We start from the raw sequence: 57,671 nt of genomic DNA, 5'->3' as shown, positions 1-57,671 counted from the left end.
ATAGAGATTATTTCCAATTTATTATTTTTAGAATTCATTTCATATTTTTTTATTTTTTCAATTAATTCCAAAATTTCATTTTCATTAAATCCAAGCCTGTTCATTCCACTGTTTACTTTTATATGGATTTTCAAAACTGTATTTTCAAAGGATTTATCCAAAATTTTTAAGTAATCAGATAATTGTGAAAAATTGAAAATTGTAAGTTCAACATTATTTTCTATCACATATTTTAAATTTTTAGGCTCAATATAATTAAGTGCCATTATCTTTATTTTTCTATTTTCCGAAAAGTTTATTTTTTTTTCTTTTTCAAAATTTTTTAGAATTTCTTCAATTTTTATTGCTTCCTCAATATACGCCACCGCAAAGTAATTACAGTTATTCTCTAGCAATATTGGAAAAATATTTTCAATTCCAAGTCCATAAGCATTATCTTTAATTACACAAATGATATTTTGATTTATTGAACGGATTTTCTGTAGATTTTTTATTAGATTTTCTTTATTTATTTTCAAATTTACCAGCATATTATTTTTCTTCCAAAAGTCCTGATGCAATGAGCTTTCTAAATGCTCTTGCCCGATGGCTCACACTTTTTCTTTCTTCGTCATCTGCTTCTCCAAATGATTTTCCTAGCTCATACGAATAAAAAATTGGATTGTAGCCAAATCCATTGTTACCTCTTGCTTCAAACAAAATCTCTCCTTCTATTTCTCCACGAAATGAATGAATTTCCCCATTTGGAAATGCAATACTTACAACAGATACAAAATGTGCTTTTCTATTTTCTTTCTTCACATCCTTCAGAAGTTCCAGCATTTTTTGGTTCTTTTCGCTGTCAGTTGCATTTTTTCCTCCAAATCTCGCCGAATAAACTCCCGGTGCTCCATCCAAAGCATCTACACAAAGTCCTGAATCATCAGAAACTGTTATAATATTAGTATATTCTGCAATTTCCTTTGCTTTTTTCTGAGAGTTTTCCTCAAAAGTTTCTCCATCCTCCACAACATCAGGAATCTCTAATCCATCTAAAATTGTTACAACTTCCAAATCCATTCCCTCAGTCAATTTTTCAAAGTCTTTTATTTTCCCTTTGTTTTTCGTTGCTAATAATACTTTCATCTCATCACTTTCCTTTTTGTATAAAATAACTTCTCCTAAATTTATTCCTAATTATTTAATCCTGTGCTTTTTTATAAAAATAAATCACAATAAACAGGGGAGTATTAAATTATCCCCTACTTAACATTTGTATTCATTATAGTTATCTTTTATAATTTTATTTACAATATTGTGAACTTCTTTTTTTTCTTCTCTTGACATAGTTTTCAAGTCTACTGGCTTATCAACAATAATTTTTATATCCTTGTTTGACGTTACCTTTAAACTTTTACGACTTTGCACTTCATAAGTTCCAACAATTGTAATTGGCAAAATTCTGGCATTTGTATCTGTTGCAAGTTTGAAACTTCCTTTTTTAAACTCACCTATTGTACCATCTTCGCTTCTGCTTCCTTCAGGAAAAATCACATAAGAATGCCCTTTTTTTATTTTACTTATAGCATCTTTCATATCCTTCATTCCTTGCCGTGCATTTTTTCTATCTAAAAATATACAGTCAAAGGAACGCATCCAACGTCCTATTGCAGGCCATTTTTTCATTTCCTTCTTTGCTATAAATGAAAAGTCAAGTGGTAAATATCCAAGCAATACTGGAATATCAATATTACTTTGATGATTTGAAATTAATATAACTGCTTCGTTTGTGTCTCGTATTCTTTTTATTTCTTCCTCACTGCCATTTTTGTAAATAACATTTACTTTGCTTCCAGCTCCCCAGATTAGATTTTTACCCCAGTTTTTGGCTACTTTGCACACGTATCTATATCTTTTTTCGCCTTTGTTGAATATTAGATACCATATATGAACAAAACTTCCATAAATAAAAGTTCCGACTAATACAAGATGGTAAAATATTGTTCTCATGTTCTTTTCCTCCCTTACTGCTTATTAGTAATTTTCCTTGTACTCTTTTAACTTTTTAAAAATTTTATCAAGAGAAAAACCTTGCCTTGCCAAATATTGTATAAGTTTCTGCTCTTCCTTCAGTTTCTTTTCATCCCGACTGTTGCTTGAATTGATTTTTCTACTATTTTTATCAATTAATTTTTTCAGTTTTACATCATCAATATTTTCTTCTTTTTCCTCATCCAAAGTCAAATACGCTTTTTCAACTGTACTTCTGTCAATTCCCTTTTGAAAAAGATTGTAAGAAATACGATTTTTTCCATAAGTTTTGCTTTCAATGTATGAAATCGCATAGTTTAGGTCATTCAGATACCCAAATTCCTCCAGCTTTTCTATTGCCTTTAAAACTGCGTTCTTATTCCAAAATTTTTCTTCCAGCTTTAACCGTACTTCCTTTTTTGTCCTGTCTTTTAATGAAATCAGAAAAATACCTTTTTCAAGAGAGGCTTCATACGAAATCTCATCATAAAACCTCTCAATACTGTCATTTACCTTCAAATCATATTTTTGACTAATAAGAGGACTTATATCCATAATTTCCTCAGTATCAAGATATATTTTATTACGATAAATTTTATTAATCTTCATTATTTTCCGCTTCTTCACTTTCAGCATTTTCAACTTCAACAGTTTCTACAATTTTTAATTGTTCTGTTTCCTGTTTTGGTCGAATAGCATCAAACACTTGCTTTTCAAGTCTTCCATATACTTCTTTGTTTTCCTTCAGCATATTTTCAACATTTACACGACCCTGTCCTAAACGTTCATCGCCATAACTGAACCATGCTCCACTTTTTGAAGCAATTCCAAGATTAATCGCTGCATCAAGTACTTCCCCAATTTTAGAAATTCCAGTTCCATACATAACATTAAATTTAGCTTCTTTAAATGGTGGTGCAACCTTATTTTTTGTAACTTTTACTACAACTTCACTTCCAATAACGTCATCTCCCTGTTTAACAGAACCTACTCTTTTTACTTCCATTCTTACAGTTGAAAAGAATTTTAATGCACGTCCTCCCGAAGTCGTTGTCTGTACTCCTGGAACAAATGAGAATCCACCAATTTTTTCTCTTATTTGGTTAATAAAAATCATAACTGTATCAGATTTTGAAATATTTCCTGTCAATTTTCTAAGTGCTTTTGACATAAGTCTTGCTTGAAGTCCCATTTGCTGATCTCCCATTTCTCCTTCAATCTCAGCTTTTGGAACAAGTGCTGCAACCGAATCCACAACAATTACATCCATTGCCCCACTTCTTACAAGCATATCTGATATTTCAAGCGCCTGTTCTCCAGTATCAGGTTGCGAAATTAACAATTCATCAATATTTACTCCGAGAGCCTTTGCATAAACTGGATCCAAAGCATGTTCCGCATCTATAAATGCTACAGTTCCTCCAGCTTTCTGAGCTTCCGCAATAATATGAAGTGCAAGTGTTGTTTTTCCAGATGACTCTGCTCCATAAATTTCAACAATTCTTCCTCTTGGTACTCCACCAATCCCAAGTGCTATATCCAAATTCAAACTTCCTGTAGAAATAGCCCTAATATTCATTTTTTGATTTTCACCAAGTTTCATTATAGCACCTTCACCATAATCCTTTTCAATTTGTTTCAGTGCCAAATTAAGCATTTTCTCTCTTTCGCTTAATCCTTTATCTTCTTTTTCTTTTTCTTCAGCTTTTTTTCTAGCCATTATACCCTCTCCTTATTTGTTATTATATTCCAAACAATATTATATCACAATTTGATTTCTTTTTATATATTTTATTTTATATCTTTCACAATTTATTGAAAAATACTTGAAGTTTTACGAATTTTTATAAAAAAAATAAGTATATTTTATTATATAAAATTAAAATAATGGTTAAATGATATTAATTTTATAAAAAAAGTATTGAAATAATACTAAAAAAGTGGTACAGTTGAGGTGAAAAAAAATATTTAGGAGGCAATATGAAAATTGATAAAGCTGAATTAAAGGGAAGTATTCTTAGGAAACTGAGAAGACAATATGGAAAAACCCTTGAGGAAGCCCATGAATTTGAATTATATTATGCAATTTCAAGGGCAGCTTTAGATTATGCGGTGGAAAAATGGTATAATACTAAAAAGACGTATGCTAAAAAACAGGTAAAACAAATATATTACTTCTCAGCAGAATTTCTAATGGGAAGATTTATGGGAAATAACCTGATTAATTTACAAATTAACGATATTATTAAGGAAACATTAAATGAATTAGGTATAGACATTAACAGAATTGAAGATCGTGAAATGGATGCAGGACTTGGAAACGGAGGACTTGGAAGGCTTGCCGCATGTTTTCTTGACTCACTTGCAACATTAAAATTACCAGGGCTTGGATATGGTCTTAGATATAAATATGGAATGTTCGAACAAAAAATTGAAAATGGATTCCAAATAGAATATCCAGATGACTGGACTAAATACGGAGACCCTTGGTCAATCAAAAGAATGGACAGAATTTTTGATGTAAAATTTGGTGGACAAATTGAAGTTCACCGTGATGAATTTGGAAAAGAATACTTTAAACGTGTAAATACTGAAACAGTTCACGCTGTAGCTTATGATGTACCAGTAATCGGTTATGGAAATGATACTGTAAACACATTAAGATTATGGGAAGCAAGATCACCTGAAGGATTTGACCTAAAATTATTCAACGATCAAACTTATTTACAAGCGTCTGCAAAAGCAGTTCAAGCTGAAGATATTTCAAGAGTATTATATCCAAATGATACTGAAAAAGATGGAAAACAATTAAGATTAAAACAACAATTCTTCTTTACGTCTGCTTCATTGCAAGATATTATTAGAAGATATAAATCTGTATTTGGAAACGATTTTTCTAAATTTGCAGACAAAGTTGCGATTCAGTTAAATGACACTCACCCAGTAGTTGCAATTCCTGAATTAATGAGAATTTTCTTGGATAAGGAAAAATTAGGATGGGATGAATCTTGGAATATTTGTAAAAATGTATTTGCTTACACAAACCATACAATTTTATCAGAAGCATTGGAAAAATGGGATATTTCACTATTCCAGCCATTATTGCCAAGAGCTTACCAAATTATTGAAGAAATTAACAGAAGATTTATCGCAGAATTGCAGCAAAAATATCCAGGAGATTGGGAAAGAATCAACAAAATGTCAATCATTGGAAATGGACAAGTTAGAATGGCATGGCTTGCAATCGTAGGATCGCACAAAGTAAACGGAGTTGCAGCACTGCATACAGAAATTCTTAAAAACAGTGAATTAAAAGAATGGAATGAATTATATCCTGAAAAATTCCTAAATAAAACAAATGGAATTACTCAAAGAAGATGGCTACTAAAAGCAAATCCTGAATTAGCAGCATTAATTACAGAGTTAATTGGAGACAAGTGGGTTACAGACTTATACGAACTTAAAAAATTGGAGCAATACTTAGATGATGACAACATATTAAACAGAGTTTCTGAAATCAAATTGCATAATAAAGAAAAATTGGCTAAATATATAAAAGATACTACAGGAATTGAAGTAAATCCTCATTCTATCTTTGATATTCAAGTTAAAAGACTGCACGAGTATAAAAGACAGCTGTTAAATGTACTTCATATTATGGACTTGTACAACAGATTAAAAGAAAATCCATATTTGGATGTTGAACCAAGAACATTTATTTTTGGAGCAAAATCAGCTGCTGGATATAGACGAGCAAAAGGAATTATCAAATTAATCAATGCCGTTGCAGAAAAAGTGAATAATGACAGCGACATTAATGGGAAAATCAAAGTTGTATTCCTTGAAAACTATAGAGTTTCACTTGCAGAAAAAATATTCCCATCAGCAGATGTATCAGAACAAATTTCTACAGCAAGTAAGGAAGCATCTGGAACTGGTAATATGAAATTTATGCTAAACGGTGCATTAACTCTTGGAACAATGGATGGAGCAAATGTTGAAATCGTTGAAGAAGTTGGACTTGATAATGCCTTTATCTTTGGACTTTCTGCACAGGAAGTTGAAAATTATCAAGCACATGGAGGGTATAATCCATTTGACGAATATAACAGCGTAGAAGGACTTAAAAAAGTTGTGGATCAGTTAGGTGATGGAACTTATGACGATAACCATACAGGAATCTTCAGAGAATTACAAAATTCATTATTATACGGAGTAGATGGTTCTCGTCCGGATGTATATTTCCTATTAAAAGATTTCGCATCATATAGAGAAGCACAAGATAGGCTTCAAAATGCCTTCAAAGATAAAAGAGAATGGACTAGAAAAGCTCTTAAAAATATTGCAAATGCAGGTAAATTCAGTTCAGACAGAACAATTGCCGAATATGCAAAAGAAATTTGGAATATTGAGCCAGTTGAAATTCAAGATTATATAGAAGATTAATCTAAAAAATAAAATATGATTTAATAAAAAAGGAGTTATTTTTAATTAATTTTAGAAATGCCCCTTTTTTTATTTTCCTTGATTTTTCGAGTTTATTCTAGTATAATTTATACTAAGGTAGAAAAATATTTATTTATTGCTATAATAAATAATTTAATTTCAAATATACTCTAAAGAAAAATTAAAAAAGCTGTGTTATAATAAAAATAAATTATTTTTATAGAAGAAAAAGGTATTATGAATGGATATAAATAAAAATTTGGATTTAGGAGAAATTCGAGAAAGAATAGACAAACTGGATAGACAGCTTGTAGAATTACTTGAGGAAAGGCTGTATATTGTACAGGAAGTGGCACAATTTAAAAAAAATACTGGAAAGAAAATTTTTGATGAGGAAAGGGAAAAGGAAGTTGTTAAAAAGAATCTGGAAAGAGTTAAAAATAAAGAGCTAAATCATTATATTGAACGTATTTTAAAAGATATTATGAATTCCAGCAAAGAGTACCAAAAGTTTAAAATTGGGATTTCTACTAAATATGTGAATGATTTGGAATTGGAAAATAAAAAACTGGGATATACTGGAGTACCAGGTTCTTATGCTTACGAAGTGCTTATGAACTTGCTCAAAAATAACAAAAATTCAAATTTTTCCAATATTGAAGAAAATAAAAATATCTTTCATTTTGATTCACATAAGGATTTAGTAGAAGCTGTGCATACTAATCAAATTGATCTTGCAATATTGCCGATAGAAAATTCTATCGTTGGAGAAGTGCGGGACAGCATTGACTTGATAAATACAAAAAATATCCACATAATCGGAGAAGTCAGACATAAGATTTCACACAACTTGCTTGGTGTAAAAGGAAGCAAAATCGAAGATATAAAGAATGTTTATTCTCACGAACAGGCTTTTATGCAATGTTCAGAATTTTTGTCAAAATACGAATGGCATCTTAATCGAATGACAAATACTGCAATTAGCGGAAAATATATTGCGTCAAAAAAACAAAAGGAAAACGCTTGTATAGCAAATATGAAAACAAAAGAAATGTACGATTTAGAACTATTGAAACAAAATATCAATAACGAAGAGGAAAATTATACAAGATTTTTTGTGATTTCAAATGAGAGCATTGTAATTGACGGAAGCGATAAAATTAGTATTGTAACGAGTGCAAAGAATGAATCAGGGGCCTTAATAGAGTTACTGCAGATATTTTATAAATATGGGCTGAATATGGTAAATCTAAAATCACGTCCGAGGGTGAATAAACCTTGGGAATATTATTTTTATATTGATTTTGAAGGTAATATGGCTGACGAGAATGTAAAAATGGCACTTGAGGAAATGAGAGAAAAATCAAATTACTTACAAATTTTGGGAAATTACAAATTATATAATTTGAAAATATAAAAAAACGCGATAAATTAAGATTAAACGCAAAAGTTGTATTATTTGTTTCAAAATATGTGTTTATTTACATTTTGAGGTAATAAGATTAATTTTGAAGGAGTCTGAGTGCGAAATGAGATTGGATAAATTTTTGGCAAATTCAGGAATTGGAACAAGGAAAGAAGTCAAGGAAATACTGAAAAATAAGAAAATAAGTGTTAATGATGCTTTTGTAAAAGATGGAAAAATTCAGATTGATGAAGAAAAAGATATTGTAAAATATGAAGATAACATTATTTATTACAAGCCATTTGTCTACATTATGATGAATAAGCCCGCTGGAGTGATTTCCGCAACGGAAGACAATCATCACAGAACTGTTATTGACTTGTTAAACGATGAGTACAGAACTTATGATATTTTTCCAGTTGGACGGCTGGATATTGATACAGAAGGTCTGCTCTTACTTACAAATGATGGAATTTTGTCGCATAATTTACTTTCTCCAAAAAAGCATGTAGATAAAAAATATTATGTAAAAATTGCCAATCCTCTTACTGAAGAGGACATAAAAACGCTTGAAAATGGAATAAAATTAGAAGAAAATTTTATAACCAAAAACGCAAAAGTCGAAATAATTTGTAATAATAGTGAAAACAATGAATATTTGGCATATATAACAATTTCTGAAGGGAAGTTTCATCAGGTAAAGAGAATGTTTAAAGCTGTTAATAATGAAGTTCTTTATTTGAAACGGATGAAAATGGGAAATCTTTTGCTAGATGAAAATTTAAAATTGGGGGAATATCGGGAATTAACAGCAGAAGAATTGGATAGTTTGAAAGTTTAATTATGTGGAAAAGAGGAAAATATGGAAAAATATGGATTATTAGGAGAAAAATTGGGACATAGTTATTCAAAAGAAATTCATGAAATCTTTTTTGAGCTGACTGGAAAAAAAGCTAGCTATAAAATGATTGAAAGGGAGATTGATGAAATTGAAGAATTACTGGAAAGTGTGAGAAATGGGGAATTTAATGGGATTAATGTTACAATTCCGTATAAACTGGAAGTTATTAAATATTTGGATGAAGTATCAGAAACTGCTAAGAAGATTGGTGCAGTGAATACAATTACATTAAGGGATGGGAAACTGATTGGAGATAATTCTGATTACTTTGGATTTTTGAAAACGCTGGAATTAAATGACATTGATGTGAATGGTAAAAAAGTGCTTGTGCTTGGAACTGGAGGAGCTTCAAAAGCTATTTACGCTGGATTAATTGACAGTGGTGCAGAAAATGTTTATCTTGCTACAATTATTGAAAATGACCCATTTAAAACTAGAACACAGGATAGATTAATTCATTATTCAACAATTTCATCATTACGGGATATTGAATTAATTGTAAACTGTACTCCGGTCGGAATGTATCCAGCAGTTGACAATTGTCCTATTGGGAAAAAAGATTTCATTAATGCGAATGCAGTGGTAGACATTGTCTATAACCCAGAAGAAACTGTACTTATGAGAAAGTACAAGTTAAAGGGCATAAAAGTTGCAAATGGACTTACGATGCTTATTTCACAAGCAATAAAGTCTGAAGAAATTTGGCATAATGAAGAATATGGATCAGAAATTTTAAAAGAAATTCATAAAAAATTATCAAAAAAATTATATAAATAAAAGAGAGTTTAGAAGAAAGGAAAATTTGATGTTTAAAAAAATAATATTGGGAATATTAGTTCTTGCAAGTATTAGTTTTGCACGAACAAATAAGGAAATTATTGATGCAGGAAATGAAAGACAGAAAGTGATTTTTGATAAAAATTTTAATTCCTCCAAAGATAAGACGGCTGTTGCAAATTCAACTTATACAGAAGTAATGACAAATTTATATAATGAAAACCGTGCATATTTTGACAAGGAGTTTGCAAGACTTTCGGGAAATCGACGTTCTAACTTTAGAACAATGTATGCATATTATAGCGATTATGTTTTGGAATATCGAAAATTTTTACAAAATGCATTTGGAGCCTTTTTGGCTGATACAGGAGAATTTCAGTCGTATGCGTACACTAATAATTACTTACTTTTGGAAACATTTAACTTAAATATGAATACTTATCTTGAAGCTGAAAAAGATCCAAAAACTGTAGATGAGAATATAAACGCAATTTATGATTACTTATACAGTACAGGGGATAAAATTGATAAAGAAGAGTACAAAAAAATGCTATCTAGTAAAATGCAAACAATTGTAGATGAAGAATACGATAAACTGGAAAGACTACTGGATGTAAGAGGAACTGAAGGAAAAGAAATGAAAAAGGCTGCAGCTGCTTCAAAATCAAGCCTAAAAAAACTTAGAAAATTGTATAATAACTATGACAAATGGTTTGATGATTATATTAACACTTCTTCATTGTCGTATGGCAATAAGGAAAAATTGAAAAAAATAGTAAAATTTGAAAATATATCAAATATTAAATTTATAATTCAATCAATTGAAAAAAAAGAAGAAAAATAAATTAATAAATAAAAAGTTAAAAATCGGAAGGAGCCAAAATGAGTGAAAAAAACTTTAACAACAATGAAGATGTTAAAAATGTAAGTGAGGAAAAAGATGAGAAAGTTTATACTTTAGAAAATCCAATAGAGGAAGAAAACAAAATCTTGAAGGATCGAAAATACATAAACTTAGCTGATAAAACTAAACATCTTGACTTATCTGTTTATAATGAACTTGACGATTTTGCTGCGGAAGTGCTAAATTCAGATAATTTTTTGAAATACGTAGAAGCTAGAAGAGAATATTTATTCGAGCCTGAAGAAACTGTAAAAAAATATTTTGGTGAAGAATTTCTGAGTGATGAAAACAGTGAAAATAAAATTGCTACTTTTTCAGACTTTTATTACCAATATTTAATAAAATATTCTGACAGCTATTTTTACAAATTTATGGCAAAAGGCTATACTGAAGGATTTAGAAACTTACTTATAAAAAAAGGCATAAATCCTGATGATTTAAATATAAATTGGGAAAGTATCCGTTCAAAAGAGCTGGAATATGATGAATCTCTTGTTGATATTTTGTACTCAATTGTAAATTATGAGCTAGAACACCGTGGACATATCATCTTTGGAATAAATATGGGTTATGAGTCAACATTGTATTTCATCGTTCCTGAAAAAGCATTTTTCAGAATAGACAATGAACCACAATTATTTACAATTTTTGATATTGGATTTTTGGAAACAATTTATAATGAAGTTTACGAAGTTGTTGGAAATCTCGGTACAGAAAATGTAAGAATTGGAGATTTTTTGGAAAAACGTGGAAATGAATATTATACTTTATTTTCAGATACAAGTAAAAATGTTATAATTGAAAATATTGATGAAAATGACGAATCGAAAGTGAAAATAATTTTGTAAAATTATAAAAATTAGGAGAAAAAATGATAAATTTTGAGACACAAGATATAATGCTGCTTTATAGCCTTATAAATATGAAATTACGAGATGAATTTTTAGATTTGAATGATTTGATAAATTATTACGGCGTTGATAAAGATTGGCTTCTAAACAAATTTAGTGAAGCTGGTTATGAGTATGTAGAAAGCGAAAATCAGTTTAAAAGAATGTAATTTTGAAAACAAAAAACATAAAGAAAAGGTAAATAATTTATGAAAAATATTGTATTAATTGGAATGCCTGCCTGTGGAAAAAGTACGATTGGATATTGGCTATCCAAAAAAATTGGTTATCCACTTTTGGATACAGATAAATATTTGGAAGAAAAGGAAAATCGTATTATTTCAGATATTTTCTCAAATGAGGGGGAAGAATATTTTCGAAATCTTGAAACTAAATATTTGAAGGAATTATCGGAAAAAGAAGGTCTTATAATTTCAACAGGCGGTGGAGCTGTTAAAAAGAAAGAAAATATTGATATTTTGAAAAAAAATGGAATTGTAATATTTCTAAATAGGGAAATTAATGATATTTCTAAAGAAAACCATAAACATCGCCCTCTTTTACAAGATATTAATAATATTCAGAAATTATACGATGAAAGAATAGACTTGTATAAAAAATATTCGGATATTATTATAAAAAATAATGATGATATGAGTATAATTGTTGATAGAATAATTACTGCTTTAAAAGGGAAACTTTAAAATAAAAAATAAGGATGGCAAATAAAAAATGAAAAAAATAATGATTATAAATGGTCCTAACTTAAACTTTTTGGGAATTAGAGAAAAGGATATTTATGGAAATGATGATTATGAAAGTATTTGCAGCTATATAAAAGATAAATTTTCTGATAAAAAAGTAAGAATAGATATTTTGCAATCAAATTCTGAAGGAAAAATTATTGATTTTTTACAGTCAGCATATTTCAGAAACTTTGATGGAATTGTAATAAATCCTGGAGCTTATACTCATTACAGCTATGCAATTTTTGATGCAATAAAATCAATATTAATTCCAACTGTAGAAGTACATTTAAGTAATATTCACGAAAGAGAAGCTTTTAGAAAAACTTCAGTTACAGCACCTGCTTGTATTGCCCAGATTTATGGTAAAGGTAAGGAAGGATATGTAGAAGCTGTGGAATTGCTAATAAATGAAAAAACTAAATGATTAATTTAAATAAAAAAATATATCTTTAAGGAGATTCCAAAAATGGAAGAAAATAATAAAAGTGTAGAAATATGCAGAACAGCATTAAAAATGGCGATTTCTTCAAGAGATGAAGAAAAAAAATTAATGCAAGACTACAGAAAAATTGGGATAAAAACTGCTGCTGTAAATGTTGGTGGTGCAATGCCTCAGTCTCGTTTTAAATTTATTGAAAGTGCATTAATAGCAGCAAAACGAAATAATCTGATTCAGGATGTGCATGCTCACGATGGTGCAGTAATTGGTGCAATGCGAGAGGCAATGAGTCAAATTGAAGCGATTATAAATGGGCTTAGTGTTGGTGGGAAAATTGGGCTGGCAAGAGAAGGGGAACATTTGGCTGTAGCAATATTTTTGAGTGTGGGAATATTACAGTTTAATGAAGTTATAACTTCTGTTGCTCATCGTTCTGTTTCAATACTAGACAATGAAAAATAAAATTTATAAAATAAAAATACAGTTAAACATAAATAAACAAGGAAATTAGAAATGGGAAAATTAATAATTATTGAAGGTACAGATGGAAGTGGAAAACAAACACAAACAGAATTACTATGCAAGAAATTAAAAGAAATAAAAGGTGAAAATAATGTAAAAAAAATATCCTTTCCAAATTATGAAAGCAGGTCCTCTGAACCAGTAAAAATGTATCTTGCAGGTGAATTTGGAAAAACAGCTGAAAGTGTGAATGCTTACGCGGCTTCCGTACTTTATTCAGTTGATAGATTCGCTTCGTTTAAGACAGAATGGGAAGAATTTTACAATAATGGTGGAATTGTAATTAGTGACAGATACACTATTTCAAATATGATTCATCAAATTCCGAAAATTCTAGAAAAATCTGAACGTGAAAAATATTTGGATTGGTTAATAGATTTGGAATGGAGTAAAATTCAAATACCAAAACCAGATATTGTATTTTTTCTAGACATTCCTTTTGAATTTAGTCAAAAACTTATGAAAGATAGAGAAAATAAAATAACTGGTGAAAAAGAGAAAGATATTCATGAAAAGGACAAAAATTATTTGAAAAATGCATACGAAGTTGCTAAAGATTTATCAGAAAAATACAGCTGGAATGTAATTTCATGTGTTAATAAAGACAATTTGAGAACAATAGAAGATATAAATGATGAAATGTTGAAAATAGTATTGAAAAATATATAATCTTCATTTTGTTTTAACCTATCTCTAAACCACAATAAAACCATCTCAAAATCAAACCAAATTTTAAATTTTTATATTATATTTTAAAGTAAGGGCACAGTTATTATCATGCCCTTACATTTTTTATTATTTATTTTATTTTTATTTATAAAAGAAAATAAAGTTATATAAAATCCTGTAAAAAACTATCTCATTGGAGTAATAGCCGTTAATTCCCACTTATGAATCCCTTCATCTTTTTTTGACGAATCATATCCAATGTAAACATTTTTTAGCCTTTTATTTACTGGATAAAGTTTGTATCTATACATCAACGGAACTTCTGCCGCTTGTCCAATATAGTATTTTTGCCAGTTTTTGTATGCTTCTACTTTATAATTTGGAACTGTTAATGATCTTTCTCCTAAAATTGCATCTATTAATCTGTCATTTTCCTCCGATACAAAACGAGAAAGGTTAAGCTGGGATTTTCTTCCTGCTGATCCAGTTGGATCTAGACTTGTTCCAACTCCCCAAGCTCCAAAGAATACATCTATATCTTTAGAATCTCCCTGCACTTTTTCGTAAAAATTCTGAAAAGCTAGCAATCTTCCCGATGTAAGAACTGCTTTTATCCCTATTTTTTTCCAGCTTTGAATGTAGTTTTGAGCAAGCGGTTCTGCTACATCGCCTCCTGCCATAAATGCCATCTTTATTTCAAAAGGCTTTCCATTTTTATCTTCACGGATTCCATCTCCATTTACATCCTTGTATCCCGCTTCATCCAGCAGCTGTTTTGCTTTTTCAGGATTATACGGATAACCTTTCAAGTCCTTTGGAAAATATTTTTTGAAAACGGGAGGTATTGCTGAAGTTGCTTCCTGCCTTAATCCAAAATAAAATGCCTGTGCTATTTCCTCAACATTTATCGCATACACAAGAGCTTGACGTAATCTTAAATCCGACATCTTGGCATTTGGATCTGTCACATTTTCTCCTTTTGCTTTGTCATAATGCCCCAGCTTAAAGGCCAAATACGAATAATACAAATCCTGCTGTCCTAATGTTTCTATATTTTTAAAATCCTTGTAGTTATTGTAAAGAGAATCAGGCATGCTAATTACAAAATCATATTTCCCAGCTTTTAATGCCGCCACTATAGATTGTGAATTTACTACTTGCACTATTGCCTTTTCAATTTTTGGTTTTCCTTTGTAATAATAAGGATTTGCTGTAAATTCTAGACTTTCTCCACGTGAAACTTTTGTTAAATTATATGGTCCCAATGTTACTGGTTTCATTCTAATTTTATCCGATGAAATCAATTCTTTTATTGGAATTCCTTTCAAATAGTGTTTTGGTAGTGCATTTCCAACCAGTCCGTTTGCAACTGTATAAATACTTTGTCCCAGCTGCAAAAATGAAATTTCCACTGTTTTATCATCTATTTTTTTTATACCTGAAATATTTGGGGCTTTCCCATTGTGATATTCCTTCATTCCAACAATCTTTTGACTTTCTTCAGTATATCGAACTCCTGTATAATCTTTATGTCCTACAATTTCATAGGGAAAAATAATGTCATCAGCAGTCAGAGGCTGTCCATCAGACCACTTCACACCATCTTTTATTTTTATTGTAGCTTTTTTATTTTTTGCATCAACTGTAAGAGTAGTCACTCCTGTATCTGTTATTTCAAAATTTTCATCCACTTCAAATATACCCGAGCTTAAAAACATTGAGATAATCTCACCATCGTAACCATCAGAATAAAATGTTTCATTAAAAACTCCAACCAACGGATCATCCTTTACTAACGCCACTTGTAAAGTCCCACCTTCTATCGCAGGCTCATTATTTGAGGTTTTTTCTGGAAACAATGATAAATTCAGTTTTGCACCTGGCATTTCGCTTCTCTTTTTACCTGGATTACACGAAACTACAAATATTAATACAAGAAACGTGATTATTAATTTCCATTTTTTCATACTGTTCTCCTTTTTTAGTTTTATCCTCTTCTCTGTTTTGCGTCAGCCGCTCTGTTTAAAGCCTGTCCGACATAATTAATACATAGCATCATAATTAAAATCAATATTGACGCTGGAAGCCAAATCCATAATTTTGTTGACAATACTTCTGGATCTGCTGCATAACCAACCAAAGTCCCAAGGCTCGGAGTAGAAAGCGGTAATCCAAAGCCAAGAAAACTAAGTCCTGTTTCAATTCCAATATTTCCAGCAAATCCTAATGTCAATTCCACAATTATAATTGAACTCAAGTTAGGCAGTATTTCCCTGAAAATTATCGTAAAATCCTTTGTTCCCATAGTCTTTGAAGCCAAAATATAATCTTTCTGACTTTCTGCAAGCGCCTTACTTCTAATCAGCCTTGCAGACCCAACCCAGTAAAACGCACTCATTATCAGCACAAAAGTCGCTATCGTGTATTTTGGAACAATAGTAACAAACACAATAATTATCATAAGTGTAGGCAAAATTGTAATAAAATCGATAATTCTCATAATTACATTATCCACCCATTTTCCATAATATCCTGCAATAAGTCCAAAAAATATCCCAATTCCCGATGTTAAAATCGTTATTGTAAAACCAATAATAATCGAGTTTCTAGCACCTAGTATCAACTGCCCCAATATTGAACGCCCTCCAGAGTCAGAGCCTAGCCAAAATCCCTCTTTCATAGGAATGGCATATTTATCTAAAAGGCTTATTTTCATAATTTCCTCTTGATTTGCAAAAAGCGATCCAATAAAAATTATTCCAAAAAGAATTACAAGAATAATAAGTGAAGCAAGTGCCAATTTATCTTTTAAAATCTCTCTTACAATAACACTAATTCCAGTCGGCTTGCTGCTTTTCTTAATTTCATCAAAATTTTCTGCTTTTTCATTATTTTTCTTTAAAATTTCATTATTAGACATTTTTTCACCACCTACTCTATTCTAATTCTAGGATCAACAATGCTAAGAATAATATCTGAAAGCAAACTTCCAAGCAATGTTAAAAATCCAAACAGCAGTATTAATGCTGTTACAACGCTGTAATCTCGTGTTATAATTGAATTTACAAACAGTCCTCCCATTCCAGGATAACTGAATATTTTTTCAATAAAAATCGAACCTCCCAGAAGCCCTGTTATCGAATAACCAAAAAACGCCGCAATTGGTAAAATCGAATTTCTAAAAATGTGTCTTGAATAAACTTTATTTTCAGGTACTCCTTTACTTTTCGCCGTTTTCACATAATCCAGATTCTTAGCGTCAATTACTTCATTTCTCAAATACTGCACAATCCAAGTTGTTCCCAGCAATGCATACGTAATTGCAGGCAATATAATGTGATAAATCCTGTCCAAAATATGCCCAAAAGTGCCCGTACTAAGTCCAGCTGTCACCGATCCAGTTGTTGGAAACCATCCAAGCGTATATCCAAAAAACCAAATCATTATAAGCGAAAGCACAAAAGTCGGAATCGCATAGCTTACATAATTATAAAATGTGACAAATTTATCAAGAAATGAGTTCTGATAACGTCCAGCAAGCATTCCAAGCGGTATTGCAATACAATATGTCAAAATAAGGCTAAGCAGCGACAAAATAAACGTGTTTACTGCCCGTTCTCCAATAAGCGTCTTTACAGGGACATTATAAGTGTAGCTCATTCCCAAATTTCCAGAAACGGCATTTTTTAGCCATCTCACATACTGAACATGCCAAGGATCCAGCAATCCTGCCTTTCTTCGCAATTCTTCAAGTACCGCAGGATCAGTCTGTGGCGTAATCAGTCCTGTAAACGGATCTCCCGGCATAAGTTTTGCCAAAATGAAGATTAATAGGCTAAGTATAAATAGTTGCGGTATCATAACCAAAATTCTTCGTAAAACTGTTTTCCACATTGATTATTTCCCCCCTTTTCCGTTATTTTGCATTATTTCATCTTTAATAGCGACAAAATGGGTATCTGTTAAATTTTTTAAATCAAAGACACGCCCATTTTCATCATAATATTTTTTTTCATTTTTCAAATATTCCTTTTCAATTTCTAATCGTCTTTTCTTATTTTCCAGCCTTTTTTCAGGATGTACTTCTGGAATTGCAGCAATTAGGCGTTTTGTGTAAAAATGTTCAGGATTTTTATAAATATCATTTTTTGTCCCAGTTTCCACAAATCTTCCACGATACATTATAAACATATAATCGCACATATGCTTTACAACTCCCAAATCGTGAGAAATAAAAAGATAACTAAGCCCAAACTGCTCCTGAATATCCTTCATATAATTCAAAACTTGTGCCTGAACCGATAAATCAAGTGCCGATACAGGCTCATCTGCAATAATCAATTTAGGCTTTGTAGCAACAGCCCGTGCAATTCCCAGCCTCTGTCTCTGTCCACCAGAAAATTCATGTGGATATTTATAAATATCTTCTCTATTAATCCCTACAATTTCCAGCAGTTCGGACACCTTCCTCTTTTCCTCATCTAAAGTCAAATCCTCAAAATTTCTCAAAGGCTCAGAAATCAAGTCAAGCACTCTCTTCTTAGGATTTAAACTAGATAATGAATCTTGAAAAATCATCTGCACATTTCTATTATATTCACTTCTTCTATTCCGAAACTTCCTATCAATTTCCTTACCTTCATAAATAATCTTTCCGCTTTTGATCTTCTCCAGCCCAATTATCGCTTTCCCAATCGTAGACTTTCCAGACCCCGACTCCCCCACAAGTCCATAAGTCTTCCCTTCTTCAATAGTCAAACTGACACCATCCACAGCATACACATGGTCAATTACCTTATTGAAAAAGCCCCCACGAATAGGATAATGAACCTTCAAGTCTTTCACTTCAATAAAACTCATATTTTTGTTTATTCCTTCCTTCCAAAATATTCAATAACTCAAATTCTAAATTAAAACTATAATTTCTCATTTTGATTTTAATTTATTTTAATTAATAATTATTTTATCTATAATTTTTATTTTTATAAAGCAAGGGAAATCAATCACCATTTCCCTTTATTTCATAATAATAGTTATTTTAGCATAGTTTCTATTTTCTAATGGGATTTAGTATTAAATTACTTTGTTTAATAATAGTTCTTACTATTTTTAATATGTTTTTTTCTTTTTTCGCAGGATTGCTCATTGCCGCAAATCCTGAACCTATGGCTAGACTACGACTTTTATTTGCCCAACTCCGAAACTCCTCCTTATAGTCGTCAAACAGTCGTAGTTGAACAAATAAAAGCTCCGTCGATTTATTATTTGTTGAAAAATTTTATACTAAATTTACTATTTAAGAGATGAAAATATAAATTAATCTTTCCAATAGATTGATTTATTTTTCAAAATGAAAATTTTTCCAGCAAGTACATCTCACAAAATGCTCTTTTTCCACTTCATGCAATGTTGGATTTTTTTCGTGTTCACTTTCCTTTATCCAAGGAATTCTTTGAGAAAAACGACAGCCTGTTCTTTCTAATTTGGTTAGCGACGGAACAATTCCTTGAATTACGTGTAATTTTTCTGTTTCTGTGTCAAGTTGCGGGATTGAATTTAGCAGAGATCTTGTGTAGGGATGTTTTGGATTATTGAACAAATCATTTACGTTTGCGATTTCTACAATTTCTCCAGCATACATTACTGCCACTCTGTCTGCCATTTCAGCAACAACGCCCAAATCATGTGTAATCAGGATAATCCCAGCGTTTATTTCACTTTGCAAAGTTTTTAGTAAATCCAATATTTGTGCCTGTATTGTAACGTCCAATGCTGTTGTCGGCTCATCAGCTATAATAATTTCAGGCTTACATGAAAGTGCTATTGCAATCATTACTCTTTGACGCATTCCTCCAGATAATTCGTGCGGAAATTGTCTTGCTACACGTTTTGGATTTTTTATTCCTACATTCTCTAGTAATTCCAGCATTCTGGCTTCTCTTTCAGTTTTAGACAATTTTGTATGATAAATCATTCCTTCTTCAATTTGCTCTCCTATTCTCATAAGTGGATTTAAAGCCGATAGAGGATCTTGAAATATCATGCCAATTTTATTTCCTCTAATTTTATTGTATTCTTCTTCATCAATTTCTACCAAATTTTCCCCTTCAAAATTGATTTCCCCTGTCAATTTCGTATTAATCGGATTATGCAGTCCAATAATTGAAGTTGCAAGCGTACTTTTTCCACATCCTGACTCCCCCACTATCGCAAGTATCTCATTTCTTCTAAGTTCCAGCGAAACATTATCCACAGCGGGAAAATATTCATCTTTTATCCGAAAACTTGTAACAAGATTATTAATTTTTATTAATGTTTCAGTTTGCTCCATACTTTTCTCCTTATGTAAAATTTTAATTAAAAAATTTATGTTTTTATAATATTGATAACATTGTAGCACAGATTTAAACATTTTACCTTATAATTTCCAAAAAATTCACATAATAATTTTTACGATCATAAAAAATAAAACCACAGCTAACTGTAATAACTGTGATTTTTTTAATATATTTATTAGTGGTGCGAGTGACGGGAGTCGAACCCGTACGGCTACTGCCACTACCCTCTGAAAATAGCATGTCTACCAATTTCATCACACTCGCAGTATTTCTATTTTATAATTAACTTAATAAAAAATTATTGAAAAAAATATCAACCTTTAGAAGTGCTGATATTACTGAACTAACCCACTATTTTGTGTGGGGTTTTATGGTGCGAATGATGGGACTTGAACCCATACGGCTACTGCCACTACCCCCTCAAGATAGCGTGTCTACCATTCCACCACACTCGCATAATTTTATTTCATCTTATAGATAAAAAATTAATTTACTTTTTCAACAACCAAATTTATTATACATAGAAATTTCTAAATTGTCAATCAGAAAAAATAGACAATTAATTAATTTGACATTTTAAGTCTCAAATGATATAAATAAATGGGAAATAATGTTTAATTTTAAGGAGGAAAATTATGATTTACACATTAACACTGAATCCAGCGTTGGATTATGACATGTATCTGAAAGATGATTTACAGCCTGAACATCTGAATCTTGCCCATGAAGTTAATTACAGAGCTGGTGGAAAAGGAATTAATGTTTCAAAAGTATTGAAAAATCTGGATGTGGAATCTACAGCAATCGGCTTTGTGGCTGGATTTGTTGGAGATTTTATTATTAGAGATTTGCAAAAAGATAACATTAAATCTGAATTTGTGGAACTTGAAGGAAATACTAGAATTAATGTAAAAGTTAATGGAAACGACAAGGAAACCGAACTTACAGGAGTTTCACCAGAAATTACATCTCAAAAATTGCAGGAACTGACTAGCAAAATTTCTGATTTGAAAGATGGAGATATTCTTGTACTTTCAGGAAGCATCCCTGCTTCAGTTAGTAGCAAAATTTACAAAGAATTATCTGAAAATGTGAAAGCCAATGTGGAAATTGTTCTTGACACAAGAGGAAACTTACTGCAGGACAATATTCACAACAACCTTTTTGTAAAACCAAACATTCACGAACTAAGGGAAATGTTTAACGAAAAATTGGAAACAAAAGCTGAAATTGTGGAAAAATGTAAATTCTTTTTGGACAAAGGTGTAAAAAATGTTATTCTTTCCAGAGGTGGCGAAGGTGCATTGCTTGTAAACAAAGACTTTGTACTGGAAGCATCAGTTCCAAAAGGGCAGCTAATTAATTCAATCGGAGCGGGAGACTCTATGGTTGCAGGATTTATTGCTGGATTTGTAAAAGGGCTTTCTCCAGAAGATTCATTTAGGCTGGCAGTCGCTTCGGGAAGTGCAACAGCTTATTCCTATGGACTTGCAGAAAAAGATTTAGTAAATAAATTATACAGCGAAATTGAAATTACAAAAGAAACTTTCTAAAATAAACTTAAATCAATAAAAATCAAATTTCAATTTGAGTAAAATAATGATGATTTTTGAATCGAATTTTAAAGTGGTTTTATTATGTTAAATACAAAAATAAATTAAAAAAATAAAATTAATAAGGATGGTATAAATATGAAAATATCAGATTTACTGATTAAAGATAGAATAAATCTGGATGTAAAATCTACAAATAAAGTAGACATTATAAAGGAACTTGCAACATTGCATCAAAAAACAGGTGTCTTAAATGACTATGACGGCTATGTCAAGGCATTGATGACAAGAGAAGAACAAAGTTCAACTGGAATTGGGGAAGGAATTGCAATTCCACATGCGAAAACAGAATTTGTAAAAGAACCTGCACTTGCTATGGGTAGAAAACCTGAAGGAATTGACTACGACTCATTAGACGGAGAACCTGCGACACTGTTCTTTATGATTGCAGCTCCAGACGGTGCAAATAACACTCATATCGAAACACTCGCAAGATTATCACAATTATTATTAGATGATGATTTTAAAGCGGCACTAGAAAATGTAGAAACTGCTGACGAAGTATTGAATATTATTAACAAGGCTGAAGCAGAAAAATTTGCAGAAGAAGAAAAAAAAGAAACAGCACCTGCACAGACTTCATCAGATGAAAATGCTCCTTACATAATCGCAGCAACAGCCTGCCCAACTGGAATTGCCCACACTTATATGGCGGCAGAAGCGCTTAAAAAAGCAGCTGATGAAATGGGAGTAAACATAAAAGTTGAAACAAACGGTGCTGATGGAAGAAAAAATGTCTTAACTGATGAAGATATAAAAAAAGCAACTGGTGTAATTTTAGCAATTAACAGAAATATTGAAGTTAACAGATTTGACGGTAAACCATTAATTCAAGTGGAGGCAAAGGAAGGTATTAACAACGCAAAAGCATTAATTCAGCAAGTTTTAGATGGAAAAGCCCCTATTTTCAATGCAAGCGGTTCTTCTACAGCTTCTTCTGAAACATCTTCATCTGAGAAAAAAGGACTTTACAAACACTTATTAAGCGGAGTTTCTTATATGCTTCCATTAGTAATAAGTGGAGGTATCTTGATTGCGTTGGCATTTTTGGTTGATACCTTGGCAGGAAAAGGAAATGCAGAAAGTCTTGCTAAATCTGTAAATACTGATGACCCTAGACAGATTTACGGTTCAATTACAACATTAGCATACATACTGAAAGTTCAAATTGGAGGCGTTGCATTTGATTTATTTATACCTGTTCTAGGAGGATATATAGCATACAGCATAAGTGAAAGAGCAGGGCTTACAGCAGGATTAGTTGCAGGAGCAATGGCAAAAGCTGGAGGTTCAGGTTTCTTAGGAGCGTTAGCTGGAGGTTTCTTAGCTGGTTATGTAGTTAAATTTTTAGTAAAAGCATTAGCAAACTTGCCAAAATCATTAAATGGATTAAAAATGATCTTGTTTTATCCTGTTTTATCTGTTTTAATGACAGGTTTAGGTATGGTTTTAGTATTAAATCCGATAGTTTCAATAATAAATACAGGATTAAATAACTGGCTTACTTCAATGAGTGGAGCAAGTGCAGCATTGCTAGGATTGATTTTAGGTGGAATGATGGCAATAGATATGGGAGGGCCTGTAAATAAAGCAGCTTATGTATTTGGTGTAGGTTCTCTGGCAGCAACATTGTCTTCTGGCGGAAGTATTCCAATGGCGGCAGTTATGGCTGGAGGAATGGTGCCACCTATCGCAATTGCATTAGCATCGACATTATTTAAAAATAAATTTACTGAGCAGGAAAGAGAAGCTGGACTGTCAAATTATGTAATGGGATTATCATTTATTACAGAAGGTGCAATTCCTTATGCGGCGGCAGATCCGAAAACAATTATTCCAGCAAGTGTTGTAGGTTCAGCAATTGCAGGAGGATTAACAGGTTTATTCAACATAAAAATACCCGCTCCACATGGTGGAATTTTAGTAATGGTATTAAGCAATAACTTCTTATTGTACTTAGTAGCAGTTATTATTGGAAGTATCGTTTCAGCTCTTATATTAGGAGCATTAAAGCCTGTTATAAAAGACTAGAATTTAATTTATAGCAAATAAATAACAAAAAACCGTCTTATTTGATTAATTCATTTAAAACGGTTTTTCTATTTTAAGTAATAATAATTTTAAAAATAATCTTAATACCAAATCCTACAACCTATGGCTAGTCTACGACATTTTTCTGCACTGCCAAAAAACTCGCTATGCTCAAACAGTTTTGCCAGCACAGAAAAATGCTCCGACGGATTAGTTTATAGTATACTCTGTTTAAAAAGTAAAAATTATATTTTAATTATTTGAAAATATTAGATTTTCTTTTTTTCTCATTTTCAAATAACATTTTTTTTGTATTCGTATTTTCTTCTTCATAATTTATTTCCATAACTTCCTTAATTTCATTTCCAAAATAAATCATTTTTGCTTTATTTAATATTACTTTTGTCAGTTCAAAAATATTATTTTGTGTCAAAATCTTCTCTGCCATCTCAAAACTTTCCAGATTGTTTAAATGTGAATCAAATGCCATTTCAATCATTGCTAGTGCATATCCTAAATCTGCAGAGCTTTTTAAATATTTAAAATAGTTGTTATGTAAATTGGTTTCTGCTTCAGAAAATTTTTGACTTTGTAATTTTGAAAGTTTATAGAAAGATTTATAATTCTCATTTTTTGCAGATATTTCGTACCATTTTATCGCATCGTAAAGATTGTTTTCGTGTTCACTGTACTTTCCAAGCTGATAAGACGCTTCTGATCGTATTTCTCTCAAAAAATTACTTTTAAAAATTTTTTTTAGTTTTTCATATTTATCAAATTCTGCAAATTTTCCATAATATTTAGCCAGTTCTACATTTCCATATTCACTATATTCAATTGATTTTTTATAAAATTTTTCTGCTTTTTCTATTTCCCCCAATTTCTCAAGATTTTTAGCGTTTTCCACAAACTTTATATATTCCCTGCTCTTTTCATCCCCAAGCATACATGCAACATTGTATAAAATTTCTTTTGTTAAATACAAAATCTGGCTTTCATTCAGCAGTTTATTCTGAATTTCCTTTATTTTTTCAGCATCATTTCTCCAAAGATAATATTTGGCAAATTCATATAGATTTTTAGCACTCTCGCCGTATTGCAGCAAATAATAAAAATATCCATCTATTGCCCAGAAATTTTGTTCTCTTATCGCAAAATAAAATAGCTTCATAACAGACTCTTCAGAAAAATTAAAACTGGTAACATACCAGTTTCTAGCCAAATTCACATTCCCGCTCTCTTCTTCCAGCCGCCCTAAATAATATCCAGACTTCACAATCCCGTTTTCAAACGCAATATACAAATTGCTCTCTGCCTTGCTCAAATCCCCTTCACAGAAGTAATAATACTTCCCAAGCTCATAATATCCCATCCGATGAAGCCCCTTCATCTCTTCCAGAATATTTTTTGCTTTCTCAAATTCTCCCCTTTTTATAAAATCATTTACTTTCTTAATATTCTGATTGTACTCAAAAACATTCTTTTTTTCATCTACCACACTTTTTGTCTTTCTTTCCAATTCCTCCAAAGTCCGAATATTCACAAAAATATTTCCAAGTCTTTGATTTATCCCCTTTAAATAATTTTTCATTTCTTTATTTTCCTCATTTTTTATTTACTAATTTTTTTGTTATTATATCATATTTTAAAAAAATTTATTCATTAAATATTCAAGTAAATAGTCTTTATTTGCAAGTTTTATTTTAAGTTTTTTTAGTTAATAATTTTTATTTCTTAAATTTTACTTTTTTAGGTTATTTTAAGCAATGAAAACAAAAGCTTTTTCCTTTCTTTAAAATTTTGTTTTTATTTTAAAAATAAAATAGTAATATTTAAAAACTTCCAGCAAAACAAATGTACCTCTTACATAAGGATTATTAAATTTAATTATTGGAAATAGCATCATTCCGCTTGAAAAAAGTAATATTCCTATTTTGGCCTTTAAACTCATACTTCTGTTTTTTTGAAAGTCTTCCAGATGATTTTTATACAGCTTTATTGATTTGAACCATCTGTCAAATCGTCTGGAACCCTTTGCAAAGCAGAAACTAGCTAATAATAAAAATGGTGTCGTCGGCAATCCTGGTAGAAAAGCTCCTATAAATCCCAATGCTACTGCAAGTAATCCTGCGATTACATAAATTATTTTCACAATTTATCCCCCTTATTTTTATTCTTAATTTTACAATCCTTCAAATATTTTCTTAGCATTTTCAATATCCTTTTCGTCTGGATGTTTTGCCGCTTCTGCCCATCTGGCTTCTCTTTCTGGAGTAACTGCAAAAGGCCCAGCTATCCCCTGTTTTGTCATTTCTCGAAATTTATTTATTAAATTGGGATCAATCGCCCCTTGACATACAAATATTTTTTCTACAATGTTTCCATTTTTTTTCAGCAATTCTCTAACCTTTTGTACGCATTTTTTGGCTCTGTCTGTTTCTGGATTTCCACCCATTGTTAGAAAAAGTCTAAGTTTTTTATTTTTTAAATTAGTCAAAAACTCTTTGGATTTTTCATCAATCTCCCCTTTGTCAATCCAGCCACCAATAATAATTTTCTCAAATTCATTCATATTTACAGTGTTTATTTCGTTTACATCCACTATTTTTTTATCTGTATCCTTTAAGGCTGAAAAAATGGCATCAGCTATTTTTCTTGTGTTTCCTGTTGATGTGGAAAAGACTACTAGACTTGACATCCTTTGCACCTCCTAAACATTTTTTTAATATTGTTGCACTTATGTTGTTTCCCCAGAAAATTCCTTCTGGCATGAGTTCTGTGTGAGTTTCATGAATTTTCAAGTATCCTTTTTTTTCAAAATTTTCAAAAATCTTATAAATTTCATCAAACATTTCATCGGAAACATATCCTTTTAATTTGTCAAAATAAACTTTCGGATACTGTAAAAGTCCACTTATTCGTTTCATCTTCAGTTCATTTTCATCTGAAGAAATTGCATAAAATGCCTTGTCCTGACTCAATCTAAAAATTTCAAAATTATCAATTTTCCCGCCTGCACCTACTCCAATCGGCAGAATATCCTTCCCTTGATGTGTATTTCTTATATATCTATACTCATCTCTTCCTTTTCTGATAATTTTTGTATGCTCCATCACTTCATATTCTCCGTTTTCAAGCATACTTTTGAGAAAAGCGTCATGCAGTTCAAAATCCTTTTTCAGTTCATAATTGAGCTCCAGCGTGTTATTTCGTATATCCTTAGACATTTGAGAGCCTTCGTAAATCATAAGCGAATAAAAACTTGTGCTGTCAATTTTGAGCTCCTTCACGATTCTCGCATCTTCCAGCACTTCCTCAACTGTTTCATCAGGATAATTATAAATTATATCAGTACAAACCATTCCACTAAAACTCTCTTTAAGATCTCTCAATCTTTTTACTGTTTCCTCCTTTGAAAAAGTCCTGTTTAGAATCTTCCTTCCTCTGTCAGAAAAAGTTTGAATTCCAACACTTAGCCGATTTACTCCACCTTTTTCTAGAACTTTTATTTTTTGGGGATTTAAGTTGTGCAATGTTGTTTCAAATGTAAATTCACAGTCATCTGTTAACGTAAAGTTATCATTTATAGCCTTTAAAATTCGTTCCAGCTGATGTTCCTTATAAATAGTCGGTGTTCCACCACCAAAGAAAATTACATTTATTTTTTTGCTTTTCATATAAGGTGTTTTTCCGTATTTTTCAAATTCTGAAACAAGAAAATTTGTGTAATCTTCCAAATCATTATCAATCTGCTTTCGGTTCAAGTTGCAAAATGAACAGATTTTATCGCAGTATGGAGTATGGACATAAATTGTTCCAAGTTCATTTTCCGCAGGTTTCTGCATTCTTTCCAGCAGTTCTGCTTCTGTTCCAAATTTCTTATTTTTCCTGAAATAATCCGATACAATTCCCGCCGAATCATTATGTGACTTAAATCTTTTTGGGAAAATTCCCTGTTCCTCCAAATTTGGCTCTGAAATTTTACCTTTTTGCATTTCCTTAGGCATTTCTTTTCAGTTGTTTTCAGACGCTCCCAACATAACTTCCACAACTCTTCTATCCTTTGTAATGTCAAAAGCCTGTCTAGGTCCTTTCACATATCTTCCGCTTACCAATTTTGCCCTTACCAAGTGAAAAACTGGCACATTTCTAGTCATTTGTATTGAAAAGTCATTTTTCTGAAATTTGTCCAAAATTTCGTTATAGTAATCATTTTTTTCTAAAAACTGAATTTCTACATTGTATGTAACTCTTTGTCTCATTGATGGAACCATTGCCTGTCCTTCATCCTGAATAAACAGCAAACTTGCTTTCCCATTTTTCTTAAAATTTTCAAAATAGACTTCTGTTTGATTAATATACATATAACTGTCCCCATGATACTTAAAAAATGGTGCATAACTTGCATTCGGCTCTCCTTCTTCTGATACAGTTCCAATTATAACCGATTTAAAGTTTCCAATAAAATCACTTATTTCCATTTTCATTTTTTCCTCTTCCTGGTGCCCCTTGTCCTTGTAATGTTCGGGTCCAGGCACATTCAAAGCTTTTCTCGCAATTTTTGCCATCTTTATCATTTCCAGATGGATTCCTTTAAAATCAATTTTTTTCGTAAATTTAATCCGAACTCTCTCATTGCCGTTCACAAGCAAAGTCATCCCCTCTTCATTCACATCAATCAACTTTGCTTCCTTCACATCTTCTCTCTTGCAAAAATGCCTTACATACAAAGGCAAAACATCCCCATGATCATTGTTCATGTGATCCAAAATTCTTTCTATGCTTATATCCATTTTTTCACTCCTTCTATTTTGATTTAACAAATTTTCCTCAAAGTATTACTTTGTAACTGCTTTTGCAATTTCTTCAATCTGATCAATAGTTCTTGGCGAACCTCTTAAAATTTGTGATGAATTTACAACAATAAATTTGCTGTTTTTTATTGCATTCACATTTTTTAACTGTGGATTTGTAGCCACAATTTGAGATGGATTTGGTAATAATGTAATTATCATGTCTGGATTTTCCTTTATTATAAATTCAGGCGTTACAATTGGATTTCTCCCCTTCTGATTTTCTGCGATATTCTTAATATTCAACAATTTCATTATATCATTTGGTAAATTATCGTTTCCAAATACCATAAGCGGTGAAGCTGACATAACAAACAGCCCTTTTTTATTGATCGTTGCCATCTTTTTAATTTCTTCCAGCTTTACTCTTTTTTCAGCAATTATTTTATTTGCTTCATTTTCTTTCCCCAGCATTTTTGCTACTTCCATAAAATTGGTAAATATTTCTTCTATCGAATTTGCCTGAATTCTTTTTGCTTCAATGTTATTTGATTTAAGCCCATTATTAAGGTTGTCATCTGTAAGAGCTGACGTTATAACCAAATCAGGCTTTAAGGTAATTATTCTTTCAAGCGACGGCTTTATAAAAGTTCCCACACTCTCAAGTTTTGCGACCTTTTCTTCAGGCCATACCTTTGAACGCTCCAAATTAGCAACTCCCACGATTTTATCTTCTGCTCCAAGCATATAAATCATTTCAACAGTCGCAGGATCCAGCACAACAATCCTATTATATTTTTTATTTTCCCCCTTTTTAGCATTTTCATCATTTTTCTTTGCACAAGAAATTATAAACATTGAAATAATCAGCAATGCCAAATAAAAAGAATTTCTTATTATTTTTTTCATTTTTCCAATCCTTTCCTATTAAATTTTTTTAGGTATTACATACAAAAATCCGCTATTTTCCACAATTTCACATTCAAATCCATAAATTTCAGAAAAAATCTCCTTTTTGTAAAGCTCCTTTGGACTCCCTGAATATGCAATTTTTCCATCTTTTAAAAACATCACATTATCACAATACATTGAAGCCAGATTCAAATCATGTAAAACCATAACAGCTGTAATCTTTTTCTCCTTCACAAAATCCGATGTAAGCTTCATAATTTCAAGAGCATAATTCATATCCAATGCAGAAGTCGGCTCATCCAGTAAAATAATCCTCGTTTCCTGCACCAATGCCCTTGCCAGCAGAACACGCTGAAATTCTCCACCCGAAAGTGAAAAAATCGATCTGTCCCTAAATTTTTCAAGTCGCAACTTTTCCAAAATCTCATTTACCTTCCGCTCATCTTCCTTATCAAAACCAATCCACTTATTCTTAATATGTGGCGTACGTCCCATATAAATCATTTCGATTACACTTATCGGCATATTCAAAGCCGACTTTTGAGGAACAAAACTTATTATTTTTGCCATTTCCTTAGAACTATACAAACTGATATTTTTATCAGAAATCTCAATATTCCCAGTTTCTATCGGAAAATATTTCAAAATCATTTTCAAAAGTGTCGATTTCCCACTCCCATTTGCACCAAGAATCCCAACAAATTCACCTTTTTTTATATTTATATTTAATCCATCAATTATCTTTTTTTGGGAATTATCATAGCTAAAACTTACATTTTTTATCGAAATTTCTGAATTATTATTTCCACTACTCATCCTATCCACCTTTTTTCCTTCTTATCGCCAAATATAGAAAAAATGGTGCTCCAAAAAATGAAGTTACCACTCCTATCGGAATTTCTGTTGGTGCTAAAATTGTACGTCCAATCGTATCACAAATCAGCAAAAACAGTCCTCCACCCAATGTTGCTAAAGGAAGCAGCCTAGTATTACTTCCACTTTTTAGTATAAGCCTTACCGTATGCGGTGCAATAAGCCCAACAAATCCTATCATTCCAGTAAATGCCACAGAAAATCCGACAATCAGTGCCGAAACAATCAATAAATTTTTTTTCAGCCCATCAACGTTCACTCCAAGCGAATGTGCCTCTTCATCCCCACTCATCAGCAAATCCATCTCATATCTTTTTAAATAAAAATAAACGACAGAAACTACAAGCGGTATCATAAGAACTCCAATTTTCAACCAAGAAGCACTTCCCATATATCCCATCATCCACGTTACTATTCTAAAGGAATCCTGCCCAATCAGATACATACTGAACGACGTAAATGCCCCTAAAAAAGACGAAATCGCAATCCCAACAATTAAAAGTACAGCCACATCCGTCCTAGTCCTGCTTCTCGAAATCCTAAAAATTATCAACGCCACGATAACCGATACAATAAATCCACAAATTCCATACATAACATCAGGAAAATTAAGGACATACGCAATAACCGCTCCAAGCGTAGCACTAGCCGAAATACCAATTATATAAGGATCCGCCAACGGATTCTGAAAAACCGACTGCACAACCGCCCCTGAACTAGCCAGCAACATTCCTATCAGCACCGCCATAATAATTCTCGGCAACCTCACATTAAATATTATCGATTTTATAGATTCATCCCTCATTTTCCCGCCTAAAAAACTTCTAAATATATCTTTTGCCGAAATATTCACAGTTCCTATTTTCAAAGACAAAAATGCCACTATAATTATAAAAATTGTTATTCCAGAATACATTTTCCACATATTACTATTACGCTTTTTATATTTTACTTTTCTACTTTCAATTTCCATCTTTTATTCCTTATCTACATTTATTAATATTTTTTCTTAATTTACATTAATCTTTTTTTATTTAAGACTATTAATTCCATTTTTTTACAATCTTGCTTAAGGATTTTTTATTAAAATAACTGTTGTAATTAAACTAAAATCGTCGTGATTTTTTTGAAATGAAAACGACTAAACACATTTATGTGTTTCTTTCGCCAGAACCTTCATAGTAAATATATTTTATAGAGTTGTTCTAATCTTTATTTACAAAAGTGAGCATCAGCGAGTTTAGTTTTCATAGTAATTCAGGTTTATCCAAACAATAAATGTTTAGACTACTTTCCCAAATAAAATTTGGGAATATTTCAAAAAAATGCTTAGACAAGCTGGGATTAGTGCGTAGCACTTTCGCCAAAATCTTCAGATGTTATAATTTAAAGAAATTGAAATAACTAATATCGCGAAATAAAAGGAGATGGCGATTGATCCCCTTTACACATAAAAAAAGAAAAAATATAAAAATTATTGAAAAAATATTTATTAACAACTGTATCTTATAAAAATTAACAATTTTATTTATTTATAAAATACAGCCAAACAACTTTATAACGATTGCTTGACTGCCACTTTCCATATTTAAAATTATTTTTAGAAGTTGTAACTTACACCAACATAATATGTTCTTTCAGCTTCAGGAATGTAACTATTTCCGTTTTTATATTTATAGTATTTTTTGTCAAATACATTTTTAACTCCTGCTTGTACACCTAACCCTGTTCTATGAGCATAATTTACCCCTAAATCTGTTGTAGAATAACCTTTTATTTTTTCATAATTATCATCCACAGAGTTTGAGAAATAATTAAGGTCAGCTGTTAGGTTTAATCCTTTCAAGATTTCATAATTTGCTCCTAAAGTTGCTTTTGTTTTTGATACATAAGGAATTTTTTTATTTTTGTCTGTACCTTTGCTAATTTTAGCATCCACATAAGAAACTGATTCATTTACTCTAAATGATCCAAAATATTGTTCTGCAAACAACTCTACTCCTTTTCTTTCTGTTTCCTGCAAGTTTTTATATGTCCAACTTACTCCATGTCCCACCATATTTATAAGAATTTCATCATTTTTCTTAGTGTAAAATCCTGTCAGGCTCACAAACGATGGTCCAATCATATCTTTAATACCGATTTCATAAGTATCATATTTTTCAGATTTTAAATTATTTAATACATATCCATATCTTGATGATTTATCTACCATTTCTGTTGGACTTGGTGATCTGTAGCCTCTTTCATATTTTGCATAAATATTTCCTGTGTCAGAATATTTAAAGTTTAATCCTGCTTCGTAAGCACTGTTGTTCTTTTTAGATTTTATATCTATAATATTTATTCTATCATTTCTATAAATAGAATAATCTGCATGCTCGTATCTATAACCTAATATACCATCCAATTTGCTTGTGAATAAATGTCTATCTTGCAAAAATATTGAATGTGTATTTTTTTGTAAATTAATATCTGTATCTGATATTGTAGCTAATTTTCTACTTCCCATATACAAATCGTGAACAGCACTTCTACTTGAGTTATTTTTTATATATCCATATCCAAAAATTACTTCTCCTAAGTTATAGTTGTATTTTCCTTTTAAATCAATTCCATTTTTTTTGTCTTTAAAAAATCCATCTATTTTATAAGTTGTTCCTCTATCCATAGGTGCTTTTTGGTCATAGTTTCTAATTGTTTTTTGATTATATCCTAATAACGAGAAAGTCAAATTATCGGTAGGTTTGATTTCATAGTTTAAGCTATATTCTGTTCTATCTAAATCAGATTCTGTCAAAGTTGTTCCTGCCTGTTTTCTATCTTTATTTAATTGGGCTTTAGTTATGCCGTTAGATTCTTTTGATTCTTCCTTGTATCTTGTGGCTTTAAATCTTAATGTCTGATTATCACTTATATTATATGTAAATCCACCTCTTAGATTTTCGCCATCTCTTTTATCTCCACGTCTATACCCATTTCCATTAATATTTTCGTATTCTAAATCTAACAAGAAATTATCCGCAAATTTTATGCTTGTCCCAAATCCAAATTTATTTGTATCGAATGAACTGTTTTGATAATAAACTTTATTTTTTACAGCTTCTTCCTGTCCTTTTTTTGTAATGATGTTAATTACTCCACCAGCAGTTCCTCCGCCATAAAGCACAGTTCCTCCACCGTTAATAATTTCTATTTTCTGAATATCTTCCACTGAAACCGAATTTAGAGGTAGAATCGCATGTGACATATCAAGTATGTTTAAAGGCGAACCATCCACAAGAACTTTTACATTTTTAGCAGCTCCTTGAACTCCTTGCCCTCTTACATCCACAATATATCCAAACTCATTATTAACAAAATTTATACCTGGTGTACGTTTCAATATCTCTTCTATAGTGTTATACCCTTTATCGTGTATATCTTGAGCCGTTACAATTGTAGTATTCTTAATTTGATTGCTCTGCACATCATCAAATCCCGTGACTGTTACTACCGATTCTTCCAATTTTACATTAAATGTGTCATTATCATCTCCAAATGCCATCATTCCAACTACAATAAGACTTAAAATTGCTAATTTTTTTAACATGTTTTCCTCCTCATTCCTGTGTATTAAATTCTTTAATTTTAGTTAATTTTTTCTCCAAAAATACTTTGATTATAAAAATATTTTACTACAAAATATTATTTGTGTCAATATTTACTTTTTAAAAAAATATGTTATAATAAAAATACCTTAAAAATCTATAAAAAAATTACGGAGGTGTTAGAAATGGGATTTCACGAAATAAAAATTCAGGATTTTAATTTAAATCCATTCACAAGTACAGGTAAAGACTGGAGTCTTGTCACGGCGGGAGATGAGAATGGGATAAATACAATGACTGTCACGTGGGGAATGATGGGCTATCTTTGGCGAGGTCCTGTTATTTCAGTTTATATAAGACCTACAAGATATACTAAAAAATTTGTAGACGAGCAAAATTGTTTTTCTTTAAGTTTTTTTAATGGTTATAAAAAGGAACTTCACGTACTTGGACTCAAATCAGGAAGAGATGTAGACAAAATTGCAGAAGTTGGATTTAATCCAATATTCTTAGATGGTGTTCCTGCATTTGAAGAAGCAAAATTAGTTATTGTAGCTGAAAAATTATATATAGATGATATAAAACCTGAAAACTTCATAGATAAGAGCATACCTGAAAAACTATACACAAAGGAAGATCCTCATATAGTTTATACAGGAAGAGTAAAGAAAATATACGTAAAAGACTGATTTTTATTATCTGCATAAATAATTACAATTAAAGGGAAACTCTTAAATTGAGTCCCTTTTTTATTAAAAGAAATTTCTTAGAAATGTTGTGAGATAATACATATGTTGAAAGAAATCAAAAAAGTATCCGAATGATATTGTCAAACAGATACTTTTTTCTATCTATCTTTAATAAATTTTAAAATTATTTATTCTCTTCCTCATCAATTTTAGCCTCAATCATCATAATCAAATAATCAAGTTCCAATTCCCCACGCATTGCAATCATTTGAAGAGTCGCTATTTTAGACATCATCATATACTGAATAGGATCTAAAAGTTTTTTGTATTCTGGAGAAATTAATGGCATATATTCCCTGATATAAGGATATTTTTTAACAATATCTCCTATTACAGTTTTTCCAGTCAAATTATACTTGCTTGTAAATACTTCTCCTGTTTCTTCTTTTTTCTCATCTTTGCCTTTATTTTCCCATGTTACAAGTCTTCTTTCCCCTGTTAGACTTCTAATTTTCGTAACATCCTGCATCATTTCTAGAACACCTTTAAAGACACCGTTTTCATCTCTTACAGCAACATAATAGATGTAAATAAATTTACCACGCATTTCCAGCCAGAAGTCAATCTCATCCTGTTCCCCTTTTCTAAAAGCGTCTATTATTTCAAGTACGGAACTGACGCTTTCTCTTGGATGGCAGTTTTTAACATCACGCCCAATAACTCCTGCACTTCTTGGGAAAACCCTATGTTTAGTATCCGTATAGAATTTCACAATTTCATTTTCATCCACAAAAGACAAGTCCACAGGCATATGCTGAAAAATAAGATTAATCTGTTCAAGCGTTAATTTCCCCTGCTTCACATCAAAAACTTCATTTTCACTATTTTGGCTTCCCATATTATATTTTGCCATAAGACTTGCAAGGTCATTCATAAAATTTCCAGCATTTTGATTATTCTGAACATCAGTTTCTGATTTTACAGTTTCCTCTTTTATAGACTGATTACTATTGTTATCTTGTTTTTCTATGTTTTCAGGATAAAATCCAGTTGGTTTATCAATCAGGAAATATCCAATTTCATCATCTCCTGCACGCATTTGCTTAAATTCTTCTTCACTAATCATTTTCATCGAAGTTGGAAAAAGCACTTCTTCTTCCTTATGCATAATATCAAGCGTCAATTCCCATACATTTTCCTGTTTTTCCAAAAATTCTTCAATTTTGTCATTTTCAAGTAATTTATATGCTTCACTTATGCTATCTCTCACGTTATTATCAAAGCTCCACATTATTCTTGATGGACGATCAAACCCTTTTTTCTCTAATATTGAAAATAATTGATGCTGTTTTCTTGCAAGATGGGTAGGATTAAATTGAGATAATTTTTCATAAAGTTCAAGCCATCTGTTCTTTATAAACTTTTTCCCAAACTCTTCTTTCATTTCCGCAATCAGCTTTCTAGCCGCTTCATTTTCCAAAATATACGTATTTATTGGATGCCCCTCAGGCAAGTTAAATTCATCCTTCACAATAATATCCTCAAAAAGTCCCAAAACATCATTCATCTTGTCATGAACCGTATTGTCATCAAAGCCAAGTTCTTTAATTTTTTGCTCTGAATAAGCAAATTCGCTTGCAGTCATTTTGTCAAAATTCTCTTTTATTAATTTTTTAGTAGTCTCAAAATCAGTCTTCCCTTCAATATAATCTTTTTTTATTTGAGTCATTTTCTCAATTTTCTCAAGATCTAATTTTAGATAATTTTTCATATCCTGTGCCATAATAACCACCTTCTATTTTTTATAATCTTTTTTCAGCCAAATAAAACTTCTTTGTTAAAATTTTAAAACCAAATTTTATATTAATATGCACTAATAACATTTTATGCCAAATTTTTAAATTATAGCTATTTTTCTCAATTCTTAGAAATATTTAATTTTGTTAATTTATACTCAAACCTATTTAAAATTAAACTACTAAAATTATATAGATTTAGGGTTTGAGTAAAATAGTCATAGCCTTTTGAGTTTAGTTTTAAAGCAGTTTTACTATAACATAAAAAAGTTCAATTATATTTTGATTCTCAAACCTATTTTAACATATTTTCATAAAAAAAAGTGTGATAAACAACACACTTTTAGAAATATAAATCAAATTATTATTAATTTTCTCCCCATACTTCATCTGAAATTTCCTTAATAAATCTAAGTTTTGCCCATTGCTCTTCTTCTGTAAGCCTATTTCCTTCCTCTGTTGAAGCAAATCCACACTGTGGACTCAAATAAAGCCTGTCGAGTGGCACATATTTTGAAGCCTCTTTTATACGTGCAATTACACTTTCCTTTTCCTCCAATGTTGGATTTTTAGAAGTTATTAATCCCAAAACAACTTTTTTATCTCCAGAAACTTTTGCAAGCGATTCAAAAGTACCTGCTCTTTCTGTATCAAATTCCAAATAATAGGCATTTACATCTTCTTTCCCAAAAAGCTCATCTGCAATTTTATCGTATCCGCCTTTCCCAAACCAGGTAGAAGCATAATTTCCACGGCAAACATGCGTATTAATTATCAAATCTTCTGGATTATTTTGAAATACCCTGTTGTTTATATTTAGAAATTTTTCTGCAAATTCTTGCCTAATAATTTCTTTATCCCTATCACTTTTTTCAATAAACGAAGCAATAAAGTCATCGTCTACAAGACAACCCCAAGTACAGTCATCAATTTGCAAAGTTCTAAGTCCTTCGTTATACAAGTCATTTATAACAGTTTTGTAGGCACTGACAATATCGTCTTCCAATCCTATAAAATCAGGATAAACTTTAAGAAGTGCCACCACATGCTTATCTTCCCTTACTAATTCTGCATAAAATTGTGCTGGAGCAGGTATCGTAAATCTAGCTTCCACACCTTTTTTATCTTTTACTAAATCTCGCAAAAACGTATAATGTTTCACAAATGGATGATTTTCCCCACTAATCTTTCCAGTAACAATCGCAGTATCATCACGGGTAACAACACCATTAAATTCATAACCTTTATCAGCATGCACATGCCCAATTCCATTGAATCCCCAGAAAAAGTCCAAATGCCAGTAACTTCGTCTAAATTCCCCATCTGTAACACTTGTATATCCTAATTCAATTTGTTTATCCACAATTTTTCTAATTTCTTCATTCTCAATTTTTTCCAATTCTTCCTTGTCAATTTTTCCATTTTCAAAATCATTTCTAGCTTTCTTCAGTTTCTCAGTTCTCAAAAAACTTCCTACAGTATCGTGTCTATGAGGTGCATTTATTGTACACATATTATCAACTCCCTTATTTGTTATTATTTTATGAAGTTATTATATACAAATATATGCTTTCTGTAAAATACATTTATTTTTTAGTTTATTATAACTTTTATTTATGCCAATGTTCTTTAATCTTATGGAATTTCTGTATATTTCAAATGTTCCTTCAAAGCCTCCACATAAACTTTCCCATAAACACTTAGTTCAATATTTTTCTGCATTATAATTCCAACTTTCATATATTCATCCACTTCCAGCGGTTTTGCGATAATATTTTCTCCATTTAGCTCTTTACTGATTATCCCTGTACTCACAGTGTATCCGTTAAGCCCAACTGCCAAATTAAATAAAGTTGCTCTATCACGTACCTTTATATTCTTATCCCTGTCAAGTGTACTTAATATTTCCTCCGAAAAATAAAAAGAATTATAATCTCCCTGCTCAAATGATAAATATGGATATTCCTTCAAATCTTCAAGACTAATACTTTCCTTTTTTGCTAAAGGATGATTAAAACTAATGAAAACATGTGGCTTTGCAGTAAACAGCTCAATAAATTTCAAGTTATTTCTTTTTATCATTTTCTCAATTACAGTTTTATTTGCTCCTGAAGTATATAAAATTCCAATTTCACTTTTTCTCTTGCTTACATCTTCAATAATTTCATTAGTTTGTGTTTCCCTAAGTGTAAAATCATACTTATTTTCGCCAAATTTCTTAATCACATCTACAAAAGCATTTACTGCAAACGAGTAGTGCTGAGTTGATACCGAAAATCTACGAGTTATCTTATTTCCTTTTTTATATTCTTCTTCCAACAAATCCGTCTGTTCCAAAACTTGTCTAGCATATCCCAGAAATCTATCTCCTTCAAGTGAAACAATTACTCCTTTATTTGTCCTGTTAAAAATCGTTATATTCATCTCATCTTCCAGCTCTTTTATTGCTTTCGTCAATGCCGGCTGTGAAACAAACAGCTCTTTTGCAGCATCACTTAATGTCCCTTTTTCAGCGACTGTTACTACATATTTTAGTTGCTGTAATGTCATTTCCTTCTCCCTATTTTATTCACATAATCTTCTTAATATTTCTCCTGCATCTTCTATATTTATTATGTATAACCAATACTATTTCCCGTTTAAAGTTTCAAATCTTGAATTAAATAATCTTTATACATATTTATCAAAAGCAAGTTGTTATTTTTACATACTTTCTATGTTTAATTGGTTAAATAAAAAGACACCTATAAAAGTGTCTTTCTATAAATAACTATTTTTTCTTAGTTTCTTGAAATTTTTCCCAGATTCCTGCTTTTGTCAAAATGCTTTTAACAGTTTCAGTTGGTTGTGCTCCATTTGATAAGTATCTTAAGATTTCTTCCTCTTTTAATACTACTTGTTTTCCTTCTTCAGCAAGTGGATTGAATGTTCCTAAGTAAGCAACTGCTTTTCCATCTCTTCTTGATAAAGCTTCCATAGCTGCTATTCTATAAAAAGGAACTTTCTTTCTTCCTAATCTAGTTAATCTTAATTTTAACATTAAATTTTACCTCCATTTATTTAATAACTTGAAAATTTATTATTTTAAGTATGTTATGATTATACTAAAATTTTTAAAAATTGTCAAGTATTTTTTCTTTACATAAAAAACAAATTATAAATTTAAATATATTTTTCAAAAATTTCTTAAATTCATATTTTGATATTTATTTTTTTAAATATTTTTCATACATTTTGGTAGCAGATGCCAATTTTACTTTTATATCTTGTAAATCCATACTTTTAAATATTTCAAATTTTATTTCTCCTATTTCTTCAAGTTCTTCTTCAATTTCATTATCTGTCGGCATTATAAAAGCATTTTCTTTCATTTTTAAACCATTCTCTTGGATAAAATTCTTATATGCAAGTTCATATAAATATTGTTTAGATACATCTTGTACTCCAGGATAGCCCCTTAATTCCTCTTCTGTAAACATAATATTGTAATATTTCGCATCATAAATGGAAATGCTTTTATCTTCTTGATTGTATACAACTAAATCAGGGATTAAAGTCTTATCAGATTTATGTTTCTTTTCAGAATTGATAACACTCCATTCAGGTTTAGCTATTATTTCCTTCAAAGTTTTGTTTTCAGTATGATTTGTTGTTCCTAATCCTAAATCCTTTAGTTTTCTATCTAGGGAATTTTCCAGAACAACAGCACATACCTTTTCCCATACTAAATTGAAACTGGTTGTTCCAATAAACTTTATTTCTTCATCTTCATTTGAATTTTCAGATTCCAATAGATAATTCTTCATCATATTTAACTGTTTCTGCTTTTTATCAACAAACTGTCTGCTCATTTCCTGATTCAATTTTTCTTGAATATAATCCTTATCTCCAAAATAGTCAATTTCATCATCTGAAATATTTATAGGTTCATAATCGAGAATATCAAATATTTCCTTAATTTTATTGTAGCTTTCTGTTATTATGCAACGATGTAATCTCCTAAGAATTTCTTCTTCATTTGTTTCTTTATTTACAGAAAAAACATCCAAATAGAATGGGACATTATTTACAAAATAAGCACCTTTTTCATTTATAGTTTTCTCCCAGAGAATTTCTCCTTCTCCATTTTCTTCTATTATTGTTTTTTCATTACTATAAAGTCCATTAATGTGATAATCATCATACAAATCTATTGCTAAAGCCAGCAAGTTATAATTTTTATTTTCTTTGTCATTTGATAAGGATTGTTTCTGCTCCTTGCTTTCATATTTTCTCATAACTTCTATTAACTGCTTTATTATCTTATTATCCCTATCAAAATTTTCATCAAATTCCTTAATATATTTTGGATAAATAATCAGACAGATATCCTTTACAGTAATTATACCAACAAATTTAAATTTATACTTGTCTCCCTCAAATTCTTTTTCTAAATTTTTAAAAGATTCTCCATTATTTAATTCTTCTAATTCAACTTCAGATAAGTTTTTAGAAATTTTTCTGACAATATTCTTATATGCTAATATTTTTAAAACTTCTCTAGTTTTATCTTCAGTAAGATTAAATATAGATTGTAATTTAGAAATATCATATAATTTTAATTCCTGAATTTTTTTTACTTTCATCTAAACTACCTCTATTCATCAATAGATTCAGTGTTTTCAGTTATTTCAGTTTCATTTTCTTGAATTTTTTCTTCTTCTTTTGTTCCTCTAATTATTTCTTCTCCTACTTCTATTGGTGTTTTATCAGGCAATTCAACTTTATCATTGAATATTTCTTCGCAATTTTCATCAAAAGCTTCGCATAACTTAGAATAAGTTTCCCATTTTCCTTCTTTAAAAATTCTCTTTCTATGCTGTCTTCCAGCATCTTCATAAAGATACATCAGAACTTTATTTTTTATAGCATTAGTTATTTTATCAATATCTTTACTAGCCAATATTGATTTTGAAATAAAGTAGGGGCCTATTAATTTATCCTCTGAAACATGACATTTGGATAAAATTTCATTTATTTTTATTCTAAAATCATTCCAGTTGGATAATTCTTTTCCATTAGCTCTAAATTTGTAATCATCAAATTCAGATTTACCACTTTCATCTTTACTTTTATTATAAGCATCATCAATTCCAGTATATTCAAATTCCCATCTTCGTTTAAAAGCTGTGTCTAACGGCATAACTCCTTGATCAGCACTGTTCATTGTTGCCCATATATAAAAGTTTGGAGGTAATGTGATTTTATCCAGTTTTTCTCCTAAATACCTTTTTTCATTTTCTGTTAAGTTATTTTTATCAAACTCTTCTTCTAAATATAGTTTTAAATCTTCAGAAACAGCTATTCCATATTCACTTTCACCATTACCATTTCTATCTAATAACTGAAAAAAGTCACCAAAAACTGCTGCTGTATTTGCCCTGTTTATTTCTTCAATTATTAATAAATAGTTTGTAACAGGATTTTTGATTGCTTTGATTAATAAACGTAATAGTACACCAGGTATATATTTATACATTATAGTTTCTTTTCCATCTTCCAATTTAAAAGGAAATGGCTTGAATGTTCCAATAAAATTTCCATACATATAATTTGGATGAAATGTGACTCTTTCATAATCATTTCCAAAATATTTTTTTGCATCTTCATTCAATAAATAACTTTTTCCAGTTCCAGGAGCACCAAAGAATATTCTTTGGTGGGGTTTGTCTATTTCACTGTGTTTAATTATAGATGTAGTTCTAAAACTTTCAGAATTATAAAAATCCTTTAAATCTAAATTTTTAAGTTTAAAACCTTCACTTACTCTATTTGCATAATTATCTAGAGCTTCGGGTTCTACATCAGATTTTTTGACTAAATTATTGCTTTTAATATCAATGTAGGAATTAAGTTTTTCTTTCAACAAATTTGGTAAAATTCTTAAAGAACCTGTATTTTCTTTGTTATTTTTAAAATTTACAAAATTATTTTTAACTAATCCTTTATAAATTTCAGCCATTGAAAATTTTATTTCATTTCCATCAGAATCAATAGTTTTAAATATGCTGTCGTCTGAAATAATAGTCAAGAAATCAATGATTCTTTTTTCTTTAGGATTTTTAGTATTCTCTTCTAACAGCCATTCAAATAATAGTTTTTCATAAAAATTTATATCTTCTTCAATAAAATTTTCAAACAAATCAATATTAGAAGTATATCTTATAATTTTATTATATCTTGATTTTCCAGTCCGTTCTTCTGAAAAAGCATAAGAAGTATTTTGAAAAGAAAAAGATGCAAGTTTATATATTAATTCAAATACTACAACTAAACTTTCAATTTGAGCTTTAAATAAAAGATTTTTATTTAATTTCTCTTCTGAAAAACCACTAAAATTTTTTGACTCTAAGTACAAGTAAAGTTTTTTCTTGATTGCATCACTAATTTCAATCTTTGTTGTATCGTTATTTTCTTTTACCTCTTTAGAAAATAAAATTTCAAATGGTCTACCGTTACTTTTCCATAAAAAATAAATTAACGCTAGAGGAGATTTTATTTTTGAAAAAGAAGATTTTATCCCTAGTTTCAAGTTTCTTGGATTATCAATTTTTAAATTTTCAGGATAATTATTCATAATTTTCCTCCATATCTTTTTTTATAATTTTAGCTATTTCTCTAGATAAAATAGGAGAAACAGCATTTCCAACTTGTTTCATTTGCGAACTTTTAGAACCAAAAAAAATGATTTTATCAGGAAATCCTTGAATTCTAGCAGCTTCTCTTACTGTAATAGCTCTATTTAAAACAGGATGTATAAATCTTCCAGAAGAAGGGGTATCAAATCTAGTAGTAATTGTAACGGAATGTCCATTTTTATTTATTCTCCCCCAAGTACCACTAAAAATAGATTTTGTTTGATGATGTTCAGGAAGATTTTTTCTATCTCCATTTTCTGGAATAAGTTTTATTCTTTCTAAAGCAATTTTAGTATGTTTCGTAGCTTGATGATTGTGTAAAATATTTGAATTTTTACGTAGAAATTTTTGATAATAAGTTTCAGATAAATTTTTATATTCTGTTTCAAATTCTCCTTCACCAGAATTTAAATAACTTAAATCACTTATAGCATCCCATACAGTAACAAATTTATGCTTTACACTAGGTAAATTCAAACTTTTTCTACCTTTTTTTCCAATTATAAAAGCTCTTTTTCTTTGCTGCGGAATTCCAAAGTCAGCAGTATTCAGGATACCTGACTCTAGAGAATAACCAATAGATTCAAAAATATAATAAATTTCTTTTTTAAATTTCTTATTAGAGTTAGTTAATAGAGCAGGAACATTTTCTATAACAAAATATTTTGGATTAATGTATTTTACTACATCAAAAAAATATCTAAATAAGTAATTTCTTGAATCTTCTAAAAAATTTCTTTTTCCTTTTTGGGAAAATCCTTGACAAGGAGGTCCACCAATCACTACTGCTATATTATTTTTCAAATCTTTAAAAGCAATATCTAATTTTAATTTAGTTATATCTTCGTTAATCATTTTTACAGAAGGAAAATTTTTTTTATACGATTCAGCAATTTCATTATCAATTTCATTTGCAACAACAACTTCAAAGTTTTCTAGTTTAAATCCTAGTGAAAATCCACCTATTCCAGAAAATAAATCTATAATTTTATTATTTTTCATTTTCTACTCTCTTCTTTGATATTAAATAGTATTCTGGATTAATTTCAATACCAATAAATTTTCTTTTTAACTTCTTACTAGCAACTGCAGTTGTTCCACTTCCCAAAAATGGATCCAAAATCGTTTCATTTTCATTACTTAATAATTTAACAAAATGTTCCATTAAAGCAATTGGTTTTTGAGTGGGATGTTTCCCGTATTTTTTTTCATTAATAGGCGTTATAGAAGTTTCAATATAATCTAATTCCAATTTTTCATTATTAAAAGTTCCAGTTTTTTTCTCATTAATAAAATATATCCAACATTCATTTGAATTTACAAAATGTAAATTCATATTTCTTGGCATAGGATTTTTTTTATGCCAAATTCCCGTAGTTTTGTAATAAAAATTATATTTTTCAGAGATTGCAATTAAACTTTCTATTTTTAATATAGACATAAAAATTAATAAAGTTCCACCTTTTTTTAAAATTCTGTGTGATTCCATAAAAAATTTATCCATATTCTTTATCCAATCTTCGTATTCCAAATTATCCCATCCAGAAGCAGCAAAAAAGTTATTCCTCATTTTTTTTAAATTAGTATTTCTATTACTCATAAAATTTCCTAGATTATAGGGTGGATCTGTTAGTATAAGATCAATACTGTCAGAAGAAATTTTTTCCATTTCTTTTAAACTATCATTATTAATAATTTTTATAGATTCTATATTTTTAATTTGTTTATTCATTTTTTATCCTTATATTATATAATATTATTTTTTAATTTTGGATAATATAATAATCATATTTTCCCTTATGCTATTCCTATTTAAATAATAGATTTAATAAAAATTTTAAAGTTAACCTAATATTTAATATTTTAAAAAACCTTACATAAAATAAATGTAAGGTTATCAAATTATTATAATACTTTATTTCAATTTAGTATATCATTTTATACTAAATTTATCAATCAAAATTTCTCCTGCAATCCGTCTTTTGAAAAAATTTAACTATTATCTTTTAAATTTTAAGTTGTTTAACATATTTTATACTTAAAAACTATAAATCAATGAATATATACATAAGAAAATTTACAATAAAAAATAAAATTATGTCTAAATTACAATGTAAATTCAAATATTTTAGTAAAAGACAAATTGAAGAATTTCTGTTTATCCAACAATAACTTCCACAACTTCATCCACCGTAAACCTAGAAAAATATTCACCAATATCAACTGTTTCCAATTTTTGTTTCACAGCTTCCCTTGTATATTTCGTATCTTTCAAAAGATTTTCAATTTCACTTAAATCTTCATTTTTACCAAAGAAATCTCCATAGAATTTAATGTTTTTAATTCTGGAATTTTCTACTGTAGCAAAAATTTGGATTTTACCGTTTTCGAATCTCTTTCCTCTAGTTATATTAAATTCTGGTGACTCTCCGTAATTCCATTCCCAGCTTCTCTTAATTTCAGCTCTCTTGGCAATGTAATCCAGCTCATCTTCGCTAAAAACATACTCTTTCATATCTGGATACTGTTTTTTCATATATTCCATTATTTTTTCACCAAATTCATTTACCGTGATTGGTTCTTTCAAATGAGGAAGTATGTTTGTAACACGGCTTCTTACTGATTTTACGCCTTTTGACTCAATTTTATCCTTTGAAACTTTCAGTGCATTTCCCAGTTCTCCAAAATTTACATCAAATAATAGACAACCATGGTGCATTACACGCCCTTTTATATATGCTTGAGCATTTCCACAAAATTTCTGTCCATCTATTTCTAAGTCATTTCTACCTGTAAATTCGGCTTTTACACCCAATTCTGCCAGAGTTTCTATAATTGGCTTTGAAAATTCCTTAAAGTTAAAGCCTTCCTTGTCTTCCTGCTTATTGGAAATTATCGTATAGTTTAGATTGTTTAAATCGTGGTAAACTGCACCTCCACCAGAAATTCTACGGACAACATGGATTCCTTTTTCACGAGTATATTCTGTATTTATCTCTTCAATTGTGTTCTGATATTTGCCAACAACAATTGTCGGTTCATTTATCCAAAGCAAAAATATTTCATCAATATCACGTAACTGCTTAAAGCAGTACTCTTCCAAAGCAATGTTAAATGCTGGATCATTGGAATTATTAATATAATATTTCATATTTTGCAAATTCCTTTCAAAATTTATTTTTTACCTTTTTATTTTCTCTTTTTAGGTAAATGAATTGCTTCATCAAGTGCGTCTGCACATGCTTCAAATACAGCTTCTGAATAAGTTGGGTGTGCGTAAATTGTCTTGATTACTTCGTCAACTGTAATTTCCATTGCCATAAGTCCTGATGCCTCGTTAATCATTTCTGCCGCTGAAGGTCCTACAATATGCACTCCTAAAATTTCTCCATATTTCTTATCTGTAATAACTTTTGCAAATCCTGCTGTTTCTCCAGATGCCAATGCCCTTCCATTTGCTGCAAATTGGAATTTACCAACTTTAATATCATATTTTTCTCTTGCCTCATCTTCTGTTAATCCAACCATTGCCACTTCCGGCACTGTGTAGATTGCCGATGGAGTTGTTTCAAGTCTGATTTCTCTATGGTTTCCTTGAACCGCATTTTCAGCTGCAACTTCTCCCATTCTAAATGCAGCATGAGCAAGCATCTTAGTTCCATTTATATCTCCAGGTGCATAAATTCCTGATATACTTGTTTCCATATATTTATCAACTTTGATTCGACCTTTTTCCATTTCCAGTTCAAGTTCTCCAACAGCTTCCAAGTCAGGTACTCTTCCTATTGACAATAGCGCTTTTTCAGCAACGATGTCATCATGTCCATCAACTTTAATTGTTAAGTTATGTCCATCATCTACAATTTCCTTAATTTGTGTAGAAGTCAATATTTTCATTCCTTTTTTCTCAAGTTCTTTTCTAAGTACTGCTGATGATTCTCTGTCTACTCCTGGCACAATTCTATCCATCATTTCTACAACTGTAACTTCACTTCCAAATGATAAGAATACTTGCCCAAGTTCGATTCCAACGACTCCTCCACCAATTACAGTAAGTGATTTAGGTATTTGCTGTAAATCTAAAATATCATCACTTGTAAGCACTTTATTGCTTTCAATTCCAGGAATATTTATTTTACTAACTTTTGATCCTCCAGCCAAGATAATCTTATCAGTTTGTAAAACAGTTTCTCCATTTACAACTACGTGTTTATCTTTATTGATTTTTCCAACACCATTAAACATTTTAATTTCATTGCTCTTTAAAAGTCCTCTTACACCATTTGTCAATGTCTTAACAATCTCATTTTTTAACTGCACAACTTTTGGCATGTCAATTGTGTATTTTTCACTTTCCAAAATAATTCCTCTTTTACTTGCCATTTCGATACCTTCGATAATTTCAGCATTTTTAAGGAATGTTTTTGTAGGAATACATCCTTTGTTCAGGCAAGTTCCACCAAATTCACTTTTTTCCACAACTGCCACTTTTGCACCAAGTTGAGCTGCACGGATTGCCGCTACATATCCAGCAGGCCCTCCACCAATTACAACAATATCAAATTCATCTTCTGCTTTTTCTTTTTTAGGTTCACTAGCCGCAGCCGCTTTTTCTGGTGCTGGTTGAGAAGATGTATTTTCTGGTGCTGAATTTGCTGAACCTGCTTCTGGAGCCACTTCTCCTTCTGCACCGATATATCCGATAATTTCTGTAACAGGTACAGTTTCTCCATCTCCTTTTACTATTTTTATCAAGTATCCAGATTCTTCTGCTTCCAATTCCATACTTGTCTTATCTGTCATTATTTCAAGTAAAATTTCCCCTGCTTCTACTTTTTCCCCTTCTTTTTTATTCCATTTTATAATCTGCCCTTCCGTCATATCAATTCCGGCTTTAGGCATTATCACTTCAGTAGCCATTTAATTTCACTCCTTATACTAAAATAATTTTACGTTTTTTATTTTCTAATTCCATAAGTTCCACTTTAATTTTTTTATGTTAAACTAAATTAACAAAGCGATTGGATTTTCCAAAGCATTTTTCAAGTCTTGCATAAATTTAGCTCCCGCAAGTCCATCTACCACTCTGTGATCAATTGTAAGCGTCAAAGTCATCATTGGACGAACTGTAATTTCGCCATTTACAACAACTGGCTTTTCAACTGTAGAAGAAACTCCTAAAATTGCTGAATTTGGCTGATTTATTATTGGATTAAAGCTTTGCACTCCAAACATTCCAAGATTACTGATTGTAAATGTACTTCCACTTTGCTCATCAGGCGTCAGCTTCATATCTAACGCTTTTTTCACTATTTTCTTAGATTCAACAACTAGTTCGCTAAGTGTCATTTTATCAGCACCTTTTACAACAGGCACAAGAAGTCCACCATCAAATCCTACTGCAATCGCCAAGTTTACATAATTATGCAGAATAATTTGTGTTCCATCTTCTGATAAACTTGAATTTACAAATTTATGCTTCAATAAAGTCTTGATTACTGCAAACGAAATAATATCTGTTATTGTTATTTTTTTACCTGTACTTTCCAAGATTGTATCCAATATTTTTTTTCTAAGTGCAATAGCTTCAGTCATGTCAATTTCATAATTAAGTGCAAATGTAGGTGCAGTCAGGTAACTTTCTGTCATACGTTTTGAAATAACTTTTCTCATTGCCGTCATTGGCACGATTTCTATATCCTGCTGTGCAACTGCTTTTTCTTCTGCAACAACAGCCTTTTCATGTCTTGCCAAGTCTTCTGTTTCCTGTGGCTTAGCAATCAATTTCAAAATATCATCCCGCATTATTTTCCCATTATGCCCTGTTCCAACAACATTTTCAAGTTCAATGTTATGATCTAATGCTATTTTTCTAGCAAGGGGCGATATTCTTACGTGCTTTTCAAATTTAAATGTTTCCACATCTTCCTTATGAACACGTCCATTTGCTCCACTGCCTTTTACAAGAAAAAGATCAAGTCCCATCTGCTGTGCTAATTTACGTGCTGCAGGAGTGGCTCTTAACTCATTATTTTCCATAGCTTTTTCCTTTCTGTATTATTTTCTTTTTTATATTATTTTTACTATCTTTACTGTTTATTTTTTACTTTTCTAATTGCTTCTACAATTTTTTCCACACTTGGAACCATCGCTGTTTCAAGAGCGTGATTATAAGGTATCGGTACATCTTCTCCAGCTAACCTCACAATTGGATGATCCAAATAGTCAAATGTGTCACTTTCTGAAATAATTGCAGAGATTTCTCCAATAAACCCGCTTGTTTTGTGAGCATCATTTACTAAAATTACTCTTCCTGTTTTTTTAACAGAATTCAAAATAATTTCCTTGTCTAGCGGAATCAATGTTCTAGGATCCACCACTTCTACGCTAATCCCTTCACTTTCTGCAATTTCCGCCGCCTTCATTACTCTTTCTAGCATTCTTCCATAAGTTACAATTGTAATATCTTTTCCTTCTTTTTTAATTTCTCCTTTTCCTAGCGGAATAATAAATTCAGGATCTGTAGGAACTTCACCTTTCATGTTGTACTGTGCTTTATATTCAAGGAAAATTACTGGGTTATTATCACGAATTGCTGATTTTAAAAGCCCTTTTACATCTGCAGGTGTCCCCGGTGCAACAACTTTTACTCCTGGAATGTGAGTAAACCAAGACTCAAGTGACTGTGAATGCTGTGCAGCTGAACCCACTCCAGAACCTGCCGCACATCTGAAAATTACAGGCACTTGCCCTTTTCCACCAAACATATATCTAGTTTTTGCCGCCTGATTTATAATGTTATCCATCATATAAACAATAAAATCCATGAATGTTACATCAACTATTGGACGAAGCCCTGTCATTGCCGCACCAATCGCAGCTCCAGAAATTGCAGATTCTGAAATTGGCATATCTTTTATTCTTTCTGGTCCAAATTCTTCCAGCATTCCAACCGATGTTCCAAAATCTCCTCCAAAAATTCCTACATCTTCTCCCATTAAAAATACATTTTCATCTTGTCTCATCTCTTCCGACATTGCTGTAATAATTGCCTCTTTTACAGACATCAACTTTGTTTCCATCTTTATCTCCTTTTCTAATTTGCAAATATATCTTCAAATGCAGATTCCAAAGTAGGTTCTGGACTATTTTTCGCAAATTCCACTGCATCTTCAATCTGTTTTTTCGATTTTTGTTCAAGTTCTACTAATTCTTCCTCTGTTGCAATATTATTTTCAAGCAAGTAATTTCTGAATTTTAAGTTAGGATCTTTTAACTTCCATCCGTCAACTTCCTCTTTTGTTCTATATTTTCCTGGATCTGAACTAGAATGTCCAAACCATCTGTAAGTTATGCTTTCAATGAAGACTGGTCCTTTTCCTTCTCTTACATGCTCCACAGCCTTTTCAAACGTTTCATATACTGACAGAACATCATTTCCATCTTCAATAAAATATCCTGGCATTCCATAAGCCGCAGCCCTTTTATACAAATGTTCCACTTTTGTAACTTTATTAATTGACGTACTGATTCCATAACCGTTATTAATTGAATAAAATATAACAGGAACATTCCATACTGATGCCAAATTCATAGCCTCATGAAAACTTCCTTCATTTGTGGCTCCATCTCCAAAGAAACAAACTACAATTTTTCCAGTATTTTTTACTTTTTGAGTATAAGCCGCACCAACTGCCATTCCGTGTCCACCACCAACAATTCCATTTGCTCCCAAGTTTCCACTTTCTAAATCGGCAATGTGCATTGAACCACCTTTACCTTTACAAGTTCCAGTGGCCTTTCCCATAATTTCAGCCATCATCCCATTCAAGTCAATCCCTTTAGCGATAACCTGCCCATGTCCTCTATGATTAGATGTTATCAAATCATCAGCATTCAATGCCGCAATAGCACCAACATTCGCCGCTTCTTCTCCTACTGACAAATGTGTCATTCCAGGCACCATTCCTCTTTTTACAAGCTGATTTACCTTCAAATCAAAATTTCTTATACTGAGCATTCGTTCATAAATATTCAGTAATTTACCTTTTGACAATTCCATAATTCCCTCCATTTGTATATTTTAATTTAATTTTTTCATTTTAGTAAGCAATATTTTGTTTTTCAAAATTTCCTTTTTAATTCTATCATAATTTTGTAACCATTACAACAAATATTTGCAAGTTAAAAAAATATCTTGCATATAATTTTTAACAATAAAAAATATAAAAATTTCCTTTACATTTTCTAATTTTTTTATTATACTTTAAGTACTAAAAAATTAAAAATCGGAGGTGTATAGATTGAAAATTGCTGAAGCTCTTATTTTACGTGCAGATATTCAAAAAAGAATTGCACAATTAAAAACAAGACTTAACAATAATGCTAAAGTTCAGGAACACGAAGAACCTACTGAAAATCCTCAACTTTTATTAACTGAATTAGACAACTTAATTTCTCAATTAAATGATTTAATAATAAAAATAAACAAAACAAATACTCTTTCAAAGATTGATGGAATTTCATTAGTTGAATTAATTGCAAAAAAGGACACACTTTCACAAAAAGCAGGAATCCTGCGTGAATTTATAGAAATTGCAAGCCAAAAGATAAATCTTTATTCCACAACGGAAATAAAAGTTTTTAGTACAATTAATGTTCCAGTACAGCAAAAACAGCTGGATAAATTGTCTAAGGAAATTCGTGAAACTGATACAAAATTGCAACAGGCAAATTGGACTATTGATTTGATTGAAGAATAAAAATATAATAAAAAAATAAATTTTTGGTGTAAATATTGTTAAGGTGAACATGAACCTTTGGATATTAGGTAAAAAATATCTTACAAGATTAAGTAATGCGGGGAAGTTACCAAAATCACAATTAATCCCAGTATTGTTACATCTGTATAAATTACTGTAAATTTTACTACCATATGTTAATTGATAATATTGAGGTTGGGTTGCGGGATTTATTTTAGTTATACAAAAAATATATAAGGAGAGAAAAATTTATGAAAAAAATCGGGCTTGTGCCACGTTTAATTATCGCAATAACACTTGGTATAGTACTGGGATTAGTTTTACCAAGTCCTGTTATTAGGATTTTTGTGACTTTTTCGTCGCTATTTAGCAAGTATTTATCTTTTGTTATTCCGTTTATGATAATCGGATTTGTTGTGACAGGAATTTCAGATTTACGTCAAGGAGCAGGAAAATTGCTGGGAATTACTACATTGATAGCTTATGTTTCCACAATTGTGGCAGGAAGTTTATCTTATCTTATGGCAACTAATATTTTTCCAAAAATTCTTAATTTTACCTCTTTTGCAGCAATAGAACATCCTGAGAAAAATCTTTTAACAGCTTATTTCGAGATTCCTCTCGCACCAATGTTTGACGTAACTTCAGCAATCGTTTTTGCCTTTATAATGGGGCTTTCAATAAGCTGGCTTAGAAATAATGGTGAAGGACAAACTACCTACAACCTTTTTCGTGAGTTTTCAAAAATAATCACAAAATTACTGAGCACATCGGTTATTCCTCTACTTCCAGTCTACATTTTTGGAACATTTATGAACATGACTTACAGCGGACAAATGTTTACAACGCTTTCTATTTTCTTAAAAGTTTTTGTTTGTGTGATAATTCTTCACATTTTATATATTTCAGCTTTATTTGTATTCGCTGGAGTACTTTCAGGAAAAAATCCATTTACTTGTATGAAAAATCAGATTCCTGGCTATTTTACAGCACTTGGAACACAATCTTCAGCAGCAACAATCCCAATAAATTTGGAATGTGCAAAACGAAACGGAACATCGCCTGAAATACGTGAATTTGTAGTGCCATTATGTGCCACAATCCATTTAGCAGGAAGTATCATTACAATAACAAGCTGTGTTGTTACCGTTCTTATGATGAACAATATGGCTTACGATGTAACAAAAGTTTTCCCATTTATCCTAGTTCTAGGAGTCGCAATGGTTGCCGCACCTGGAGCACCTGGAGGAGCAATAATGTCAGCACTTCCATTTCTAGGAATGGTTGGAATTGCCGCAAACAGTCCTTTAGCTTCACTTCTAATTGCTCTTTACATAACACAGGACAGCTTTGGAACAGCGGCAAATGTATCTGGGGATAATGCAATAGCTATTATAGTTGACTGGATTTATCATAAATTTATAAAAAAATAAAAATTATATGATTGAAAAATAAAAAATTTGTGCTATAATTAGCAAAATAATTGAATTCGTCCATATCAGACTAAACAGGGAGAAAAATACTCTTATCTATTATTGATTGGGGTATTTTTTTATGTTATAATATTTTTTGAGGTTCGCCTCCTCAAGATTGTATCTGATCTTTAGCAAACAGATGACAAATTACCATTTTATACCTCCAAAAATCTGCAGGAAACTACAACCTGAAGGTTTTTCCATGACAATAAAATTTTTGAAAGGAATACACTATACTCAATGAACAAACTTATACAGAATTTTAATTATAAATTTAAACAAATCCTATTTGGATTGTTAGGTGCAATTCTATTTTCGTCGATAGGAATTATTGTATATTACATCGCTTTTTATTTTAATAAAAACTTTATTTCCTTGATTTTCAGCATTTCCATTCCAATCTCATCTTATATTGGATATATGTTTTTTTCAAACAAAATAAATGGATTCAATAGATTTGAAGCTGATGATTTCTCTTTTTTTGATGCCTTTTCATTATTTATTGTTACATTTTCAATAGTTTATATAATAAATACTTTTGATGTCACAAATATGCTTTACAAGGAATATCGTAGCGAATTTAACTATTTTCAGCTTTTTGCAAAATGTTTTCCAAGACTGGTTGATTTAGAATGGGTAAGTTTTAGAGTTGTTGTGAGTGAAATATTTGTTATGCTTTTTACTCTTTCAAATTATTTTCGTGGCGGTTTTTTCTTTATTCCATAATTATATTACTTCTAATAAACTGGAATCGGATAATAAAAATAGACCTTTTCGATAACTATATATATTTAGAATTTAATAAAACAAATATTCTAAAGCAAGGGGTCTTGACCCCTTGTGAAAATAAAAAAACTTAGGTTATCGAACACATCTAATGAAAAAATATATATAAGTAACTGAAAAATTTTCAAGCTGAATAAAAATATTTTATAAAAACCAAATAATTTTTAAAATTCTCATAATTCTTTAATGATAATATGATAATATTGAATTAACAAAGGAAAAGAGAAAAAATAATGAAAAGAGGTTTTTAAAATGAAAAAAAGATTTTTTTTAGTTGGAATTTTTACAATGCTTCTTTTATGCTGTGGTTTTTTGAATGCGGCTGTGAAAAAAAGAGACGCTGTTAGCACTAATTTGAATGGAACTTCGTGGAAATTGACAGAAATCAGGAAAAATGGACGGAATTCCCGTATTCCAGAAAAAGCAAATGTTACAATTAATTTCTTAAAATATAATATCAACGGATTTGGAGGAACTAACGGATATTCAGGAAGTTATAAATTAAACAGTAATTCTACTCTTTCTGCCACAGTAAGTTCAACTTTAACAGGAGGTGCTCAAGATCTAATGAATCTCGAACAGGATTTCTTTGATATTCTACAATCCAATCCTGTGATTAAATACAACAAGGATACTTTAACTTTAACTAACAAGCGAGAGATTTGGACTTTTAAAAATCCTGATACAGTTAATCAAACAGACAACGATTCACTTCCTCTTTCAAATTTAAATGAAACTTCATGGAAGTTAACTCAAATTAAGAAAAATAGATTTAATTCTTATATTTCAGAAAATACAAGTGTTACTATTAATTTTTCAAAAAATAAGATTAATGGATTTGGTGGAATCAATGAATATTCAGGAAATTATAAAATTAACAGAAATTCTACTCTTTCTGCCACAGTAACTTCAACTTTGATGGGAGGTTCTCTAGATTTAATGAATCTCGAACAGGATTTCTTTGATATTCTGCAATCCAACCCTGTGATTAAATACAACAAGGATACTTTAACTTTAACTAACAAAGCTGGCGATATTTGGACTTTTAAAAAGTCAAATACAGTTAATCAGAATGACAAGGATTCACTTTCTCTTTTAAATTTGAAAAAAAAATTATTGAATACTAGCTGGAAACTTATTGATATTTCTGACACAAAAATGAAAAAGATATTGACAACAAATGAAATAAGAATTACTCTTAATTTTTCAGAAGACAGAATACATGGCGATTCAGGAGTAAACAACTATTTTTCAAATTACATAATGGCATCAGATAATATTATGGTTGGACCTATCGGCTCTACAAAAATGGCAGGACCAGATAACTTTATGAGACTTGAAAGCCTGTATTTGAATATTTTACAAAATTCAAAAAAGATTAAATTAGATAATAATCGTTTGACTTTTATGACAGATGATGGAAAAACATTGACATTTAAAGAAATGTAGTATTTTATGTTTGTGCTATTTACTTTTAACTTATATTTTTTATCTGGAATGAAAAAATATTTGTTATGAAATAAATAGCACATTTTTATTGCATTTTATTTTCTAATTGTTATATCGACTTTGGCTTTATCCATTCACTTTCTTTCCCCATGGCATAGTTTTTCAGCACCTCTTCCTTATATTCCTTAAACCTTCCATCAATAATTGCCTCACGTGCATTATCCATAAGTTTTAGCAAAAAATGCAAATTATGATATGTTGCAAGCCTTTGTCCCAAAATTTCTCCAGCTTTGAATAAATGTCTTATATACGCTCTCGTATAATTTTTGCAGGCATAACAGTCACAACCTTCATCAAGTGGTCTGTCATCTCTTGAATAAATCGCATTTTTTATAACAAGACGTCCATACTTCGTAAATACAGTACCGTGTCTACCAATTCTTGTAGGCTGAACGCAATCCATCATATCAATTCCATGTTCCACAGCTTCAAGCATATCCACAGGCTCTCCCACTCCCATTAAATAACGTGGCTTATTTTCAGGCAGTTTTGGTGTACTATATTTTAAAATTCTATACATATCCTCACGTGGCTCCCCTACCGCAAGCCCTCCTAAAGCATACCCAGCAAATCCATAGTCATACTCATACAGTTCTTCAAAACTTTTATCCCGTAAATCCTCATAAATTCCACCTTGCACAATTGCAAAAAGCCCCTGTCTATCCTTATTTTTATTTGCTTCGATACAACGCTTAGCCCATCTCGTAGTTCTTTCAATGGACGGTATCAAATATTCACGTGTTGACAGTCCTGGCGGGCATTCATCCAGCACCATCATAATATCACTTCCTAGATTATTTTGAATCGAAATAGATTTTTCAGGCGATAAAAAATGTTTTGATCCATCTAAATGCGAACGAAAATGAACCCCTTCCTCTTTTATCTTTCTCAAATCTCCAAGACTAAATACTTGAAATCCGCCACTATCAGTAAGTATTGGCTTATCCCATCTCATAAATTTATGAAGACCGCCAAAATCATTTACCAGCTCATCTCCAGGACGTAAATACAAATGATATGTATTTCCTAAAATAATTTGAGAATTAATCTCTTCCAATTCCTCTCTAGTCATCGCCTTTACAGTCGCCTGTGTACCAACTGGCATAAATACTGGTGTTTTTATTTCTCCATGTGGTGTTTTTATAACTCCAGCACGTGCATTTCCATCTTTTTTTTCTAATTTATATTCTATTGGATTTTTAAAATCTTTATTTTCTTTTTCAATACACATTTTATCTCCTATTTTATTTCTAAATTCCACTATATTCCATAAATTTTCTTAGCATTTTCAGTAGTTACTTTAATAACTTGCTCTACCGAAATTTCCTTAATTCTAGCAACTTCTTCCGCTACATATTTTGTATAAATCGGCTCATTTCTTTTCCCTCGAAAAGGCACAGGTGTCAAATACGGACAATCTGTTTCCAGAACAATTTTTTCCAAAGGCAACTCCTTCACAAGTTCCTTCGTCTTTTTGTTATTTTTAAACGTCAAAGTACCACCAATTCCTAAGTAATACCTATCTAAAAACGATTTTGCCGCTTCTAAAGAACCTGGATAACAATGCAAAATTCCGCCAACATTTTTATAATCCTTCAAAACATCAAGCGTATCCTGCAAAGCTTCTCTTGTATGGATAACAACTGGTTTTTTTACCCTTTCTGCAAGCTCCATCTGTTTTCTAAACCCAGCAATCTGAACATCCTTCGGATCTTCCATCCAGTGATAATCCAGCCCAATTTCCCCAATTGCGACAACTTTTTTCTCAGTCAATGCCAATCTTTCCAGTTCTTTTTCTACTTCATCATTATATTTTTTTATATCCACAGGATGAACTCCAATCACCGCATTCACAAACGAATATCTATTCGCAAGTTCAACGCTTTTAAGTGAACTTTCTAAATCAAACCCAATGCTCACAATCCCTTCCAGCTCATTCTCAATCCTTTTCATCACATCATCAAAATCATTTTCAAACTGTTTATCATAAATGTGTGTATGCGTATCAATTATTTTATTCATTTTAACAAGATAAAGTTATTCCAAAATTTCAGAATAACTTCATTTCCTTTCTAAATTTAATTTTTTTGATTTTACTGTTTTACAATCCTATGA

General features: G+C 30.7%; 53 protein-coding genes and 2 tRNA genes (2 of these 55 cut by a window edge). 18 read left to right on the top strand and 37 right to left on the bottom strand.

Annotated elements, in window-relative coordinates:
- The 5 genes from alr to recA form a co-directional block, all read right to left on the bottom strand.
- A protein-coding gene (gene alr / locus QU666_RS04030; RefSeq protein ID WP_036071930.1) for an alanine racemase crosses the window boundary here: on the bottom strand, positions 1-530 show its start. The gene continues 643 nt to the left of window position 1, outside the view; 530 of the gene's 1,173 nt are visible here — the first part of the coding sequence; the start codon lies at positions 528-530; its stop codon lies beyond the left edge, outside the window.
- 1 nt (position 531) lies between these two features.
- The gene (locus QU666_RS04025; protein ID WP_021770216.1) at positions 532-1,125 is read right to left on the bottom strand and encodes an XTP/dITP diphosphatase; all 594 of its coding nucleotides are present in this window, start codon (positions 1,123-1,125) and stop codon (positions 532-534) included.
- Between the two features lie 120 nt (positions 1,126-1,245).
- Positions 1,246-1,989 (bottom strand): 1-acyl-sn-glycerol-3-phosphate acyltransferase, encoded by a 744-nt coding sequence (locus QU666_RS04020; RefSeq protein ID WP_021770215.1) that lies wholly within the window; start codon positions 1,987-1,989, stop codon positions 1,246-1,248.
- 24 nt (positions 1,990-2,013) lie between these two features.
- Positions 2,014-2,619 (bottom strand): regulatory protein RecX, encoded by a 606-nt coding sequence (locus QU666_RS04015; protein ID WP_021770214.1) that lies wholly within the window; start codon positions 2,617-2,619, stop codon positions 2,014-2,016.
- On the bottom strand, positions 2,609-3,730 hold the full coding sequence (gene recA / locus QU666_RS04010) for a recombinase RecA (RefSeq protein ID WP_021770213.1): 1,122 nt from the start codon (positions 3,728-3,730) through the stop codon (positions 2,609-2,611). Before recA ends, QU666_RS04015 begins: the two co-directional genes overlap by 11 nt.
- 260 nt (positions 3,731-3,990) lie before the next feature.
- On the opposite strand from recA, the gene QU666_RS04005 reads away from it, so the two are divergent.
- The 11 genes from QU666_RS04005 (at position 3,991) to QU666_RS03955 (ending at position 13,712) form a co-directional block, all read left to right on the top strand.
- Complete coding sequence (locus QU666_RS04005) at positions 3,991-6,456, top strand: glycogen/starch/alpha-glucan phosphorylase (RefSeq protein ID WP_021770212.1); 2,466 nt, start codon at positions 3,991-3,993, stop codon at positions 6,454-6,456.
- 241 nt (positions 6,457-6,697) lie between these two features.
- The gene (locus QU666_RS04000; RefSeq protein ID WP_021770211.1) at positions 6,698-7,873 is read left to right on the top strand and encodes a chorismate mutase; all 1,176 of its coding nucleotides are present in this window, start codon (positions 6,698-6,700) and stop codon (positions 7,871-7,873) included.
- Between the two features lie 112 nt (positions 7,874-7,985).
- Positions 7,986-8,702, top strand: a complete 717-nt coding sequence (locus QU666_RS03995) for a pseudouridine synthase (protein ID WP_021770210.1) — start codon at positions 7,986-7,988, stop codon at positions 8,700-8,702.
- Positions 8,703-8,723: 21 nt separating this feature from the next.
- Entirely contained in the window at positions 8,724-9,539 is an 816-nt protein-coding gene (aroE, locus tag QU666_RS03990) for a shikimate dehydrogenase (protein WP_021770209.1), read from the top strand.
- 28 nt (positions 9,540-9,567) lie between these two features.
- Positions 9,568-10,383: a hypothetical protein gene (locus QU666_RS03985; RefSeq protein WP_021770208.1), complete on the top strand. Its 816-nt coding sequence runs from the start codon at positions 9,568-9,570 to the stop codon at positions 10,381-10,383.
- A gap of 38 nt (positions 10,384-10,421) precedes the next feature.
- Positions 10,422-11,291 (top strand): hypothetical protein, encoded by an 870-nt coding sequence (locus tag QU666_RS03980; protein WP_021770207.1) that lies wholly within the window; start codon positions 10,422-10,424, stop codon positions 11,289-11,291.
- A 23-nt stretch (positions 11,292-11,314) separates the two neighbouring features.
- Positions 11,315-11,503: a DUF4250 domain-containing protein gene (locus QU666_RS03975; protein WP_021770206.1), complete on the top strand. Its 189-nt coding sequence runs from the start codon at positions 11,315-11,317 to the stop codon at positions 11,501-11,503.
- Between the two features lie 39 nt (positions 11,504-11,542).
- A complete protein-coding gene (locus tag QU666_RS03970; protein ID WP_021770205.1) occupies positions 11,543-12,037 on the top strand; it encodes a shikimate kinase in 495 nt (164 codons plus the stop codon).
- Between the two features lie 28 nt (positions 12,038-12,065).
- Positions 12,066-12,506 (top strand): type II 3-dehydroquinate dehydratase, encoded by a 441-nt coding sequence (aroQ, locus tag QU666_RS03965; protein ID WP_021770204.1) that lies wholly within the window; start codon positions 12,066-12,068, stop codon positions 12,504-12,506.
- A gap of 42 nt (positions 12,507-12,548) precedes the next feature.
- Entirely contained in the window at positions 12,549-12,983 is a 435-nt protein-coding gene (locus QU666_RS03960) for a HutP family protein (protein ID WP_021770203.1), read from the top strand.
- A gap of 51 nt (positions 12,984-13,034) precedes the next feature.
- A complete protein-coding gene (locus QU666_RS03955) occupies positions 13,035-13,712 on the top strand; it encodes a hypothetical protein (protein WP_021770202.1) in 678 nt (225 codons plus the stop codon).
- Between the two features lie 185 nt (positions 13,713-13,897).
- On the opposite strand, the gene QU666_RS03950 is transcribed toward QU666_RS03955, so the two are convergent.
- The 7 genes from QU666_RS03950 to QU666_RS03920 all read right to left on the bottom strand — a co-directional run bounded on the left by QU666_RS03950 (position 13,898) and on the right by QU666_RS03920 (position 20,505).
- The gene (locus QU666_RS03950; protein ID WP_021770201.1) at positions 13,898-15,679 is read right to left on the bottom strand and encodes an oligopeptide ABC transporter substrate-binding protein; all 1,782 of its coding nucleotides are present in this window, start codon (positions 15,677-15,679) and stop codon (positions 13,898-13,900) included.
- Between the two features lie 20 nt (positions 15,680-15,699).
- Entirely contained in the window at positions 15,700-16,632 is a 933-nt protein-coding gene (locus tag QU666_RS03945; RefSeq protein WP_021770200.1) for an ABC transporter permease, read from the bottom strand.
- 11 nt (positions 16,633-16,643) lie between these two features.
- Positions 16,644-17,606, bottom strand: a complete 963-nt coding sequence (gene opp4B / locus QU666_RS03940; RefSeq protein WP_021770199.1) for an oligopeptide ABC transporter permease — start codon at positions 17,604-17,606, stop codon at positions 16,644-16,646.
- 3 nt (positions 17,607-17,609) lie between these two features.
- Positions 17,610-18,572 carry an ATP-binding cassette domain-containing protein gene (locus tag QU666_RS03935; protein WP_021770198.1) on the bottom strand — a complete coding sequence of 321 codons (963 nt, stop codon included), beginning with the start codon at positions 18,570-18,572 and terminating at the stop codon, positions 17,610-17,612.
- A gap of 478 nt (positions 18,573-19,050) precedes the next feature.
- Positions 19,051-20,043 (bottom strand): ABC transporter ATP-binding protein, encoded by a 993-nt coding sequence (locus QU666_RS03930; RefSeq protein WP_036071925.1) that lies wholly within the window; start codon positions 20,041-20,043, stop codon positions 19,051-19,053.
- Between the two features lie 186 nt (positions 20,044-20,229).
- A tRNA-Leu gene (locus QU666_RS03925) sits at positions 20,230-20,314 on the bottom strand.
- Positions 20,315-20,421: 107 nt separating this feature from the next.
- A tRNA-Leu gene (locus QU666_RS03920) sits at positions 20,422-20,505 on the bottom strand.
- 180 nt (positions 20,506-20,685) lie between these two features.
- Between QU666_RS03920 and pfkB the strand changes: the two genes are divergently transcribed.
- Together pfkB and QU666_RS03910 are read left to right on the top strand one after the other, a co-directional pair.
- On the top strand, positions 20,686-21,603 hold the full coding sequence (pfkB, locus tag QU666_RS03915; protein ID WP_021770196.1) for a 1-phosphofructokinase: 918 nt from the start codon (positions 20,686-20,688) through the stop codon (positions 21,601-21,603).
- A 138-nt stretch (positions 21,604-21,741) separates the two neighbouring features.
- Positions 21,742-23,694, top strand: a complete 1,953-nt coding sequence (locus QU666_RS03910) for a fructose-specific PTS transporter subunit EIIC (RefSeq protein WP_021770195.1) — start codon at positions 21,742-21,744, stop codon at positions 23,692-23,694.
- Positions 23,695-23,950: 256 nt separating this feature from the next.
- Here QU666_RS03910 and QU666_RS03905 read toward each other — a convergent pair whose 3' ends face one another.
- From QU666_RS03905 to QU666_RS03865, 9 genes are all read right to left on the bottom strand, one after another.
- Positions 23,951-25,285, bottom strand: a complete 1,335-nt coding sequence (locus QU666_RS03905) for a hypothetical protein (RefSeq protein WP_021770194.1) — start codon at positions 25,283-25,285, stop codon at positions 23,951-23,953.
- A 201-nt stretch (positions 25,286-25,486) separates the two neighbouring features.
- The gene (locus QU666_RS03900; RefSeq protein WP_021770193.1) at positions 25,487-25,846 is read right to left on the bottom strand and encodes a YbaN family protein; all 360 of its coding nucleotides are present in this window, start codon (positions 25,844-25,846) and stop codon (positions 25,487-25,489) included.
- Between the two features lie 30 nt (positions 25,847-25,876).
- Positions 25,877-26,392: a flavodoxin family protein gene (locus QU666_RS03895; protein WP_021770192.1), complete on the bottom strand. Its 516-nt coding sequence runs from the start codon at positions 26,390-26,392 to the stop codon at positions 25,877-25,879.
- Positions 26,337-27,701 (bottom strand): coproporphyrinogen-III oxidase family protein, encoded by a 1,365-nt coding sequence (locus tag QU666_RS03890; protein WP_021770191.1) that lies wholly within the window; start codon positions 27,699-27,701, stop codon positions 26,337-26,339. Before QU666_RS03890 ends, QU666_RS03895 begins: the two co-directional genes overlap by 56 nt.
- 6 nt (positions 27,702-27,707) lie before the next feature.
- Positions 27,708-28,487 carry a DUF2470 domain-containing protein gene (locus QU666_RS03885; protein ID WP_021770190.1) on the bottom strand — a complete coding sequence of 260 codons (780 nt, stop codon included), beginning with the start codon at positions 28,485-28,487 and terminating at the stop codon, positions 27,708-27,710.
- 45 nt (positions 28,488-28,532) lie between these two features.
- Complete coding sequence (locus QU666_RS03880; RefSeq protein WP_021770189.1) at positions 28,533-29,396, bottom strand: ABC transporter substrate-binding protein; 864 nt, start codon at positions 29,394-29,396, stop codon at positions 28,533-28,535.
- A gap of 18 nt (positions 29,397-29,414) precedes the next feature.
- Positions 29,415-30,215, bottom strand: coding sequence for an ABC transporter ATP-binding protein (locus QU666_RS03875; RefSeq protein WP_021770188.1), 801 nt, complete (start codon positions 30,213-30,215; stop codon positions 29,415-29,417).
- A gap of 1 nt (position 30,216) precedes the next feature.
- On the bottom strand, positions 30,217-31,197 hold the full coding sequence (locus QU666_RS03870) for an iron ABC transporter permease (RefSeq protein WP_036071957.1): 981 nt from the start codon (positions 31,195-31,197) through the stop codon (positions 30,217-30,219).
- 675 nt (positions 31,198-31,872) lie between these two features.
- Entirely contained in the window at positions 31,873-33,864 is a 1,992-nt protein-coding gene (locus QU666_RS03865) for a TonB-dependent receptor (RefSeq protein ID WP_021770185.1), read from the bottom strand.
- A 183-nt stretch (positions 33,865-34,047) separates the two neighbouring features.
- Between QU666_RS03865 and QU666_RS03860 the strand changes: the two genes are divergently transcribed.
- The gene (locus QU666_RS03860) at positions 34,048-34,551 is read left to right on the top strand and encodes a flavin reductase (RefSeq protein ID WP_021770184.1); all 504 of its coding nucleotides are present in this window, start codon (positions 34,048-34,050) and stop codon (positions 34,549-34,551) included.
- Between the two features lie 184 nt (positions 34,552-34,735).
- Here the strand turns inward: QU666_RS03860 and QU666_RS03855 are convergent, their stop codons facing one another.
- From QU666_RS03855 to QU666_RS03795, 13 genes are all read right to left on the bottom strand, one after another.
- Entirely contained in the window at positions 34,736-36,334 is a 1,599-nt protein-coding gene (locus QU666_RS03855; protein WP_021770183.1) for a PAS domain-containing protein, read from the bottom strand.
- A 380-nt stretch (positions 36,335-36,714) separates the two neighbouring features.
- On the bottom strand, positions 36,715-37,860 hold the full coding sequence (locus QU666_RS03850; protein WP_021770182.1) for a 5-methyltetrahydropteroyltriglutamate--homocysteine S-methyltransferase: 1,146 nt from the start codon (positions 37,858-37,860) through the stop codon (positions 36,715-36,717).
- 122 nt (positions 37,861-37,982) lie between these two features.
- On the bottom strand, positions 37,983-38,897 hold the full coding sequence (locus QU666_RS03845) for a LysR family transcriptional regulator (RefSeq protein WP_021770181.1): 915 nt from the start codon (positions 38,895-38,897) through the stop codon (positions 37,983-37,985).
- Between the two features lie 220 nt (positions 38,898-39,117).
- The gene (gene rpsP, locus QU666_RS03840; RefSeq protein ID WP_021770179.1) at positions 39,118-39,387 is read right to left on the bottom strand and encodes a 30S ribosomal protein S16; all 270 of its coding nucleotides are present in this window, start codon (positions 39,385-39,387) and stop codon (positions 39,118-39,120) included.
- A 166-nt stretch (positions 39,388-39,553) separates the two neighbouring features.
- Positions 39,554-40,972: an LlaJI family restriction endonuclease gene (locus QU666_RS03835; RefSeq protein ID WP_021770178.1), complete on the bottom strand. Its 1,419-nt coding sequence runs from the start codon at positions 40,970-40,972 to the stop codon at positions 39,554-39,556.
- Positions 40,973-40,983: 11 nt separating this feature from the next.
- Positions 40,984-42,963: an AAA family ATPase gene (locus QU666_RS03830; RefSeq protein ID WP_021770177.1), complete on the bottom strand. Its 1,980-nt coding sequence runs from the start codon at positions 42,961-42,963 to the stop codon at positions 40,984-40,986.
- Entirely contained in the window at positions 42,956-44,026 is a 1,071-nt protein-coding gene (locus QU666_RS03825) for a DNA cytosine methyltransferase (RefSeq protein ID WP_021770176.1), read from the bottom strand. Before QU666_RS03825 ends, QU666_RS03830 begins: the two co-directional genes overlap by 8 nt.
- Positions 44,016-44,756: a site-specific DNA-methyltransferase gene (locus QU666_RS03820; protein WP_021770175.1), complete on the bottom strand. Its 741-nt coding sequence runs from the start codon at positions 44,754-44,756 to the stop codon at positions 44,016-44,018. The genes QU666_RS03825 and QU666_RS03820 overlap by 11 nt, the downstream gene beginning before the upstream one ends.
- A gap of 426 nt (positions 44,757-45,182) precedes the next feature.
- The gene (locus QU666_RS03815; RefSeq protein ID WP_021770034.1) at positions 45,183-46,175 is read right to left on the bottom strand and encodes a lipoate--protein ligase; all 993 of its coding nucleotides are present in this window, start codon (positions 46,173-46,175) and stop codon (positions 45,183-45,185) included.
- A 38-nt stretch (positions 46,176-46,213) separates the two neighbouring features.
- Positions 46,214-47,944 (bottom strand): dihydrolipoyl dehydrogenase, encoded by a 1,731-nt coding sequence (lpdA, locus tag QU666_RS03810; RefSeq protein ID WP_021770033.1) that lies wholly within the window; start codon positions 47,942-47,944, stop codon positions 46,214-46,216.
- 84 nt (positions 47,945-48,028) lie between these two features.
- Entirely contained in the window at positions 48,029-49,063 is a 1,035-nt protein-coding gene (locus QU666_RS03805; RefSeq protein WP_021770032.1) for a dihydrolipoamide acetyltransferase, read from the bottom strand.
- Between the two features lie 50 nt (positions 49,064-49,113).
- Positions 49,114-50,106, bottom strand: a complete 993-nt coding sequence (locus tag QU666_RS03800) for an alpha-ketoacid dehydrogenase subunit beta (protein ID WP_021770031.1) — start codon at positions 50,104-50,106, stop codon at positions 49,114-49,116.
- A 14-nt stretch (positions 50,107-50,120) separates the two neighbouring features.
- Entirely contained in the window at positions 50,121-51,086 is a 966-nt protein-coding gene (locus tag QU666_RS03795; RefSeq protein ID WP_036071746.1) for a thiamine pyrophosphate-dependent dehydrogenase E1 component subunit alpha, read from the bottom strand.
- 241 nt (positions 51,087-51,327) lie between these two features.
- On the opposite strand from QU666_RS03795, the gene QU666_RS03790 reads away from it, so the two are divergent.
- The 4 genes from QU666_RS03790 to QU666_RS03775 all read left to right on the top strand — a co-directional run bounded on the left by QU666_RS03790 (position 51,328) and on the right by QU666_RS03775 (position 55,496).
- The gene (locus tag QU666_RS03790) at positions 51,328-51,786 is read left to right on the top strand and encodes a DIP1984 family protein (RefSeq protein WP_036071743.1); all 459 of its coding nucleotides are present in this window, start codon (positions 51,328-51,330) and stop codon (positions 51,784-51,786) included.
- A 251-nt stretch (positions 51,787-52,037) separates the two neighbouring features.
- Positions 52,038-53,219: a dicarboxylate/amino acid:cation symporter gene (locus QU666_RS03785; RefSeq protein ID WP_021770028.1), complete on the top strand. Its 1,182-nt coding sequence runs from the start codon at positions 52,038-52,040 to the stop codon at positions 53,217-53,219.
- Positions 53,220-53,501: 282 nt separating this feature from the next.
- On the top strand, positions 53,502-53,987 hold the full coding sequence (locus QU666_RS03780) for a hypothetical protein (protein ID WP_021770027.1): 486 nt from the start codon (positions 53,502-53,504) through the stop codon (positions 53,985-53,987).
- A 312-nt stretch (positions 53,988-54,299) separates the two neighbouring features.
- A complete protein-coding gene (locus QU666_RS03775; RefSeq protein ID WP_021770026.1) occupies positions 54,300-55,496 on the top strand; it encodes an META domain-containing protein in 1,197 nt (398 codons plus the stop codon).
- Positions 55,497-55,605: 109 nt separating this feature from the next.
- On the opposite strand, the gene tgt is transcribed toward QU666_RS03775, so the two are convergent.
- From tgt to QU666_RS03760, 3 genes are all read right to left on the bottom strand, one after another.
- The gene (gene tgt, locus QU666_RS03770; RefSeq protein ID WP_051285862.1) at positions 55,606-56,787 is read right to left on the bottom strand and encodes a tRNA guanosine(34) transglycosylase Tgt; all 1,182 of its coding nucleotides are present in this window, start codon (positions 56,785-56,787) and stop codon (positions 55,606-55,608) included.
- 29 nt (positions 56,788-56,816) lie between these two features.
- Positions 56,817-57,578, bottom strand: coding sequence for a TatD family hydrolase (locus tag QU666_RS03765; RefSeq protein ID WP_021770024.1), 762 nt, complete (start codon positions 57,576-57,578; stop codon positions 56,817-56,819).
- Between the two features lie 71 nt (positions 57,579-57,649).
- Positions 57,650-57,671 carry the 3' portion of a hypothetical protein gene (locus QU666_RS03760; RefSeq protein ID WP_021770023.1) on the bottom strand. Its footprint extends 581 nt past the window's final position, so only the last 22 of its 603 coding nucleotides appear in the window; its start codon lies beyond the right edge, outside the window; it ends in the stop codon at positions 57,650-57,652.

It is taken from the genome of Leptotrichia sp. HMT-225, from assembly GCF_030644325.1.
In the GTDB taxonomy this organism is placed as follows: domain Bacteria; phylum Fusobacteriota; class Fusobacteriia; order Fusobacteriales; family Leptotrichiaceae; genus Leptotrichia; species Leptotrichia massiliensis.
This window is presented reverse-complemented; position numbering and strand designations above follow the sequence as displayed.

Excerpts from the sequence above, each read along its gene's own strand:
- QU666_RS04025 (WP_021770216.1), bottom strand. The coding sequence starts at position 1,125 with ATGAAAGTATTATTAGCAACGAAAAACAAAGGGAAAATAAAAGACTTT.
- QU666_RS04020 (WP_021770215.1), bottom strand. The coding sequence starts at position 1,989 with ATGAGAACAATATTTTACCATCTTGTATTAGTCGGAACTTTTATTTAT.
- QU666_RS04015 (WP_021770214.1), bottom strand. The coding sequence starts at position 2,619 with ATGAAGATTAATAAAATTTATCGTAATAAAATATATCTTGATACTGAG.
- recA (WP_021770213.1), bottom strand. The coding sequence starts at position 3,730 with ATGGCTAGAAAAAAAGCTGAAGAAAAAGAAAAAGAAGATAAAGGATTA.
- QU666_RS04005 (WP_021770212.1), top strand. The coding sequence starts at position 3,991 with ATGAAAATTGATAAAGCTGAATTAAAGGGAAGTATTCTTAGGAAACTG.
- QU666_RS04000 (WP_021770211.1), top strand. The coding sequence starts at position 6,698 with ATGGATATAAATAAAAATTTGGATTTAGGAGAAATTCGAGAAAGAATA.
- QU666_RS03995 (WP_021770210.1), top strand. The coding sequence starts at position 7,986 with ATGAGATTGGATAAATTTTTGGCAAATTCAGGAATTGGAACAAGGAAA.
- aroE (WP_021770209.1), top strand. The coding sequence starts at position 8,724 with ATGGAAAAATATGGATTATTAGGAGAAAAATTGGGACATAGTTATTCA.
- QU666_RS03985 (WP_021770208.1), top strand. The coding sequence starts at position 9,568 with ATGTTTAAAAAAATAATATTGGGAATATTAGTTCTTGCAAGTATTAGT.
- QU666_RS03980 (WP_021770207.1), top strand. The coding sequence starts at position 10,422 with ATGAGTGAAAAAAACTTTAACAACAATGAAGATGTTAAAAATGTAAGT.
- QU666_RS03975 (WP_021770206.1), top strand. The coding sequence starts at position 11,315 with ATGATAAATTTTGAGACACAAGATATAATGCTGCTTTATAGCCTTATA.
- QU666_RS03970 (WP_021770205.1), top strand. The coding sequence starts at position 11,543 with ATGAAAAATATTGTATTAATTGGAATGCCTGCCTGTGGAAAAAGTACG.
- aroQ (WP_021770204.1), top strand. The coding sequence starts at position 12,066 with ATGAAAAAAATAATGATTATAAATGGTCCTAACTTAAACTTTTTGGGA.
- QU666_RS03960 (WP_021770203.1), top strand. The coding sequence starts at position 12,549 with ATGGAAGAAAATAATAAAAGTGTAGAAATATGCAGAACAGCATTAAAA.
- QU666_RS03955 (WP_021770202.1), top strand. The coding sequence starts at position 13,035 with ATGGGAAAATTAATAATTATTGAAGGTACAGATGGAAGTGGAAAACAA.
- QU666_RS03950 (WP_021770201.1), bottom strand. The coding sequence starts at position 15,679 with ATGAAAAAATGGAAATTAATAATCACGTTTCTTGTATTAATATTTGTA.
- QU666_RS03945 (WP_021770200.1), bottom strand. The coding sequence starts at position 16,632 with ATGTCTAATAATGAAATTTTAAAGAAAAATAATGAAAAAGCAGAAAAT.
- opp4B (WP_021770199.1), bottom strand. The coding sequence starts at position 17,606 with ATGTGGAAAACAGTTTTACGAAGAATTTTGGTTATGATACCGCAACTA.
- QU666_RS03935 (WP_021770198.1), bottom strand. The coding sequence starts at position 18,572 with ATGAGTTTTATTGAAGTGAAAGACTTGAAGGTTCATTATCCTATTCGT.
- QU666_RS03930 (WP_036071925.1), bottom strand. The coding sequence starts at position 20,043 with ATGGAGCAAACTGAAACATTAATAAAAATTAATAATCTTGTTACAAGT.
- pfkB (WP_021770196.1), top strand. The coding sequence starts at position 20,686 with ATGATTTACACATTAACACTGAATCCAGCGTTGGATTATGACATGTAT.
- QU666_RS03910 (WP_021770195.1), top strand. The coding sequence starts at position 21,742 with ATGAAAATATCAGATTTACTGATTAAAGATAGAATAAATCTGGATGTA.
- QU666_RS03905 (WP_021770194.1), bottom strand. The coding sequence starts at position 25,285 with ATGAAAAATTATTTAAAGGGGATAAATCAAAGACTTGGAAATATTTTT.
- QU666_RS03895 (WP_021770192.1), bottom strand. The coding sequence starts at position 26,392 with ATGTCAAGTCTAGTAGTCTTTTCCACATCAACAGGAAACACAAGAAAA.
- QU666_RS03890 (WP_021770191.1), bottom strand. The coding sequence starts at position 27,701 with ATGCCTAAGGAAATGCAAAAAGGTAAAATTTCAGAGCCAAATTTGGAG.
- QU666_RS03885 (WP_021770190.1), bottom strand. The coding sequence starts at position 28,487 with ATGGATATAAGCATAGAAAGAATTTTGGATCACATGAACAATGATCAT.
- QU666_RS03880 (WP_021770189.1), bottom strand. The coding sequence starts at position 29,396 with ATGAAAAAAATAATAAGAAATTCTTTTTATTTGGCATTGCTGATTATT.
- QU666_RS03875 (WP_021770188.1), bottom strand. The coding sequence starts at position 30,215 with ATGAGTAGTGGAAATAATAATTCAGAAATTTCGATAAAAAATGTAAGT.
- QU666_RS03870 (WP_036071957.1), bottom strand. The coding sequence starts at position 31,197 with ATGTGGAAAATGTATTCTGGAATAACAATTTTTATAATTATAGTGGCA.
- QU666_RS03865 (WP_021770185.1), bottom strand. The coding sequence starts at position 33,864 with ATGTTAAAAAAATTAGCAATTTTAAGTCTTATTGTAGTTGGAATGATG.
- QU666_RS03860 (WP_021770184.1), top strand. The coding sequence starts at position 34,048 with ATGGGATTTCACGAAATAAAAATTCAGGATTTTAATTTAAATCCATTC.
- QU666_RS03855 (WP_021770183.1), bottom strand. The coding sequence starts at position 36,334 with ATGGCACAGGATATGAAAAATTATCTAAAATTAGATCTTGAGAAAATT.
- QU666_RS03850 (WP_021770182.1), bottom strand. The coding sequence starts at position 37,860 with ATGTGTACAATAAATGCACCTCATAGACACGATACTGTAGGAAGTTTT.
- QU666_RS03845 (WP_021770181.1), bottom strand. The coding sequence starts at position 38,897 with ATGACATTACAGCAACTAAAATATGTAGTAACAGTCGCTGAAAAAGGG.
- rpsP (WP_021770179.1), bottom strand. The coding sequence starts at position 39,387 with ATGTTAAAATTAAGATTAACTAGATTAGGAAGAAAGAAAGTTCCTTTT.
- QU666_RS03835 (WP_021770178.1), bottom strand. The coding sequence starts at position 40,972 with ATGAAAGTAAAAAAAATTCAGGAATTAAAATTATATGATATTTCTAAA.
- QU666_RS03830 (WP_021770177.1), bottom strand. The coding sequence starts at position 42,963 with ATGAATAATTATCCTGAAAATTTAAAAATTGATAATCCAAGAAACTTG.
- QU666_RS03825 (WP_021770176.1), bottom strand. The coding sequence starts at position 44,026 with ATGAAAAATAATAAAATTATAGATTTATTTTCTGGAATAGGTGGATTT.
- QU666_RS03820 (WP_021770175.1), bottom strand. The coding sequence starts at position 44,756 with ATGAATAAACAAATTAAAAATATAGAATCTATAAAAATTATTAATAAT.
- QU666_RS03815 (WP_021770034.1), bottom strand. The coding sequence starts at position 46,175 with ATGAAATATTATATTAATAATTCCAATGATCCAGCATTTAACATTGCT.
- lpdA (WP_021770033.1), bottom strand. The coding sequence starts at position 47,944 with ATGGCTACTGAAGTGATAATGCCTAAAGCCGGAATTGATATGACGGAA.
- QU666_RS03805 (WP_021770032.1), bottom strand. The coding sequence starts at position 49,063 with ATGGAAAATAATGAGTTAAGAGCCACTCCTGCAGCACGTAAATTAGCA.
- QU666_RS03800 (WP_021770031.1), bottom strand. The coding sequence starts at position 50,106 with ATGGAAACAAAGTTGATGTCTGTAAAAGAGGCAATTATTACAGCAATG.
- QU666_RS03795 (WP_036071746.1), bottom strand. The coding sequence starts at position 51,086 with ATGGAATTGTCAAAAGGTAAATTACTGAATATTTATGAACGAATGCTC.
- QU666_RS03785 (WP_021770028.1), top strand. The coding sequence starts at position 52,038 with ATGAAAAAAATCGGGCTTGTGCCACGTTTAATTATCGCAATAACACTT.
- QU666_RS03780 (WP_021770027.1), top strand. The coding sequence starts at position 53,502 with ATGAACAAACTTATACAGAATTTTAATTATAAATTTAAACAAATCCTA.
- QU666_RS03775 (WP_021770026.1), top strand. The coding sequence starts at position 54,300 with ATGAAAAAAAGATTTTTTTTAGTTGGAATTTTTACAATGCTTCTTTTA.
- tgt (WP_051285862.1), bottom strand. The coding sequence starts at position 56,787 with ATGTGTATTGAAAAAGAAAATAAAGATTTTAAAAATCCAATAGAATAT.
- QU666_RS03765 (WP_021770024.1), bottom strand. The coding sequence starts at position 57,578 with ATGAATAAAATAATTGATACGCATACACACATTTATGATAAACAGTTT.